Origin of the sequence: Hephaestia mangrovi (assembly GCF_019880555.1) — a bacterium.
Lineage (GTDB): Bacteria > Pseudomonadota > Alphaproteobacteria > Sphingomonadales > Sphingomonadaceae > Sphingomonas > Sphingomonas mangrovi.
The window spans coordinates 57,672-115,342 of the sequence record NZ_JAINVU010000005.1 but is presented as its reverse complement, the minus strand read 5'-3'; the positions used below and the strand labels follow the sequence as shown (position 1 = coordinate 115,342).

The 57,671-nt window shown below is 63.5% G+C and carries 45 protein-coding genes and 1 pseudogene (2 of these 46 cut by a window edge); 26 read left to right on the top strand and 20 right to left on the bottom strand.

The features are described 5' to 3' along the window. On the top strand, positions 1-885 hold the 3' portion of the coding sequence (locus tag K7G81_RS12520) for a CYTH and CHAD domain-containing protein (RefSeq protein WP_223031147.1). 570 nt of this gene lie to the left of the window's left edge; only the last 885 of its 1,455 coding nucleotides appear in the window; the start codon falls outside the window, past its left edge; it ends in the stop codon at positions 883-885. Positions 886-1,322: 437 nt separating this feature from the next. Here K7G81_RS12520 and K7G81_RS12515 read toward each other — a convergent pair whose 3' ends face one another. The 3 genes from K7G81_RS12515 to K7G81_RS12505 form a co-directional block, all read right to left on the bottom strand. Beyond that, the gene (locus K7G81_RS12515) at positions 1,323-2,201 is read right to left on the bottom strand and encodes a hypothetical protein (protein WP_223031146.1); all 879 of its coding nucleotides are present in this window, start codon (positions 2,199-2,201) and stop codon (positions 1,323-1,325) included. Further along, positions 2,198-3,841 carry an AAA family ATPase gene (locus tag K7G81_RS12510; RefSeq protein WP_223031145.1) on the bottom strand — a complete coding sequence of 548 codons (1,644 nt, stop codon included), beginning with the start codon at positions 3,839-3,841 and terminating at the stop codon, positions 2,198-2,200. Before K7G81_RS12510 ends, K7G81_RS12515 begins: the two co-directional genes overlap by 4 nt. Positions 3,842-4,041: 200 nt before the next feature. Next, positions 4,042-5,283 (bottom strand): phospholipase D-like domain-containing protein, encoded by a 1,242-nt coding sequence (locus K7G81_RS12505; RefSeq protein WP_223031144.1) that lies wholly within the window; start codon positions 5,281-5,283, stop codon positions 4,042-4,044. 98 nt (positions 5,284-5,381) lie between these two features. On the opposite strand from K7G81_RS12505, the gene K7G81_RS18115 reads away from it, so the two are divergent. The 10 genes from K7G81_RS18115 (at position 5,382) to K7G81_RS12455 (ending at position 16,595) form a co-directional block, all read left to right on the top strand. Continuing rightward, a complete protein-coding gene (locus K7G81_RS18115) occupies positions 5,382-6,407 on the top strand; it encodes a hypothetical protein (RefSeq protein WP_255586996.1) in 1,026 nt (341 codons plus the stop codon). Next, positions 6,385-7,419, top strand: coding sequence for a hypothetical protein (locus K7G81_RS12495; protein ID WP_223031143.1), 1,035 nt, complete (start codon positions 6,385-6,387; stop codon positions 7,417-7,419). The genes K7G81_RS18115 and K7G81_RS12495 overlap by 23 nt, the downstream gene beginning before the upstream one ends. Before the next feature lie 874 nt (positions 7,420-8,293). Continuing rightward, the gene (locus K7G81_RS12490) at positions 8,294-10,264 is read left to right on the top strand and encodes an energy transducer TonB (protein WP_223031142.1); all 1,971 of its coding nucleotides are present in this window, start codon (positions 8,294-8,296) and stop codon (positions 10,262-10,264) included. A gap of 459 nt (positions 10,265-10,723) precedes the next feature. After that, positions 10,724-11,701: a ferritin-like domain-containing protein gene (locus K7G81_RS12485; protein ID WP_223031141.1), complete on the top strand. Its 978-nt coding sequence runs from the start codon at positions 10,724-10,726 to the stop codon at positions 11,699-11,701. 31 nt (positions 11,702-11,732) lie between these two features. Beyond that, positions 11,733-12,740 (top strand): ferritin-like domain-containing protein, encoded by a 1,008-nt coding sequence (locus tag K7G81_RS12480; RefSeq protein WP_223031140.1) that lies wholly within the window; start codon positions 11,733-11,735, stop codon positions 12,738-12,740. A gap of 208 nt (positions 12,741-12,948) precedes the next feature. Beyond that, positions 12,949-13,524, top strand: a complete 576-nt coding sequence (locus K7G81_RS12475) for a sigma-70 family RNA polymerase sigma factor (protein ID WP_369412105.1) — start codon at positions 12,949-12,951, stop codon at positions 13,522-13,524. After that, positions 13,514-14,242, top strand: coding sequence for an anti-sigma factor (locus tag K7G81_RS12470; protein ID WP_223031138.1), 729 nt, complete (start codon positions 13,514-13,516; stop codon positions 14,240-14,242). Before K7G81_RS12475 ends, K7G81_RS12470 begins: the two co-directional genes overlap by 11 nt. Before the next feature lie 77 nt (positions 14,243-14,319). Continuing rightward, positions 14,320-14,871 (top strand): fasciclin domain-containing protein, encoded by a 552-nt coding sequence (locus K7G81_RS12465; RefSeq protein ID WP_439649551.1) that lies wholly within the window; start codon positions 14,320-14,322, stop codon positions 14,869-14,871. A gap of 890 nt (positions 14,872-15,761) precedes the next feature. Then, positions 15,762-16,043: a hypothetical protein gene (locus tag K7G81_RS12460; RefSeq protein WP_223031137.1), complete on the top strand. Its 282-nt coding sequence runs from the start codon at positions 15,762-15,764 to the stop codon at positions 16,041-16,043. 3 nt (positions 16,044-16,046) lie between these two features. Further along, on the top strand, positions 16,047-16,595 hold the full coding sequence (locus K7G81_RS12455; RefSeq protein ID WP_223031136.1) for a helix-turn-helix transcriptional regulator: 549 nt from the start codon (positions 16,047-16,049) through the stop codon (positions 16,593-16,595). Positions 16,596-16,929: 334 nt separating this feature from the next. On the opposite strand, the gene K7G81_RS17815 is transcribed toward K7G81_RS12455, so the two are convergent. Both K7G81_RS17815 and K7G81_RS12445 read right to left on the bottom strand, forming a co-directional pair. Continuing rightward, positions 16,930-17,274 carry a hypothetical protein gene (locus K7G81_RS17815; RefSeq protein ID WP_369412112.1) on the bottom strand — a complete coding sequence of 115 codons (345 nt, stop codon included), beginning with the start codon at positions 17,272-17,274 and terminating at the stop codon, positions 16,930-16,932. Between the two features lie 100 nt (positions 17,275-17,374). Then, positions 17,375-18,063: pseudogene (locus K7G81_RS12445) on the bottom strand (DNA ligase-like domain-containing protein); the annotation flags it as partial. A 213-nt stretch (positions 18,064-18,276) separates the two neighbouring features. Between K7G81_RS12445 and K7G81_RS12435 the strand changes: the two are divergent. The 3 genes from K7G81_RS12435 to K7G81_RS12425 are packed head-to-tail and all read left to right on the top strand — an operon-like array spanning position 18,277 to position 20,892. Then, positions 18,277-19,653, top strand: coding sequence for an aminotransferase class III-fold pyridoxal phosphate-dependent enzyme (locus K7G81_RS12435; protein WP_223031132.1), 1,377 nt, complete (start codon positions 18,277-18,279; stop codon positions 19,651-19,653). After that, positions 19,640-20,365, top strand: a complete 726-nt coding sequence (locus K7G81_RS12430) for a haloacid dehalogenase type II (RefSeq protein ID WP_223031131.1) — start codon at positions 19,640-19,642, stop codon at positions 20,363-20,365. Before K7G81_RS12435 ends, K7G81_RS12430 begins: the two co-directional genes overlap by 14 nt. 29 nt (positions 20,366-20,394) lie before the next feature. After that, complete coding sequence (locus tag K7G81_RS12425; RefSeq protein ID WP_223031130.1) at positions 20,395-20,892, top strand: Lrp/AsnC family transcriptional regulator; 498 nt, start codon at positions 20,395-20,397, stop codon at positions 20,890-20,892. Between the two features lie 30 nt (positions 20,893-20,922). Here K7G81_RS12425 and K7G81_RS12420 read toward each other — a convergent pair whose 3' ends face one another. From K7G81_RS12420 to K7G81_RS12410, 3 genes are all read right to left on the bottom strand, one after another. Then, complete coding sequence (locus K7G81_RS12420) at positions 20,923-21,996, bottom strand: tartrate dehydrogenase (protein ID WP_223031129.1); 1,074 nt, start codon at positions 21,994-21,996, stop codon at positions 20,923-20,925. A gap of 2 nt (positions 21,997-21,998) precedes the next feature. Then, a complete protein-coding gene (locus K7G81_RS12415; RefSeq protein ID WP_223031128.1) occupies positions 21,999-23,477 on the bottom strand; it encodes an NAD-dependent succinate-semialdehyde dehydrogenase in 1,479 nt (492 codons plus the stop codon). A 141-nt stretch (positions 23,478-23,618) separates the two neighbouring features. Next, positions 23,619-26,039 (bottom strand): TonB-dependent receptor plug domain-containing protein, encoded by a 2,421-nt coding sequence (locus tag K7G81_RS12410; protein ID WP_223031127.1) that lies wholly within the window; start codon positions 26,037-26,039, stop codon positions 23,619-23,621. A gap of 841 nt (positions 26,040-26,880) precedes the next feature. Between K7G81_RS12410 and K7G81_RS12405 the strand changes: the two genes are divergently transcribed. From K7G81_RS12405 to K7G81_RS18035, 3 genes are all read left to right on the top strand, one after another. Next, the gene (locus K7G81_RS12405) at positions 26,881-28,872 is read left to right on the top strand and encodes a flavin monoamine oxidase family protein (RefSeq protein ID WP_223031126.1); all 1,992 of its coding nucleotides are present in this window, start codon (positions 26,881-26,883) and stop codon (positions 28,870-28,872) included. A 131-nt stretch (positions 28,873-29,003) separates the two neighbouring features. Further along, positions 29,004-29,534, top strand: coding sequence for a hypothetical protein (locus K7G81_RS12400; RefSeq protein WP_223031125.1), 531 nt, complete (start codon positions 29,004-29,006; stop codon positions 29,532-29,534). Next, positions 29,516-29,941 carry a c-type cytochrome gene (locus K7G81_RS18035; protein ID WP_369412103.1) on the top strand — a complete coding sequence of 142 codons (426 nt, stop codon included), beginning with the start codon at positions 29,516-29,518 and terminating at the stop codon, positions 29,939-29,941. Before K7G81_RS12400 ends, K7G81_RS18035 begins: the two co-directional genes overlap by 19 nt. 180 nt (positions 29,942-30,121) lie before the next feature. Here K7G81_RS18035 and K7G81_RS12390 read toward each other — a convergent pair whose 3' ends face one another. Further along, positions 30,122-30,817, bottom strand: a complete 696-nt coding sequence (locus tag K7G81_RS12390; RefSeq protein WP_369412102.1) for a TetR/AcrR family transcriptional regulator — start codon at positions 30,815-30,817, stop codon at positions 30,122-30,124. A gap of 79 nt (positions 30,818-30,896) precedes the next feature. Here K7G81_RS12390 and K7G81_RS12385 point away from each other — a divergent pair, with 79 nt between their 5' ends. The 4 genes from K7G81_RS12385 to K7G81_RS12375 all read left to right on the top strand — a co-directional run bounded on the left by K7G81_RS12385 (position 30,897) and on the right by K7G81_RS12375 (position 34,674). Further along, entirely contained in the window at positions 30,897-32,027 is a 1,131-nt protein-coding gene (locus K7G81_RS12385; protein ID WP_223031123.1) for an FAD-dependent oxidoreductase, read from the top strand. Between the two features lie 10 nt (positions 32,028-32,037). Continuing rightward, on the top strand, positions 32,038-33,075 hold the full coding sequence (locus tag K7G81_RS17810) for an FAD-dependent monooxygenase (RefSeq protein ID WP_369412101.1): 1,038 nt from the start codon (positions 32,038-32,040) through the stop codon (positions 33,073-33,075). Then, complete coding sequence (locus tag K7G81_RS17960) at positions 33,005-33,589, top strand: aromatic-ring hydroxylase C-terminal domain-containing protein (protein ID WP_305038455.1); 585 nt, start codon at positions 33,005-33,007, stop codon at positions 33,587-33,589. Before K7G81_RS17810 ends, K7G81_RS17960 begins: the two co-directional genes overlap by 71 nt. Positions 33,590-33,930: 341 nt before the next feature. Further along, entirely contained in the window at positions 33,931-34,674 is a 744-nt protein-coding gene (locus tag K7G81_RS12375; protein ID WP_223031122.1) for a DUF6065 family protein, read from the top strand. Here the strand turns inward: K7G81_RS12375 and K7G81_RS12370 are convergent, their stop codons facing one another. The 7 genes from K7G81_RS12370 to K7G81_RS12340 form a co-directional block, all read right to left on the bottom strand. Next, a complete protein-coding gene (locus K7G81_RS12370) occupies positions 34,675-35,067 on the bottom strand; it encodes a hypothetical protein (RefSeq protein ID WP_223031121.1) in 393 nt (130 codons plus the stop codon). It abuts the gene before it with no gap. A 270-nt stretch (positions 35,068-35,337) separates the two neighbouring features. Beyond that, positions 35,338-36,621 (bottom strand): MFS transporter, encoded by a 1,284-nt coding sequence (locus tag K7G81_RS12365; protein WP_223031120.1) that lies wholly within the window; start codon positions 36,619-36,621, stop codon positions 35,338-35,340. Continuing rightward, the gene (locus K7G81_RS12360) at positions 36,618-36,947 is read right to left on the bottom strand and encodes a hypothetical protein (protein WP_223031119.1); all 330 of its coding nucleotides are present in this window, start codon (positions 36,945-36,947) and stop codon (positions 36,618-36,620) included. The genes K7G81_RS12365 and K7G81_RS12360 overlap by 4 nt, the downstream gene beginning before the upstream one ends. Further along, entirely contained in the window at positions 36,934-37,512 is a 579-nt protein-coding gene (locus K7G81_RS12355) for a cysteine hydrolase family protein (protein ID WP_223031118.1), read from the bottom strand. Before K7G81_RS12355 ends, K7G81_RS12360 begins: the two co-directional genes overlap by 14 nt. A gap of 22 nt (positions 37,513-37,534) precedes the next feature. After that, a complete protein-coding gene (locus tag K7G81_RS12350; protein ID WP_223031117.1) occupies positions 37,535-37,987 on the bottom strand; it encodes a MarR family winged helix-turn-helix transcriptional regulator in 453 nt (150 codons plus the stop codon). Positions 37,988-38,407: 420 nt separating this feature from the next. Further along, positions 38,408-39,436, bottom strand: a complete 1,029-nt coding sequence (locus K7G81_RS12345) for a hypothetical protein (RefSeq protein WP_223031116.1) — start codon at positions 39,434-39,436, stop codon at positions 38,408-38,410. Positions 39,437-39,455: 19 nt separating this feature from the next. Continuing rightward, entirely contained in the window at positions 39,456-40,181 is a 726-nt protein-coding gene (locus K7G81_RS12340) for a hypothetical protein (RefSeq protein ID WP_223031115.1), read from the bottom strand. Positions 40,182-40,285: 104 nt separating this feature from the next. Between K7G81_RS12340 and K7G81_RS12335 the strand changes: the two genes are divergently transcribed. Beyond that, entirely contained in the window at positions 40,286-43,045 is a 2,760-nt protein-coding gene (locus K7G81_RS12335) for a protein kinase domain-containing protein (protein ID WP_223031114.1), read from the top strand. Between the two features lie 12 nt (positions 43,046-43,057). Here K7G81_RS12335 and K7G81_RS12330 read toward each other — a convergent pair whose 3' ends face one another. Then, entirely contained in the window at positions 43,058-43,384 is a 327-nt protein-coding gene (locus K7G81_RS12330; protein WP_223031113.1) for a hypothetical protein, read from the bottom strand. Further along, complete coding sequence (locus tag K7G81_RS12325; RefSeq protein ID WP_223031112.1) at positions 43,326-43,697, bottom strand: hypothetical protein; 372 nt, start codon at positions 43,695-43,697, stop codon at positions 43,326-43,328. The genes K7G81_RS12330 and K7G81_RS12325 overlap by 59 nt, the downstream gene beginning before the upstream one ends. Positions 43,698-44,327: 630 nt before the next feature. On the opposite strand from K7G81_RS12325, the gene K7G81_RS12320 reads away from it, so the two are divergent. The 4 genes from K7G81_RS12320 to K7G81_RS12305 all read left to right on the top strand — a co-directional run bounded on the left by K7G81_RS12320 (position 44,328) and on the right by K7G81_RS12305 (position 56,693). Then, positions 44,328-46,079 carry a ShlB/FhaC/HecB family hemolysin secretion/activation protein gene (locus tag K7G81_RS12320; protein WP_223031111.1) on the top strand — a complete coding sequence of 584 codons (1,752 nt, stop codon included), beginning with the start codon at positions 44,328-44,330 and terminating at the stop codon, positions 46,077-46,079. Positions 46,080-46,091: 12 nt separating this feature from the next. After that, entirely contained in the window at positions 46,092-53,582 is a 7,491-nt protein-coding gene (locus K7G81_RS12315; RefSeq protein WP_223031110.1) for an MBG domain-containing protein, read from the top strand. 134 nt (positions 53,583-53,716) lie between these two features. Further along, a complete protein-coding gene (locus K7G81_RS12310) occupies positions 53,717-54,799 on the top strand; it encodes a cytochrome P450 (RefSeq protein WP_223031109.1) in 1,083 nt (360 codons plus the stop codon). Positions 54,800-55,109: 310 nt separating this feature from the next. Further along, entirely contained in the window at positions 55,110-56,693 is a 1,584-nt protein-coding gene (locus K7G81_RS12305; RefSeq protein ID WP_223031108.1) for a bifunctional AfsR/SARP family transcriptional regulator/alpha/beta hydrolase, read from the top strand. Between the two features lie 438 nt (positions 56,694-57,131). Here the strand turns inward: K7G81_RS12305 and K7G81_RS12300 are convergent, their stop codons facing one another. Both K7G81_RS12300 and K7G81_RS12295 read right to left on the bottom strand, forming a co-directional pair. Next, entirely contained in the window at positions 57,132-57,407 is a 276-nt protein-coding gene (locus K7G81_RS12300; protein ID WP_223031107.1) for a DUF736 domain-containing protein, read from the bottom strand. Positions 57,408-57,648: 241 nt separating this feature from the next. Further along, positions 57,649-57,671: the 3' end of a conjugal transfer protein TraA gene (locus K7G81_RS12295; RefSeq protein ID WP_223031106.1), read on the bottom strand. Its footprint extends 703 nt past the window's final position; the window shows 23 of its 726 coding nt (coding positions 704-726); its start codon lies off the right edge, out of view; it ends in the stop codon at positions 57,649-57,651.

The following is a 57,671-nucleotide window of genomic DNA, read 5'->3' as shown; positions in this document are numbered from 1 at the left end:
TCGAGCAAGGCCGAGCGCGGCTTTCGCCTGCTGGGTGCGGCCCAATCCGCGTTCAAGGCCGAGCCGCTCGCGCTCGGCATCGACATGACCTCGCGGCAGGCGTTCGTGACGATAATGATCGCGTGCCTGCGGCACTATCGCCTCAACGAATCCATTCTTCTGGAGCGGCGCGAACCCGAGGCGGTGCACCAGGCCCGCGTCGCATTACGGCGCCTGCGTTCGGCGCTGGCATTGTTCGACGTGCTGCTCGACGATCGCGCGCGAGCCTTCGATGCCGCGTTGCAATCGCTGGCACGAACGCTCGGCGACGCGCGTGATCTCGACGTGGTGCTCGGCCGTGACGACTGCACCGAATGGGAAGCGGCATTATTGCGGCGGCGCGACGCTGCCTATGACGCGGTGGAAGCACGCCTGCGGACGGAAGAGACGCGTGCACTTTTCGTCGACATCGCCGGGTGGCTGGCCAGCGACCTCCCGACATCGCGCGCCGGGGCCGAGCCGATCGTCGCCTTCGCCGGGCGGGCATTGGCGCAGGAATTTCGCAAGCTGGCGCGGCGCAGCAAGGGCTTCGTCGGCCTGAGCCCGGCCCGCCGACATCGCGTGCGCAAGGCTGCGAAGCGCCTCCATTACGCCAATGATTTCTTCGCGGCGACCTTCGCACCATTCGGCCATCACCGCCGCATCGATCAGTTCGGCAACGCCGTTGACAGTCTCCAGGACAAGCTGGGCGCGCTCAACGACCGAGCGGTTCACCGAACGATCGTCGCCGATCTGGCGGGCGGTGCGAGCCGCGATGCCCGGACGGGAACAAACGATACGCGGCTGCTGAAATCGACCAAGCGCGCTCTCGATCGTGTCCTCGACGCGCGCCGCTATTGGCACTGAACCCCGACCGTCGCTGACCCTAAATCCGAGGAGCGCTTCGCGCCTCGGGCACGAAATTGGCTGTTTGGATAAAGCAAATGGTGCCCAGAAGAGGACTCAATTCTCGAAAATATCTAATTGAATCCGTTTTTTAATCGACATTCGACTTTTCTGGTGGCCCAGTCAGTGGCCCGAAGTGACGAACGCAGTGACGGTTCGAGTTCCGTTTTCCAGGGGTGCCGGCCTCGCTTCAGAACATAACGCTCCGCCCCGAAAATTCTCAAGAGCGCCTGCCATAGATCATAACGGGCCGACTCTCGCCCTGACTATAAACAGATCTTGCGGCAGGAACTGGGACAAACCTGCCGGTGCCGATGACCATGTCGAACGGCAGGTCCTGTTAAGAGCCGACATTCGGCGTTTGCTTGCCAGGCGTCCAAGCAGGAACGGGCTTGCAATCAAAGGTTCACCAAGGGCCCATTTTGCGCGCGGCCGGGGCCCCAGAGTGCGGCGAACAACCAGTCGACCACGCTGTCTTCGAGGAGGCCGGTAACCAGCATCGAACCCCAGCTGTTCTTGCTACCGGTGGATTCATCGACCTCTTGCCGCTCCTCCTCCAGCAAATCTACCAGTTCGGCGCGGCTACCGGGATTTGTTTTCAGTGCACGTATGACGAGGCTTGGCTTCAGGACAAGCTTGCTCCACTCCCCGGCGATCCACTCTTTCACCCTCGTTCGTCGAACAACCTGTGTCAGATGGAACTCCACTGCATTGCGGAAAGGATGCGCCGCATCCAACGTTCCATGCAGGGTGACCTTCGGGACGGGCCCAAGATCACGAAAGCGAGCCCGAAGCAGGCGCTCCCTGAGGATGTCGTCATAATACGGATGAAGAAGCCTAGCCCCAGGGTGTGCGGGCAAGCTGAGCACATCGGTCCGTAGCAGGTTGCACTTGCAAGCCGGGACCAGATTCATTCCAAAGATCGAAAAGCAAGGATAGTCGGCCTTCGGCATGAAGTGGTCAAGCGTGCCACCACCGGCCGAGCCGCACATTGGGCAGGTCTTCACTTCACCGTCCAGGCGAAGCTTGTCGATGAATTCGATGTCCTGGTTCGGGCTGGCGTAATGGGCCTTTAGAAGCGCTGCGAGTTCCGGCGGGATTGGAACATTCTGGATCTGCGACACATCGCCATTCATCGCGGCATATTGCTGATATCCGGCCCGCACCGCGGCGAGGTTGTCGCGAAGCAGAGGGTAGCTGTTGACCAGCTCATTGTTTGAGAGGGCAATAATTGCCGCGTCGTCATTGAAGAAAACCGGGCGGTCCAGGCGCTTCAATTCTCTTCCTCCACCTTCGCTCGAATTTCTCCCAGGAGGTCCAGTGAAAGTTCGTCCTTATATTCCGCGAAAATCTGGCGCCACGGCAGCTTGGTCGAGGCAATCCTTTCCTCGACCTGCTGAGCAAGCCGGGATGGTTCGTCCTCGCCGAAGACGAAGTATGAGATCGATCCAACGTCCGCGCCGAACGTTCGCAGGCGGGGAATCTCGGTGCTTATCCATCGATCCTTGTCCGAACGCAGGACGCGGACCTGATCTTCAAACGCCTCGCGAACGAAATATGCCGAGTGTGTCGCAATGATTGCGGCGGACCCGGTCTGCTTCAACAGGCTGTCGAGGAGCGCCACAAACTGGCTGATGAAGTTTGGATGGAGGTGCGTCTCAGGCTCGTCGAACAGCAGCAGCGAGCTGTTTTCGATGTAGAGACTTGCCATGGCGGCGAAGCGCACGAAGGCCAGCTCGCCACTGCTCAACGGGAACGCCTCGTCACCAGTTAACCGCTTGGGCTCCTCACGCTCATCGATCAACGAGAAGACATCGAGCAGCTCTTCACCGCGCAAATTTCCCAGCTCCGAGAGGCGAATCCCGTCACGGCCTGATCGGCCAAAACCGAGCACCAGTTCATCGTAAATGTCGATCGCGCGAATGGCGCCGAGGAATAACTCGATCCTGGGGATGCCCGCGATCCTCTCGTCAGTCCGCGCAAGCTGCACGATCAAGTCGGACGCCGTCTGTCGACCACGTCCTATGCCAGCGTGCGTCAGCGACATTCGGCGATACCAGACGCGCTCACCTCTGCGATGTGCAGGAAAGACAGATGAGCCCGATTGCGTCGGATAAAATGCGAGCAGCCTGTTCAGCTGGGGCCTGCCCCCATCGCCGTCGGTCAACTCGCCGGTGCTGCGAAGAGCCGACCGCGCAATCCGGCTAAGGACCTGACTTTTTCCAACACCGTTCTTACCGATGACGATCGCGAAGCGCTTCGGGAGAACCGGTTCGTGCTGTTTGAAACTGAACCGCAAATCATGAGGGTTCGGTCGACCTTTCAGATGAAACTGGATGTGGAGCTCTTCGGATAGGGCGCCAGTTTCCTCGAATTCCTCACCGTCGAGAATCGTCTCGGCATTCTTCCAGGCGAAATAGGTTTCGGATTGCCGCAGGAAGCCTCGGGAAAAGACCTTGCGGCCCTTCGCCTCGCGTAACCATCCGCCGGTGGCGCCGGCGCCTGCCTCTACCATATCTTTCATTGCACGAAGGGCACGCGATCCCTCGTGCGGCCCAAGCGCCGATATGATTTTCCGATATGCCTGCATGTCGGGAAGGATCGTGAAGTAATCAGGCATGTCATCGGCCGTGATCGTGTCGCCTGCAGCCTCATCCATCGCGTCGAGTAGATCTCGGACATCACCGTGCCGCCGGGTCTTGCCGTGGAACCCGAGAAAAGCGCCTGCTCGAAAATTTGGCTCCAGGTCGGTGCTGACGGGAGGCGTGATCACGATATCGACGCGGATCCGGTAACCGTCATCGGTTTCCCGATTGTCGTTGGGCGAAATCACGATTGTCGACGGCTCGGGAAAAGTTATCGGGTCCAATTCCCGCGTGAAGATCACTCGGTATGGATCGACAGTTTCTGCGGGCATTCAGCAAGCTTCCCCAAGCGACCAGTTGGCCGACGGCCAACTGCCGAGGAATAGGAGAGCGGCCGCGTCACGACAACTACTTCGATTTACAGGCTGAAAGAATGGCGAGTTCCTGCGAGGGATAGCACGCACGGCAGATGTGCCCGCATGATCTGCGGCCCGCCGCTCAAGTGACGCAAAGTAAATTCTTCAGACTCCTCTCATTCGGCTGTTCCTAGCGCGTCATCCTCATCGTCGGGCTCGGGCGAATTCCAATATGCAAAGTTGAACAAGACATCGAGCTCGCCAAGGTCCCGAAGGCCCAGATTCTTGCATAGCGTGACGGCGTCGGAGGCAAAACGCCGATAGGTCTTATCATCCAGGTTCGATTTGGCCGGCTTGCCAGGATAACCGCGGATGTTGGCGAGCCCGAGCCCAGCGACGGAATTCCGGTTCATCACGGGAAAGCGTTTGGGATCTCGCGTGTGAAGAATCTCTGTTAGGACATTGGTGCCCGCGCGCGGGATTTTGTCGAAGAAGCTCTTCAAAAGCTCAAATAGCGCGCCGGCATCCTGTGACGGCTCAGCCGCGAGGGCCCTTAATGCGGCCTGATATTGTGGGGCCTTCTTCGCTAGGGAGGCTTTTCCCCGGTGAAGGCCGCCGGAGTGCCAGTAACGAAGTTGCTCCTCGTAGCGCGGAAGAAAATCGCGTGGCTTCAGATCGTGCGCGCCCGCGAGATCAGATAGCAGTTTGACCGCCTTGCGATAATTGCGCCGTCGTTGTTTCACCTGGGCGCTGAAACCGTCCGGACCGTTGTCCTCCTGCATCTCTGCCAGAAGATCTTTCAAGACGATGGTCTGTCCGGACGGCGCGTCCATGGAGCGACGTGCGCGCTTCTCCGCCGCCTTCATCGTGGCCCGGTAGATATCTCGGCGTTGTTCATAGCGATTGATGAGGGCAGGCTTCGCCTCGACGATGTCACGCTCCTTGACCCGGTTTGCAATCCACTGATCCAGGCGCTTCCTCCATTTTCCATCGGCGCCCGACAGCGCAACGGAGAGCTCGTGATTGTCGGAAAAGCCACCGGATGTCATATTTGCCGAACCGACGACCAGCGCCTCCTCTCTCTTGCTTTTGAACCAGTAGACCTTCGGGTGGAGCGTGCAGCGATCGGCCTCAGGCCCCATGTAGACGCTGACCTTGCCCCCAATCTTGGCGGCGGAAGCCCGCAGACGCAGAAGTGACCGAAGGACTTCGGGTTCGCTCTGGAAAAAGTCGATTCCCACGACGAATGTTGCGCTCAGACCATTTGCCACGCGGTCGGCGAGCGTCTCGAGTAGGAGCCTAAGCCCGGACATTTTGGCGAACGCGACGATGCAGATGAAGGAGTCTGCAGTCTCGAGATGCCGTATGATCAGGCTCGCGTGATCCTCTTCCGGTCCATTCTCCAACAGCAAATCCATGCGCCAACTCCAACTTCTATAGGAAGATAGAAACAACTAGCCGCAGCCGACGATTTGAGGGAAGCTCCATTGCAGATTGGTAAGGTGTGCGAGAGAAAATGGCAGAAATCGATGATTCCGAACCTGCGGAACACAGTCATACACCACCGGGCTGGCCGATCGAGATAGTTGAGTTCAAACCGAGCGGCAAAGCACCCAAGAAGTATGGCGACAACGTGTACCGTTTCGGCGCTGCGCTTACCATGAGTGTGATCCTTCCCCGACGCGGATGGACACTTGTTAAGAAGAGCAAGGATTACGCCTATTTGAAACCGCCGCCTGGAGAGGCGGGCCCACCTTTCCGAATTTCGATTGCGGTTCCCACCCAAGCAGAATGCGTAGCCCTGGCCGAACGCAGCTATGCACGCGGTGAGTCGTGGATGGGCCAACTCGGTGAGTGGCCGGCGTGGTACTATCCTGAGCGCAATCGCGACACGCGCCGGCTCTGGCGCAACCGGGCGACCGGCGAGATGGAGTCCGAGCTTCTTCCCAGCCCGCCGGAATCGAGTCTACACATTGGTGAATGGGGAATCTGGGAAGCAAAGGCTACCGGGCAGGCTGGACGCTTTGCCGTTGGGATGTTCGCGCCAGGCACGATCCCGAACCTAGCTTTGTCAGAGCCTACAGAGCCACTCATTGAAGGCGCTGCGACGCCCGTCGAACTCACAAGATATGAGAACGCAGCCCAGAGGCGCGCCGCCTTTGCCTCGCGCATTATGGCGCCCAGTGTCAGGCGTGCGACCTCAAATATGAGGAAAAATATGGCGCGATTGGCGCAGGCCTCATTCACGTCCATCATGTTACGCCGCTATCGGCAATCGGCGAAGCTTATGAAGTGGATCCGATCCACGATCTCGTCCCACTCTGCGCCACATGTCATCATGTCGTGCATCGACGAGATCCCCCCTTCACCGTGGCAGAGCTCCGGCGCGCGATCGCAGAGCAGGCCAGCCAAGGTTAGGCTGATCTCAGATCGCGCGCGATGTTCACGGCGGCCAAAGTTTTTCGGCGAACCACACCGCTTCCCACAGACAGAAGTCAAGCAAGAGATCGGATACCCAGGTGCAGCCCACGATCCCCTTTGAGTTCAGTCCATCGGCGCTCGATGTCGAGGAGCACCTTATCTACAAGCCGCTCGAGGGCGGCGTGCAGGTCTCGTGGCCGCTGGTGGGCGCGAAGTTCAAGCAGCGAGAGAAGAGCAAAGAGATCGGCCTGCTGGAAGGGCTCGAACTCGACAATCCCTTGTTTAAAATGCACGGATATTCTGGCTTCTCCGTCGGCAGCTATCATGAATTCGTTGTCGGCGATCTTGGTCCCTGCTGGGGGTACAAGATGGGACGTGTCGAGGTGACCATTGGCGCGGCCACGCCACTCGCTGCCTATGTGTTCGACCCCTTCTATCGGGAGAAGTGGTTTGGCGATTGGGATCTCCTCCAATCGATTCGGATCATCGGCGCTGCGATGGAAGATGCCGAATTGGCTTACGCGAACGCTGCCATCCGATATGCCGAGCAGTTCCACCGCACGCCAAGGTTGATGGACTTTGGCGATCTCGATTTTCTCTGGTCGGAGGAAGAGGAAGCGCCCGAACCGGACATCACGGTCGGCCCTCCGATGATTTCTCAGATTGAGCCGTTGCGGTTCTTCCTCAGCGGCTCGTCCAACCCCGATGCCACGTCACGCTGCATCGCCTTCTATCGCGTTATCGAGTATTTCTCCTTTTTTGCCAATCAGAAGGATTTCTCCCAGCTCAGGCATGATCAGAACGTCAGCGACGGCGTTTTCGTGAAGAAGGTGGTCGAGCTCGTCACCAAGGACGAGAAGGGTCCTATTCTCAAGCTCGTCAATCTCCTCGCGGATGGCGAACTGATCGCCAGGGCTGCCGAGAGAGGCTTGCTCGGCGAGAACGGCAGCGCCAATCTGGGCGAGGAACTCTACAAGTTTCGCAACTCGATCGTGCATGGGAAGCAGTCGTTCGGGTATGAGCTGTTTTCTCCTTCGCTGTTCCACGACGACACTTCGAGTGACAAGTGGCAGGGCATACTTCGGGAACTCGCGCATGCTGCGTTGCAGGCTTACGGTGTTCACAAGGCATGATCCCGCGCTTGGGTTAGTGGTCCGACATCGCCGGCAAACGTCCTTTCGTGCGGAGCTGCCGGACGATGCCACTGTAGGCAGCGTATAACGCCTGACTGCGACCGATATCGTGATTCGATCCAGCTGCTTCCCAGACGGACAGAAGCCATTCGTCAGTGCAGCGGCCGCGCAAGACCCACAGTGCGAGCGCGACGCCCTGCGTCCGAACTCTGCACTTCACCACCGCGCCTCGCGCAGGACGTTGAGCGCGCGATCGATAGTGCCGTCGGGTGCCTTTGCTGAGGAAAGGGTGGGGGTGCCAGACATGCCAGATTAGTGGCCTTCGGGGATGCCTCCCGTCCACAGCAGTAACCGGAATGGGCGCGTTGCTGCCAAGGGGCTGCGCGCTGGGCGAGTGGCTGGTTCCGGTGGAAGCTGCCGTCCAAGGCCGATCAGCGAACGACGTATTTTGGTCGGGAGCCGCCTCTTCCGGCAGGCAACGGTTCCAGGTCTCTAGCCCCGAACAGAGCCGCCCTTAAGCGACCCAGACTCGCTCCCCGAAACCTGCCTTTCGTTCATCGATGAACGTGTCAGGATTGGCGACCGAGTGTACGGACGGCTCGGAAGAGCTGAATACGGTGGGCAATTCGCCGAACCTGTCGTTCGGCCAAGCTCACGAGGCGTGGGCAACTTCGCGGCGTCCTCAGAGTCGTTGCAGCGCCCGGTCAGTCGCGCCGCCGCTTCAGCGATCGCCTCGACATCGCAGCCGTCATTCTTCTGCGCCTACACATACAGCCGCACATACCTGGGTGTCGGATTGATGTTTAGTCACGGCGGCACTGGCGCGAAGCTACAGGGCGTGCAACATTGCCGCCCATCAGCAGGAGGGGGAATAATGAGGAAATTTGCGTGGCTTATCGGCGTCGCGGCGTGCGTGCTCGGCTCCGGTGCATGGGCATCGTCCGGCAATGGTCGGGCGGCGTCCGACCAGGCCTTCCAGACCGCGCTGGCCCAGCACAACCTCTACGCTGCGGGCGTCGCCTTGAACGATCTCGTGGACGCACGACTGCCGGCCAAGGACACGGGCAGGCCCGACCCACTCCTCGACCGCTTGTTTGCCGACCTTTTCGCCGCCAGCGGTCATCTGTCGTCGGCGGGGCCAATTCTCCGGCGGGTGCTTGACGATCCCGCCCCCCCGGAGCCCAATCACTACCGCCTGCTGTTCGCATCCTATGAGGAGAGCGCGGGCGCGTGGTCGGATGCGGAAGCCCTGTATCGGAAGGTCGCCGACAATCCCAAGTCGTCACCCGAAACCGCCCTTTCGGCCCAGTTTGGGATCGCTCGGCTCCAGATGGCCACCGATCCGTCCGCCGCGCTGGCAACCTTGACCGCCATCGACCGCAACCACGTTCCAGACAACATGGCGTGGGAGGTCGATCTTCTCATCGAACGAGCCGCCAATATGGCCGGACCGGACAAGGCGGCTATGGCAGCATCGGCGCTGGATCGAGCTTGGGCAGAAGCCGCCAATGCCGGTGTCGCGGACGGCGCCGTTGCCCAGGTTGCAAATGATCGCGCGCTCGCCGCCGGTCGGAAAGGCGATCGTGAGACACTGATCGCGATGCTCGTCGTGGACAGGTCCGACCGCGGAGCCAATCAGAAGCAAAACATGGTCGTCAGCGACCTGCCGATCTGCGGGGCTGGCGGGATCGGACCAAATGATGTCGTGATCATCGATGTTGCCCACCAACCCCCGGCAGGGCGGCCGGCCGTTGCCTTGGCGTGGGCGAGCCGTCCGGGCATTGCCGCTCCTTTCCTGCTCGCAGCGGAGCGCAGCGATGCTCCTTCGGTTCCAGATGGACTGGTCGCCTCCTTCGCTTTGCGGTGCCGAACTGTTCCTGCGATGAGCTACGTCGCGCGTAGTTCGATCGTCGAGGACATCGCGGGATGGATGACGGGGCGCGGTGCCTACCCGGCGTCCAACAGCGATGCCGGCGATGGGCTATCATCGCTCGCGACCAAGCTTGCCCAACGTCAGGCAAGGTATGGCTCCAACTCGGTCATGCTGTTGCCGTTGCTGTTTCGCACCGCGATGCCGGGCATGGTCGATTTCAGCGATCCCGAGGGCAGGAAGCACGCGTCGGAGGTAACGGAGCACATCGGCACCATTCTCCAGCAGAACCACGCACCGCCGTCGCTGACGTTGATGTGGCGACTCTCGTCGATCAGCGTAGCGGTTATGGCCCAGACGAAGACGGAAGCTGAGGGCCAGGCCGAGATGCAGGCGTTGCTGCAAAAGATGACCGACGACCCGGCCTTGCCTCTCGATACGCTCTATATGCTCACCAACGGCACCGCCGACATGCCCACCCTTCCAACCGAGTTCAAGCAGATGATGCTCAAATCGACGCTCGACTTGCTGACGCGGAAGGCCCCGGCAGGGGACCAGCGAACTGCCGCTATCGCGCTGCGGCTGCACGAGCTTCTTGCCTCGGCGGGCGACAAGGCCGGTGCCCGGGATGCAATCGCCAGGATCGACATCCCACACGATGCCTGTGAGCTTTCCGATCCACAGCCCCATTACGTCTCGTCGAATATCACCGCGGACGACTATCCCGGCGATCTTGCGTTCATGACCATGCCGGGCGTCAGCACCGCCGAGTTTGATCTCGACGCGTCGGGTGCGGCGCAGAACGGCAGACTGTTGCTGGAAGACCCGCCTTATGCGTTCGACGAGATCGCGTTGGCGCGCATCCCGACCATTCACTACGACCCGGCCCGATTTGACGGGAAGGTGGCGGCGTGCCGGGCGGTAACGCAGAACATCCGGTGGCAGATGCCCAACAGCTACATGGGGATGTGGTGATAACCGGGGTATCCAATGCGGCAGGTCAGATCAGAGTTCGCGCATCATGCGTGAACTTCGCCAACAAGGCCGCCGTTCAAGTGATCGCACACGTATCCGAGAGCCGCTCTACATTCAGGCACGTGCCGGCGGCGACAATCAGGCCGAAAGCCAACTGGTCGTATTCGGGTACGCGATCGCGTGACAGTCGCTCGGTCCCTCTATTGTTTGGTCGATCAAGGCCAAAGCGGGTGCTTGCCGAAATCAACGTTACGAGCCTCTTCCTTGCATCTTTCGCCACACCAGGGCCGTAGCTATCCCCCGCAGCACAACGCCGGCGCACCGGCGGCCGCGAACGTCGGGTAATACCGCCGATGGCGGTGCTTATGCATTTCATATAGTGCTTTGTAATTGTTGCTTTTTTGTGCAACCATTCGGTAATCCCGAACGTATCTCCCGGGCACTTAGGGAGGTTGCAGCATGACCGACACAAGCCAGCAATTGATCTCGGCGTTAGATGCCCGGGTCGACCGGCGAAACGAGCGCCGGGAATTTTTCAAGTCTGCGCTGGGGGCTGCAGCGGTCGCCACCGCCGGTCTCGGTGGCCTCGGTCTCGCCAGTCGCGCGAGGGCTGCGACAGTGACCGACGTCGACGTACTCAACTTCGCGCTCAACCTCGAATATCTCGAGGCGCAATTCTATTCTCACGCCATCTATGGCGACGGCCTTGCTCCCGACATGCTCACCGGCAGCGGGCGGCAAGGGATGGTGATTGGCGGCCGGCGTGTGAATTTCACTGATCCCGCGGTGCAGGCCTATGCTCGCGAGATTGCCCAGGACGAGGTTGATCACGTCAATTTCCTGCGCCAGGCGCTGGGTTCATCGAGCGTGGTGGCGCAGCCGACGATCGACATCTCGTCGGATCCCAACGGTGCGTTCAGCAACGCGGCGCGCGCCGCCGGGCTGATCGGCGCCGGTCAGAGTTTCGACCCGTACGCCAGTGACGAGAACTTCCTGCTCGCTGCGTTCATCTTCGAGGACGTCGGCGTGACGGCCTATAAGGGAGCAGCACCACTGATCAGCAACAAGACCTACCTCGAGGCGGCGGCGGGAATTCTCGCGGTCGAGGCTTATCACGCGAGCCTCATCCGCACGACGCTCTACAGCAAGGGAGTCGCCATGCCATCGTTGCGCACAGGCGCGGACAGGATTTCCGACGCCCGCGACAGTCTCGATGGCAAGGGTGACGACGATCAGGGCATCTCGCCGGTCAACACGAGCAACGGCGTTGTGTCCAACATTGCGCCGCTCGATGCCAATGGGATCGCCTTCGATCGCACGCCCCAGCAGGTGCTCAACGTCGTGTACCTGACCCCCGACACCGCAGACATGGGAGGATTCTTCCCCAACGGGGTCAACGGCACGCTCATGATGAGCGGCGACAGTTCGACCTATTAATCGCGACGCAGCGAATTCAGGGAGATTCCCCATGCAAGATCAGGAAACGCTCATCAGGGTTTTGGACGCGGCCGAAAAGCGCCGCGCCGAACGCCGTCAGTTCATCCGCGCCGCCGGCGGCGCCAGCTTCGCCGCGGGCGGCCTGATGCTCCTCGGCGGCTGCGGGCATGACCATGGCGGTTCGCCGACACCCTCGCCGTCGCCGAGCCCGACGCCGACGCCGACAATGACGCCCGTGACCGACGCCGACGTGCTCAATTTCGCGCTCAACCTCGAATATCTCGAGGCGCAATTCTATTCCTACGCCGCGTTCGGGACTGGATTACCGAGCAACATGCTGACTGGCACGGGCACGCAGGGCAGCGTGACGGGCGGTGCACAGGTCAAATTCACCGACCCGGTGGTTGCCCAATATGCCCGCGAGATCGCCGGCGACGAGATCGCGCACGTCGCTTTCCTGCGTTCCCAGCTCAAGTCGTCAGCGGTGGCGCAACCGGCGATCAACATCAGCGGCGACGCCAATGGAGCGTTCACTGCCGCCGCGCGCGCGGCAGGGGTGGTCGGATCGAGCGGCACCTTCAACCCCTATGCGACTGACGAGAACTTCCTGCTCGGCGCGTTCATCTTCGAGGACGTCGGTGTTACCGCCTACAAAGGTGCGGCGCCGCTCATCAGTAATGCCACCTATCTGGGGGCGGCCGCCGGCATCCTTGCAGCGGAGGCCTATCACGCCGGGCTCATCCGCACGACGCTTTATGCCAAGGGTTTGAACACAGCGGCGTTGATCACCAACGCCGGCAAGATCTCCGACGCACGTGACAGTCTCGACGGTTCGGACGATGACGACCAGGGCATCGCCACCGCGAGCAACGGTGCATCGAACATCGTGCCTTCGGATAGCGACGGGATCGCCTACAGTCGGACCACCGGGCAAGTGCTCAACATCGTTTATCTGAACCCGGCGAAGGTCGCCATGGGAGGGTTCTTCCCGCAAGGCGTCAATGGGACGATCAACATGAGTGCGGGAAGCAGCGGCTAACGGTACTTTTCGCGGCGGCACAAGAGGCTCACCTGCGCCCGGCGCCGCGTCGGTCAGCGGGTGGGCCTCTTGCCGCCGATACGCCAAAATCTCTTGATCCTTGTTGGCGCGGCTCGCTGTCGATTCTCGACATGGCCTCCAATTGCGTGCCGCACAAACTCTTCCCGGCCAATTGTCGCAGAGCTGTCTCTTGGTTATGCCCGATTTTGTGACCGCAGCCGACTCCGATGCCGAACTCGCTCGCGAGCGGCTAACCAACACGCTGGTTCGAACCGGCGCTGAGGATCGCGCCGCTTTCCGTGATCTCTACGATTGCACTTCAGCGAAGCTTTACGGCATCTGCCTTCGTATTTGCGAAGACAGGCAAGCCGCAGAAGACGTGTTGCACGAAGTTTACCTCACGATCTGGAAGCGTGCCGGCGCTTACGAACCCGGCCGTGCCAGCCCGATCACCTGGATGGCGACGATCGCGCGGAATCGGGCGATCGACTGGCGTCGCTCGCAGCAGCGACGCCCCAGCGCGCTGCTCGACGACCTTCCGCCGATCCCCGATGATGCGCCGCTCGCCTCCGACATGATGCTCGCCGAAGAGATTAGCCACCGCCTCCACCTTTGCCTCGACGAGCTCGACCGTAATCAGAAGGACGCGATCCGCACTGCGTTCTTCGACGGCGTCACCTATGCCGAGCTCGCCGAACGCCGCGCGGTGCCGATCGGCACGATGAAGAGCTGGGTGCGGCGCGGGCTCCGGCGATTGAAAGAGTGTCTCGACCGTGACGGATGACCGCACCCCGCCGCCGCCCGAGGCTGAGCCGGATATCATCGCCGCCGAGTTGGCGCTGGGTGTGCTCGATGGTGACGAGCGCGCTGCGGCGTTGCGCCGTGTGCTGGCGGATCCCACCTTCGCGCGAGCGGTCGATCGCTGGCGGCGATATTTTGCCCAGTTGTTCGCGACATGGCCCGAGGTGGCACCGCCCGAACGCTTGTTCGACGGCATCGAAGCCTCCCTCGATCGCGGCACGGCGCAGCCTCGCCGCGCCGGCTGGTGGCCGGCTGTCGCAGGGATCGCCACGCTCGTCGCCGCGTGTTTGGCGCTGGTCCTGCTGCTGCGCCCGGCGTCGCCACCGGCCCCCGTCGTGCCGACCGCCCCGCGCGCAGCTCCGGTGCTGGTCGCGACGCTCACGCCTGCCGATAAGGCGAGCGCGACCAAACCTCTCGCGGCGTTATTCGATCCGGCCAGCAACACACTGCGGGTGGGTGCGGCACCGCTCGCAGGAGGCGACAAGGCGGCCGAATTGTGGCTCATTCCCGCCGATGGCGTGCCGCGCGCGGTGGGGCTGCTCGACGCTGATGCAGCAACGCCGCTGCCGGTCGATCCCCACAATCGCGCGCTGCTCGCGCCCGGCGTCACGCTGGCGGTATCGATCGAGCCTCCCGGCGGATCACCGACCGGCAAGCCGACCGGGCCTGTCGTCGCCACAGGCACGCTGGAGCTGGTCTGATCGCATCTATCTCCAGGCGATCTCGTATCTCCTGACGTACCCGATACCGGGCACGTTTCAGGAGAATTCTCGTGAAGATCGCCATTCGCACTTCGTTGATCGCCGCCGCCCTCGCACTAGGCGGAACCGCGCCGTTGCTCGCGCAGCACAATCCGATGGTCGGTGGCGCCGCAATGTATCCGAGCAAGACGATCGTTCAGAACGCGATGAACTCGAAGGACCACACCACATTGGTTGCCGCGGTCAAGGCTGCGGGCCTGGTCGACACGCTGTCGAGAGCAGGGCCGCTCACGGTCTTCGCACCGACCAACGCGGCGTTCGCTAAGCTTCCCGCCGGCACCGTCGACACGCTGCTCAAACCCGAGAACAAAGCCAAGCTCAAGTCGGTGCTGACCTATCACGTCGTCCCCGGGTCGATCAGCGCGGCAGACATCGCCGCCAAGGCGGAGGCGCATGGCGGCACAGCGAGCTACAAGACGGTCGAAGGCGAGAAGCTGATGTTCAAGAAGGGGCCGAACGGCGGCTGGCTGATCATGGATGGCAAAGGCGACACCGGGCACATCACGATCGCCAATGTCCGGCAGTCGAACGGCATGATCCATGTCATCGATACCGTGATGATGCCCTGATCGGCGGCAGTGTCCTCCACACGACGAATTATGGCGCCGGCTCAGCCGTCGTCTGCCTGTCCGCCTTCCGACTCAGAGACTGGGAAAGTTGACGCTCGGCCGACCTCCTTCGGCGGCCGAGCCCTCTGCGACGCAAACGCAAACCCGGCGAAGCTGACTGATATGCGGCACGGTTCGGGTTAACGGCATGAGACCCGGGCGGCTGGGTCGCTTCGCCGCCCGGGGCATTAGGCGGTCCCTTACAGGACCAACCTCGTGCAAGAGCGCCGCACCTTCGGATGCGGCTAATTCAAATTGTCCTAGCCGCCGTCGAAACCAGTCCTGCCGACTGCACGTCGCGCGACGACTGCCTGGATACGGCAACGTCCCATGAACATTCCAAGTCGCTCAAACAACTGCCGATTCATTCAGACAGAGCCCCCCGGCAATCGCTGCCGATAACGGCGGTGGCACGCGTGCAGAGCCCGGTCAAGCAAGCCGCGGCTCTTCGGAACGCCGGTCCAATTACATGCAACGCTCGTTCTAGTTTCGACGCGGCTTCGGCTCGTCCGGAGACCCTCCAGGGGCGTCCCAAACAATATCCTTTGGCAATACCGGGATATCGTGCACCCTTTCCGCACTTGGCGGATGGAGCCCGGGGGCTCCGTGGCGCCGGAGCGATCTGAACTGCATCCTCGCGGGGAAAATATGTGAGACAGCCAAATCCCTCCGACCTCGAACTTAGCGGCGAAGCGCTCACGGTGCAGCGTTTCTCCACGTCACATCTGCCGCCGGATCAGCGATACGACGCATGGCTGGCGCGCGATTGGCCAAGGGCGCAATCGATCTTTCGTACCGAGCCGACCGAACCGTTCGACACCAGCTGGGCGTCGGCGCAGCTGGGACCGATCATGTTCGTCTATACCGAGATCACGGGTCAGCGCTGGGAGCGCCGGCTGCAAGATATCCGGACGTCGGATTTCGATCCGATAATCATCAACATGCTGGCCCAAGGCGAGCGACAGGGCGACATGGACGGCCGCTTGTTCCGTGAAAGTGCCGGCAGCTTTTCGATCCACGACCTTGGTCGCCCCTCGTTGCACGTGTCCAGCGCAAGCCGCACCTACAGCATGGTGCTGGCGCGGCCGCTCGCCCGCCAATGGCCGGGTGAACTGCGCGATTTGCATGGCTAGGTAGTGCCCCAGGAGCGCGCCGAAATCCTGATTGCCCATGCTACGCAGGTTTATCGATTGTTGCCGTGTCTGGACGTCGCATCCGCGGATCGGCTTGGGCGGAGTCTGCTGGAAGTCGCGGCCGTGACGCTCTCCGGGCTCGTTGCGTCGCCCGGACATGCCGTTCGGCCGGCAGCGGCGCTGCGCCGCCGTGCGGAAGAAGCGATCGAACGCCGGCTGGGCGCCGGCAATATCGGCATTGCCGACCTCTGCGTCGACATCGGCACATCGCGGGCACGACTGTTTGCCGCATTTCGCGCCGACGGCGGCGTCCAGCACTTCATCATGCGCGTGCGGCTTGAGCGCGCACGCGCCGCCCTCGCCGAGCCCGACCGGGCCGAGCCGATCGGCACTATCGCCGAGCGCCTGGGATTCAGCGACGCGTCGCACTTAAGCCGCACGTTCCGGCAACGCTACGGCATGACGCCCCGCGACTATCGGCACCTGCTCGTGACCGACCGCGACGCCGTCGCGGCGCAGGAAGCGGAAGAGATTGTGCCGAGCGCGACCTGAGGGCGTCCTTCGGCGGTCTCATCGCGCGCACGCTCGGGATGGTCCCTCTCGTCTTCAAGCACCATCCGCACCGCCCGGACACGGATCTCAGGTGAAGACTTGTCGGCCGTGTTAATTGTCATAGCCCCATACTCTCAGAAGTTGAGCCCCCCGACAGACCCGGCGAGGTTCAGAATCTGCTCGGCGGTTAACGCCAACGTAGCCGCCGTTTCCGGCATTTGAGCTGGCGCCTGAAACCGGTCATCCGTTCAGCGTAACAACGAGCCTCACGGACGACGTGTTCTGGCCGGCAAGTCGGCTTGGGAAACCAGACGGCGCCCAAGCTGGCTAGCATCTAAAGCCGCGGATCGACCGGTTCGCTCTCCATCGCCAGGACGCCGAACACGCATTGATGGACCCGCGTCAGCGGTGAATGCTCGACAAAGCGATGCAGAGCCTCCAGCCCCAGCGCGAACTCGCGCAGCGCCATCGACCGCTTCTGCCCCAAGCCGCGCTTCTTGAGGCGCGACAGGTTGCTAGGCTGGTCGTACTCGGGACCGTAGATGATCCGCAGATACTCGCGGCCGCGACATTTGATCGCCGGCTGGAGCAAGCCCTTCCGACCGCGTGCCACGAAGTCGAGCGGCTTGACGACCATGCCCTCGCCACCCGCCGCGGTGAGTTGTTCCCACCAGGCGATTGCGTCCGCGACTTGCGCCGCATCCTGTAGGTCGATCTTTGCGATGCTCGGTCGCGACGATCAGCGTCGGATCGACGGCGGCAAGGCGATGCGCGCTGCCCATGTGCCAGAGATGGTTCTTGTCGTCATGCACCGCGCCCTCGCTCGCCAGCAGGTGGAATGGAGCGATGCGCAGGTCGTCAATCCCTGTGAACGGCGCAACATAGCGGTTGTAGGCCGAGCGATACAGCAGCGCATCGTCCAAACGCGCGGTCGCATCGGCAAACGTTCCGACATCCACACCGCGCGCCCGGGCCGTTTCCAGGGCTGCGAATGCCGCTTCGAGCCCAGCGGTCGCCGCCGCGCCCACCGCGGCATACTGCTCACGGATCAATGCGCCGGCCTTCATGCTCCACGGCATGATTTCGGCATCCCAGAGCACCCAGTCGGTGTTGAGATCGCCCCACAATCCTGCACTCTCCATTGCCGTGTCTATGCGCTGAAGCGCAGCCGCTTCGATGTCGATATCGGCGAAGAAACGGTGCCCAGTGCGCGTGACAATCACGCCACGACCATCATTGGCTACGCCGAACCGCCGCGCCGCGACATCCTGGTTCCGCGCCAGCACGATCAGCGCGCGCGAGCCGATGTGCTTTTCCTCCACGACCAGGCTGGTCACGCCTTTCGAAGCGTAGAAGGCGATTGCTTCCTCGGGCCGTTCAAGCAACCATCCTGCGCGCTGGTTTCGGCCGGCGACATGGTCGGCGGCAAGTGGATCAGCCAGCGCGGATCCACGGCATGACGGCTCATCACCTCGAGCGCGGCGGCAGCGTTGTCCTCGCGCACGGTGACGATGCCGTACCGACGAGGGGGCACCCATCGCAGTAAGTTGAGGTTGACCGGTCAGCAGAATTTACTGAGATTGGGTCGTAATACGGAAGATGCGGCGGCAACTTCTGGCCAATTGGGGGCATGCCTGCGCGCTCTGCAGCTACACGGGCTACATTGCTGCAGGAGTTCCCCATGCTCATCAACTCGCTGATAGAAAAGGATCGTGCGCACTGGATCCATCCAGTTGCCTCGTGGACGGATCACGAAGAACGCGGTGCCACAGTCCTGAGATCCGGCAAGGGTGCTTATCTGACAGATGTCGAGGGCCATGACCTGCTCGACGGCTTCTCGGGACTATGGTGTGTCAATATCGGCTACGGCCAAGACAGCGTTGTTGCGGCCGCCGCAGATCAGATGGCGCGTTTGCCTTATGCGACTGGCTATTTCCACTTTGCCTCGGAACCGGCGATCGAATTGGCCGCCCGGCTTGCCGAACGCGCGCCCGGTGATCTCGATCATGTTTATTTCACGCTGGGCGGTTCCGACGCTGTCGACAGCGTCGTCCGGCTAATTCGATATCATTTCAACATCACGGGACATTCAACGAAGAAGCACATGATTGCTCTCGATCGTGGCTATCATGGGTCCAGCTCCACCGGTTCTGGTCTTACGGGCCTAGATGCCTTCCATACTGGCTTCGATGTTCCCACGCCGTTCCAGCACCATATTTCGTGCCCCTACCGTTATCGCAGCAGCGCAGCGGACGACGCCGAACTGATTGCCGCTTCGGTCGCCGAACTGACGGCGAAGGTTGCCGAGCTGGGTGCGGAGAATGTTGCTGCATTCTTCGCGGAGCCGGTGGTCGGTTCAGGTGGCGTGATCGTGCCTCCTTCGGGCTGGCTTTTGGCGATGCAGCAAGCCTGCCGAACACTCGACATCCTGTTCGTCGTCGACGAGGTCATCACCGGGTTCGGCCGCACCGGACCGCTGTTCGCATGCGAACACGAAGAGCTCACCCCCGATTTCATGACGGTCGCCAAAGGGCTTACTGCGGGCTACGCCCCGATGGGCGCGTTGTTCATGTCCGATAGAATCTACCGTGCGATCGCCGATAATACGCCCGCCGGCGTCGCGATCGGACATGGCATGACCTATTCGGGCCATCCGGTCAGCGCAGCGGTCGGCCTTGAGGTGCTGCGGCTCTATGAGGAGGGCGGCATGCTCGCCAACGGCCAGGCTACGGGCGCCTATCTCACCGATCGGCTCAAGACGCTCACCGACCACCCGCTGGTCGGGGAGGTGCGCGGGATGGGCATGCTCCACGGCGTCGAACTGGTCACGTCTAAAAAGAACAAGACGCGCCCCGCTCCGGAACTAGGGGTGCCGAAACGGCTCGCTGCGATCGGCTACAACAATGGATTGATCTTTAGGGCGTTCAACGACGGCATCGTGGGATTCGCGCCGCCGCTCTGCCTGACCAGGAGCGAGGCCGACCTGCTGGTTGAAAGGTTCAGGAAGAGTCTCGACGATCTTATGACGGTTAAGGAAATCCGCGATGCGATTGACTGATTTCAAGGCTCTCTCGTTCGATTGCTACGGTACTTTGATCGACTGGGAATCGGGCATGATCGAAGCGTTGAGCGGGCTGACCAGCCGGGTTGGCGGGCGCCTTTCGCGCGACGAGATACTTCAGGCGCACGCGCGCCACGAATCCGAACAGCAAGCGCAGGCACCGACCAAAGCGTACCGCGATCTGCTGCCGATCGTATACAAGCGGCTTGCGGAACAATGGGGCGTCGTCGTGGGAGTTGCCGAATGCGAGGAATATGGCCGATCGGTGCGTCATTGGCCGGCGTTCGTCGACAGCCCGGGTGCCCTTCAGTACCTCAAGAAATACTATAAGCTCATCATCCTTTCGAATGTCGACAACCGGACCTTCAGCTTCAGCAATGAGAAACTGCAGGTCGAGTTCGACGCAATTTACACGGCGGAGGATGTCGGGGCTTACAAGCCGGCGGACGCCAATTTCGAGTATATGAACGCGCACCTGTCCGATCTCGGACTGGAGCGAGGCGACGTCCTCCATACGGCGGAAAGTCTGTTCCACGATCATGTGCCAGCCAATCGGCACGGGCTGGCGAGTTGCTGGATCTATCGTCGGCACGCGCAACAGGGTTATGGTGCGACCATGACGCCCGGTGACATGCCCCGTTACGAGTTTCGCTTCGATTCGATGGCCGATCTTGTCAAAGCGCATCAAGATGAGCTGCGCAACGGCTGATCCTGTCACTCCAAATCGAAAGCCGCCAGATGATCAACGCGCCCAAGCTTGACCGGATCGACATCAATATCCTGGCGGAGCTACAGCGTAGCGGGCGCATTACCAACGCCGAGTTGGCGGATCGGGTCGGCCTTTCCGCCAGCCCGTGCCTTACTCGAGTCAAGCGACTGGAAGCGGCGGGATTCATCTCCGGATACAGCGCGATCATCAATCTCGCCAAGATCGGTTCAAGCCAGATCGTGTTTACATCGGTGACGCTAAGCGACCATCGTCGTGCCGATTTCCAGCGTTTCGAAACCCGGATCGCGCAGTATGACGAACTTCTCGAATGCCATCTCGTGAGCGGTGGCTTCGATTATCTGCTCAAGTTCGCGGTGCGGGGTATTGCTGAATACCAGCAGATGATGGAAGAAATACTTGAGAACAACATCGGCGTGACGAAATATTTTTCGTATATCGTCATCAAATCCGCCGTCGCGCGCGGCCAGCCTTCGGTGAAGCTCCACGCGCCGGTGCAGGAGCGCTGACCGCCCGCCGGCTCAATCGAGGCGGCCGCGTCACTCGATCCGCTCGGCGACCGCCCGGCCGCAGGCTTCGGTATTGGCTGGGCCATCAAGATCGCCCGTGCGCAGCGCCCGCTCCGCAAGGGTTCGCTCGATCGCCCGGATCACCGCGGCTGCGGCGTCGGATTCGCCAAGGTGATCGAGCATCATCGCGCCGCACCAGATTTGTCCCACCGGATTGGCGATGCCCCGGCCTGCGATATCGGGCGCTGAGCCGTGAACCGGCTCGAACAGCGACGGCACCGAACGATCGGGATTGATGTTGCCGCACGGCGCTATGCCGATCGTGCCCGTGCAGGCAGGCCCCAGATCGGACAGGATGTCGCCGAACAGATTCGACGCGACGACGACATCGAACCGATCCGGGTTCATCACGAATTGCGCGGCGAGGATGTCGATGTGATATTTGTCGGTATAGACATCGGGATAAGCGTCGGCCATCTCCGCCACGCGCGAATCCCACCACGGCATGGTGATGGCAATGCCGTTCGATTTCGTTGCGGAGGTAAGATGTCGGGCCGGGCGTGAACGGGCGAGATCGAAGGCGTATTTCAGGATGCGGTCGGTGCCGAAACGGGTCATCACCGTCTCCTGCACGACCAGTTCGCGTGCCGTGCCGGCAAAGGAAATTCCGCCCACCGCGCTATATTCGCCTTCGGTATTCTCGCGCACGACCATCATGTCGATATCGCCCGGCTTGCGGTCCGCCAAGGGGCTGGGGACGCCGGGCATCAGGCGCACTGGCCGCAGGTTGACGAACTGATCATATTCGCGCCGGAACTGAATGAGCGACCCCCACAGCGAAACATGATCGGGCACCGTGTCTGGCCAGCCGACCGCGCCAAAATAGATGGCGTCGACATCGCCGATGCGCGTCTTCCAGTCCTCCGGCATCATCACGCCGTGGCGCGTATAATAATCGCAGCAGGCGAAATCGTGCCATTGCTGCTCCAGCGTGAACCCATAGGCCTTAGACACGGCTTCGAGCGCGCGAATGCCCTCTGGCACGACTTCCTTGCCGATGCCGTCGCCGGGAATGACGGCGATCCGATACTGCCGTTCGGCCATCGTCAGGCGCCCTTTAGTCCAGCCCAGTGGAACGTCTTGGTTTCGAGGAATTCGTCAAGCCCCTCCGCCCCGCCTTCGCGGCCGAGTCCCGATTGCTTGACGCCGCCGAATGGCGCCACTTCCAGCGACAGCGACCCGGTGTTGAGTCCGACCATACCGAACTCAAGCGCTTCGCCGACCCGCCAGGCACGCCGCAGATCGTCGGTGTAGAAATAAGCGGCGAGGCCGAAGGGCGTGTCGTTGGCAATGCGGACCGCATCAGCCTCGTCATCGAAGCGAAGAATCGGCGCTACCGGCCCGAACGTCTCCTCTCTGCACAGACGCATGTCTTCGCTGATGCCGGTGAGCACGACTGGCGCGGCATAACCCTCGGGTGCCTGTGCCCGCGCCGAGACCGACGCGCCTTTTGCGAGCGCATCGGCGATGTGATCGGCGACCTTGGCGCGCGCCGCGGCATTGATCAGCGGCCCGACCGTCACATCTTTTCCCATGCCGTCGCCGACCTTGAGCGCTCGAACCCGCTCGCCCAGTTTCGCCACGAAGGCATCATGGATACCCGATTGTACGAGAATGCGGTTGGCGCAGACGCATGTCTGGCCTGCATTGCGGAATTTGCTCGCCATCGCCCCTTCGACAGCGAGATCGATATCGGCATCGTCGAACACGATGAAAGGCGCGTTGCCGCCTAGTTCCAGCCCAAGTTTCTTCACCGTGCCCGCGCACTGACGCATCAGCAGTGATCCGACCCTGGTCGAGCCGGTAAAGGTCAGCATCCGCACCGCAGGGTTCGACGTCAGCTCAGTGCCGATTTCCTGCGGCATCCCGGTAACGACGTTGAGCACCCCCGCCGGCACGCCGGCGCGATCGGCCAGCATGGCGAGCGTCAATGCGGTGAAAGGGGTCAGCTCAGACGGCTTGACGACCATCGCGCAACCGGCAGCCAGCGCCGGCGCGACCTTCCGGGTAATCATCGCCGCCGGGAAGTTCCAGGGCGTGATCGCCGCGCAAACCCCGACCGGTTCCTTGCGCACCAGAATACGCCGATCGGGCAAGGGCGACGGTATTTCATGGCCCGGCACGCGCAATGCTTCAGCAGCGAACCATTTGACGAAGCTGGCGGCATAAGCGATCTCGCCGGCCGATTCGGCGAACGGCTTGCCCTGCTCGGCGGTCATGATCCGGGCAAGATCGCCCTTCGCCTCGAGGATCAGACGGTGCCATTCCTCGAGGATGGCGCACCGCGCCGCAGCGGTCATCGCCCGCCATGCGCGCTGTGACTTCTCGGCCACGGCCACGGCGCGATACGTTTCGGCCGCGCCGCAGGCAGGCACGTGACCCACGATCGATCCGCTGGCGGGATCGTCCACCGCGATCGTTGCGCCGCCGTCGCTGTCGATCCATGCGCCGCCGACGAACGCTTGCTGGACGAACAGCGCCGGATCGCGCAGCGACCGGGCAATCCACTTCGCAGTTTCAGTCATGAACCGGACCTCCTCGACGACGAGGGTAGCTGGCGGCGACCGATGATATAGGCGCAATGTGCGGCAAAACCCGGCATATGTCGCCGAACCCGTCCGGCCGGGCGGCAGAAGCCGCCTGACCGGCGGGCAACACGCGTTCCGCTAGAAGTTGAAGGTGATCCGACCGTAATAATATCCGCCCTGCCACGGCACCGGGCCGTCGACATAGGTGCGACCGTTGGTATCGTCGATCCTGTTGACGTCGGGATAGTCGTCGAACAGGTCATTGGCGCCCACCGCCAGCACAAAGCGCTTTTTCACGGGAACCGAGAACTCGATATCGAACATGGGTTCGGTGCCGTAATGCTGGATCAGACCGCTCGACGCGGTCGTCTGGCGCGACCAGGGACCGTAAAGATTGGCGCGCACCATGACGGATACCGGCCCGACCTGCTGATTGATCGTCGCGTTGGCGCGCCACTTCGGATTGTTGTGCTCGAAATTGTAAATCGTCGTCGAATTGAAGCTGATCGTCGACGTCAGCACCTTGTCGACCTTGTAAGAATTGGTGTTGAACGCAGCCATCAGGCTGGTCGGGCCGATCGCCAGCCAGCGGGCGCGATAGGAGGCGACGACGTCCAGGCCCTTCGTGGTCGAATCGAGGGCGTTCTGGTAGAACTGGATGCGGTCGATCGAATCCGCGCCGACGATCCCGGCGTTTTCCATCGCCTGGCGAATGGCATCGGTGACGACGATCTGCGAGCTTGTGTAGAGCTGGTCCTCCAGTTTGATGCGATAGGCATCGATGGTCATCGTCAGGTTGCGGGCCGGCGTCAGCGTGATGCCGGCCGAGTAGTTTTTCGATTTTTCCGGCTTGAGCGGCTGCGCGCCGAGATACTGCGCCACGGCATTGGTCGCCGGGTAGAGGCCGACGTTGAGCTGCACGCCGCCCGAAGTCTGGATCGACGTCTGAGTCATGTGCAACTGACCGGCGGTGGGGGCGCGGAACCCCGTGCCGATCGAGCCGCGCACCCCGAGCCAGTCGGTAAGGTTATAGCGCGTGGCGACTTTCCACACCGCCTTGCTGCCGAACGACTGGTAGTTTTCAAACCGCGCCGCGAGATCGAGAAACCACCGCTTGGTGATATCGCTCGTCACCTCGCCGTAGATCGATTTGCTGTCGGTGGTCCAGCTTCCCGACACCTCTGGCGACAATCCTGTGATGCCATTAGAGCCGGGTTGCAGCACATTGTATACTGGATCGTCAGGGTTGGTGCAGTCGATACCCTGATCGGTCGGTGCACTGGCGGTTAAAGTGCGCGCCGAAAAGTCGCTTTGCGTGGTGCAGAAACTGAACGGATCGGCATAGGCCCATTTTCCGGCTTCGTAGGACGTCTCGTCACCCGGCTCGATCTTGAAGCCTTCGCGGCGATATTCGGACCCGAAGTTGACGACCAGCGGACCGTGCGTGAAGCTGGTTGGCAGCGTGTAGACGAAGTCCGCGTTGAACGACAGTTCGTCGGAAACATAGCTGCTGGCATTGAAGGCCGTCGGGGAATCCGGCCCCATCGAGGGGTTCTCGGTATCACGGATCGAATAGGCGATCTTGTCCCAGCCGTATCGCGCGCTGATGTCCGCGGCGAGCGTTTGACCACCCCCGAGGTCGACCTTGTCCTTCCACCCGCCGGTAGCGCTCCAGTCCGTGACGACCCCGGAGAAATAGGGCTCCATGCCCAGCGGCCATTTCTCCTTGAACCGGTAGATCGAACCGTCATCAAGGCGGATCGGATTGTCGAGCACCGCCTGCCCGGCGCCGGGCACGCGATAGGTCGCCGCGGCGGTGCCCTTCGACTTGGAGAAGTTGCCGAACGCATAAAGCGAGCCGCTGTCGCCAAGATCGAGTCCCGAGTTGACAAAGAAGCGTGCGGCCTTTTCCATCGGCTTGCCGCGCTTTTCCAGCGGCTTCGACAGATCCAGACCAGCAGTATCGACAGCCGCCGCGAAATCCGGGTCCGTTTGATACGCTTCAAAGGGATCCCAGGCGGAGGATGTAAAGGTTCGAGCGCGAATGGTGGGATCGTCGTGGTTGAGTTGAGCCGACAGATTGATGAAACCGTGATCGGTCAACTTCATGCCGATATTGCCGGCGACTTCGATGCTCGTGCCGTCGCCGGCATAATATTGTCCGCCTTGGACGAGCAGGCTGCCGCCGTGATCGGCATCCTTAAGCTCGTAATCGATGACGCCGGCGATCGCATCGGATCCGTATTGGGCCGCGGCGCCATCGCGCAACACGTTGATCGACTTCAACGCGATTGCCGGGATGACCGCCGAATCCGCAGCTTGAGACGCATAACCGCTCACACCGACGCTGGCCGACTTGTGGCGGCGGTGGCCGTTGACCAGCAACAGCGTCTCGTCGGCGGCAAGGCCGCGCAATTGCGGCGACCGGATGAACGTGTCGGACGTCGTATTGGCCGATCGAGCGACCGAATAGGACGGTATGAGCGTTTGCAGGATTTCCAGCGTATCGGTCTGCGAAATTTTCTTGATGGTGTCCTCACCGAAAACATCTACGGGCACCGCAGAATCCGTCACCGTTCGCGGACGGCCGCGCAGACCTGTAACGACGATATCCTGTGATGCGCCACCATCGCTGGAAGCCGGACTGGCAGCCGACTGACTGGCAGCATCCTGCGCTTGTGCCGGCAATGCGAAGGAAGTGGCCAAGGCAACAACGGAACTGACGGTAACTCCTGAGAATTTCGTGAACCTCGTCATCGTACAATCCCCCAAGAAATGTCGACCCGCCCTCTCCCATCGGAACCCTCTTGCCTGGGGATATCCGGTCGCCTATTGGGGCGTGCATCTTTCCGCCCCGCCGACGCTGCGATCGTAACTTTCGACCTGTGGGCTTTTGTTGCCGTTTTTTTGCAGCCGTCCGGCACATCCTGCCATTTGAAGTACTGATCGCATGGCAAATGTTGCGGCGCATCATGCATTGCCACCTCCGCGATCGCACGACGTCTCTTCTTTGTTTCTCTGCTTTCCTTCGGCAACAGCCGCCTCTTGAGGCACGGCGACCGATGCGGCTGGGATTTGGTTGGAGCGCGATGGATCGTGCGTGCTGCGCTGCATTATGACCGTTTACGGAAGATGCCGGAGCGGCAGGCAGGCCCGCGGCATATCGCCGTTTTCGGTAGAATGTTCTTTTCCTCGCGGTGATTTCGGCAGGCAACGGCGCCGAGCCGCTGTTAGCGTCGATGCCAGGGGAGAAAACGTCTGAGGGCGATGCCGACCGGGGCTTTGTCGCATCATCGACGCAGCGCGGCAGAAATGCCGAATTCAATGCCGAGTGCTGACCGAAGTGCCCGCGAAACTTATTAGTCCGGCCATCCGCCGGCTCAGCGAAAGGCTAATGCACATGAGGGGTGAGGACAAGGAACTGGGGATGAGCCGCCCGATCCAGCGTCGCGATTTTCTGCAGGGTGTAGCGGTCGCGACGGCCGGTAGCGCGTCGCTGATGGGGGTGTCGGCGATGGCTGTGCCAATCGGACAAAAGGCGGCGAATATCGGTGATCCGGTTTCGGCGAAAACCTATCCTCCCATGCGCACCGGCATGCGCGGTCAGCACCCCGGCTCCTACGAAGGAGCTCATGCGATGCGCGACGGCAAGGTATTCCCGACCGGCGAGGACACCGGCGAAACCTATGATCTCGTCGTCGTCGGCGGCGGCCTCAGCGGCCTTGCTGCGGCATGGTATTTTCGTCAGCGCTTCGGGAACGAGGCGAAGATTCTCGTCATCGACAATATGGACGATTTCGGCGGTCACGCGAAACGCAATGAATTCGAATATGGCGGCAAACAGCTGATCGCCAACGGCGGCTCCTCCTATCTCGTCGCGCCGCCGCAATGGACGCATGAATCGCTCGACCTGGTCCGCAAGCTCGGTATCCATAAGGGCGATCCGTCGGACCGCGTCGACGGGCAGCTCTATCGTTCGATGGGGCTGGAAGGCGCGACGCTGTTCCGCAAGGAACTCTATGGCGCCGACAAACTGGTGCGCGGCGGCACGCCGTTGACGTTCGATTCCGCCTGGTTGGCGCAGACGCCGTTTCCGTCACGGATCAAGGCGGACCTCGACCGCTTCGTCAACGGCAAGGAAGATTATCTGCCGGGTATGACGCCGGATCAGAAGGTCTCCGCGCTACGGTCGATGAGTTATCGCGATTACATGCTGAAAGCCGCTAGGGTGCATCCCGACGTCGTCTCCCTGATGGAAGGTATCTGGTGCCTCGGGGCGGACATGGGGTCTGCCTGGTTCGCCTTCTTTCGCATGCGTCCCGGCTTCAACGGGATCGGCCTCGAGCGGCCGGCTCTGTCTCCCGAGGGCGCTGAGCATCGCGCCGAAGACTATACGCTGCCTGCCGGCAACAGCGATCTGGCCCGGCTGATCGTGCGCGATCTCATCCCGGACGCGCTGCCGCCGGGCACTTTTGCTGAGATCGAAACGAAACGCACCGATTATTCGACGCTCGATCGGTCGGGCCAGAAGGTCCGTGTCCGCCTCAATTCGATCGTTACACAGGTCAAGCATCTCTCCGCGCACCGGCGCCTGTTCGATCCTGACAACAGCGAATGCGAAGTCACCTATCTCAACGACGGCAAGCTCAGCGCGGTCAAGGGCAAGAACGTCGTGATGGCATGTATGAACAACGTGGTGCCCTATATCCTGCCGGAATTGCCCGAAGAGCAGAAGGCGGCGCTGCACCAGGCGGTACGCGCCGTCAATCAGATGACCAACGTGCTGTTCCGCAACTGGGAGTCGTTCGCAAAGCTCAAACTCAGCAATGTCAGTTTCCCCAATACCTTCTACGGACGCATGGGCATCGCCCAGCAGCGTTATCTCGGCGAGATGGTGCCGCCGCGCGATCCATCCGAACCGATGGTGGTCGGGTTCAACACGGGGTCGAACTCGGGCATCCTCTCCAACGCGGCAATGGTATCGGAACTGTGCGGCGGCAATCCGCCGGAGCCCGGCACCTACGTGGACGATCAGTTCCGCATGGTACGCGCCGGGTTGATCGCGACGCCGTTCGAGACATTCGAACGCGCCGTGCGGACCCAGGCTGCAGCGGCGCTGGCGGGCAGCGACTTCGATCCGGCCCGTGACATTGTCGCCATCACCGTCAACCGTTGGGGCCATGGCTTCGCCACGGGACGCGACACCCTGTTCGAACCCGATCGCGACGAGAAGGTGTCGCCGATCGAGATCGCCAAGCAACCGTTCGGCAGGATCACAATCGCCAATTCCGATGCCGGCGGCGTCTCGACGGCGGGAACGGCGATAGACGAGGCTTTTCGCGCAGTCCGGCAATTGGAGCAGCGCCAACTCGGCTTTTACGAACGGATCTAAAGCGCTGTCGTCGGTTGCGGCGTGTCCGTCACCGACGACCAATCGGGTTTCGCCGGCAACGCCGCCACCGACAGCAAATGACGGAATCGTTCGGATCCGAGCCATCGCCACAACACCCTGGAGCAAAGGATATGAAGTTCGAGAAGCTGAACGTGTCAGCCCGATCGTGCATTCTGGCGGCGCTCGCCATCACATCCACCAGTATACGGGCAGCCGAATCGCCCGGCCACGGCGTTCCGCTTCACGACGCGCGTGAAATGGCGCCATCGGGATTGATCGGCTTCTGGAAGGCCGATCTTGCGGCGTCGACCTATCCCGGCGCCAAACCGGTCGTGGCGTTGCGCAGCTTTGCTTATGATGCGGACGGCAGGGTTCTCGTGTCCTTTGCCTCCCGATCAACCGACGGCGCGATCACGTCAGGACACTGGGCGGCACAGGTCGACGGTACGCCTGGCGTCGAATACCATTCGGGCACCGGCTCGACCGCATTTAACGTCGTATCGTGGAAAGTTATCGGTGATGGCCGGCTGGCGCTGACCGTTTCGCGCGGCGGCAAAGTCAATATCCAGGCAGTCTACCAGCTATCTGATGACAAACAGGTACTGACATACAGTTATGGCAAGACGATCATCGTCTACCGTCGATGGAACCTGGAGGATTGATTGTGGAAGACCGGAAATCAGCGTTGAGCGCGTTTATGCTCTTCTGTACCGCACTGACCGCCGGCATTGGTGTGATTTCGGCGTCCCGATCGAGCGCGGGGCCAAAACTCGTCGATACCGGCCGATCAGCCTTCACCGCCTGCGCCGGCTGCCATGCGGTCACGCCGGGCCACGGCTCATACGGCCCGAACCTGTTCGGCGTCGTCGGTCGACAGGCCGGAACGGCGGCTGGCTCCCATCCATCCCCCGCACTGAAGCAGTCTGGCCGGATATGGACGCCTGTCAACCTTGATGCTTTTCTTGCCGCCCCAGCCAAGTTCATTCCAGGTAATCGGATGCCATTCCCAGGAGTTAGCGACCCTAAAAGGCGAAAGGCAATAATCGCATATCTTCAGTCGCTCAAATGAGATCCCGGCGTTTTGCATGCCCGTAGGCCCGTCGCGAAGGGGTGGTTTATCTCTTGATGGGAGAGCTCAACGAGATAGCTGACGTTGATTGCCGTGGCTCGAGACGCCAACATTCCGGTCGTTTAATGATGCGGCTGCCTATCCCGATAGCTGCCATCCATTCATGTTGTCCGCTTGGGACTAATCGTCTGGGGGGGGCGTCGTATCCCGGAGCGGCTCGATGCCGGCGAGGAGGAGGTCGATGCCGGCGAGGAACTGCTCCCGGTCATCATGGCCGGGCAGCTGAATAGCAATCAACCGCACGAAGGGGTAGTTCGCTGGATCAAGCTGTGCCCATCGTGCTGCAATCTCGCCCAGTGCTGTCGCTCGGTCGATGCCGCCCTCGCACATCCCCGCGCCGAGCGCATATTGTCCCGCGAGGCCGAGGATAAAGCTCATGATTGCGGTCGCGACATTGAACTGCGCGTCGGCGGGAACGCCTAGCGCCTGGACCCGACCGCCAACGGCCTCGAGGATTCGCAGCACCGCGTGCTGCCATGGATCGCGCGACAGCTGCCCCCCGACCCATGGGTGAGTGTCGATGGCATCGAACACCCCGAGCGCGAACTCTCGGATCGCCTGTCGCGGCTCCTTCGCGACGATCTCGTCGACCGCGATCCCGGCAATGATGTGGTCTGTCGCGGCTGCAAGCAGCGCCTGCTTGTCTGCGATGTGCCAGTAGATCGCGCCGCTGCCGGTCGCGAGCCGGGCCGCCAACGCGCGAAATGTCAGCGCGGCCTCGCCCTGACCGTCGAGAATCTCGATGGCGGCGGCGATGATTGCCTCTTTCGACAGCGCGCTGGTCCGTCGCTCGGGTGTTGGGGTCTTTAACGTCACGACTGCTCCTTGACAGTTCTGGAACGATGTTCCAATAGCGATTGATGGAACGACGTTCCAGTCCAATAGAGAGTCAACCATGACCAACGTGACTATCGTCGGGGCGGGCCTGGGAGGGCTCTTGCTCGCCCGAGTTCTGCACCTCCATGGCATCGCCGCCACCATCTACGAAGCCGACGCGTCCGAACAGGCTCGGTCCCAAGGCGGCCAGCTAGACATCCATACGCATGACGGGCAGGTGGCGCTCGCGGCCGCGGGCCTTACCGATGCGTTCCGCGCCATCATCCACGAGGGCGGTGAGGCGACACGTGTGCTCGATCGCCACGGCACGGTGGTCTTCGAGCAGGCTGACGATGGCACCGGCGGACGCCCCGAGGTTCTCCGTGGAGATCTCCGAAGGATTCTCATCGAATCGCTGCCCGCGGATACGATCAGGTGGGGCAAACGGCTGAGTGATGTCACGTCCTTTGGCAACGGCCGACACGCCTTGTCCTTCGCCGATGGTACGACAGTCACCAGCGACCTCCTCGTCGGTGCCGACGGCGCCTGGTCGACGGTAAGGCCCCTGCTATCGGTGGCCAGACCGGACTATGTCGGAACGTCGTTCGTCGAGACATATCTGCATGATGCGGACGTCAGGCACCCGGCGGCAGCCGAGGCTGTCGGCGGCGGCGCGTTGATGGCGCTGGCGCCCGGGCAAGGTATCTTGGCGCACCGAGAGGCTAGTGGTGTGCTTCACGCTTATGTAGCGCTAAACCGACCTGCTGCATGGTTCGCCGACATCGACTTCACCGATCCCGCCGCGGCGAAGAGCCGCATCGTCACAGAGTTCGCCGGCTGGGCACCGGCGCTCACCGCGCTGATCACCGATAGCGAGACGCCGCCCGTACTACGCATGCTCCACACGCTGCCCGCAGGACATCGTTGGGAACGGGTGCCCGGCGTGACGCTGCTCGGCGACGCCGCGCATCTCGCGCCGCCCGCGGGCGAGGGCGCGAATCTCGCATTGTTCGATGGCATGCAGCTCGCGGTCGCGCTCTCCCAGCACCCCGGTGATGTCGAGGCTGCGCTCGCTGCCTACGAGAAGGACATGTTCCCACGTGGCGCGGCCGCCGCCGTGGACGGGCACGAAGTGCTCCGCTTTCTGTTTGCCGAGAATGCGCCGTTCGCGGCTGTCGACTTCTTCACCAACGCTCTTGCCAGGGCTTGAGGGTCCGCCTGTGACATATGACGTCCTGATCGCAGGCGCCGGACCGGTCGGTTTGTTCCTCGCATGCGAGTTGCGGCTGGCAGGCCTGACCGTCTTGATACTCGAAAGCTCAAACGACCCGCACTCGCCGATGAAGCGGTTGCCGTTCGGCATGCGCGGTCTCAATGCGCCGACCATCGAGGCATTTTACCGGCGCGGCATGCTGGACAGCATCAGGATGCCCGAGCAATCCAGGGACAGCTCGGGCAAGAGCATCGCGAACCGTGCGCACTGGCAGCAGCAGCAGCGACGACCGGCCGGCCATTTCGCCGGCATCCAGTTCTTTCAGGACAGGATCGATGACGATAGCTGGCCCTATCGTCTGCCCGGACCCGCCGGCACCAGCATGGCGGTCACCATGGCGCGTCTCGAAAGCGTTCTGGCCGCCCGCGCCCTGGCGATGGGCGTCGAGATCCGGCGCGGATGCGGTGTAGCGGCGCTTGAGCAGGCAGACGACGGTGTGACCGTTCAGGCGGGCGACCACGCGTTGCATGGCCGCTGGCTCGTTGGATGCGACGGCGGCCGCAGCACGGTGCGGAAGGCCGCAGGTTTCGGGTTCGCCGGCACCGAACCCGAGTTTACCGGCTATTCGATCGAGGTCGAGCTGGCTGGCACCGACAGTCTTCTGCCGGGTCGGCATTACACGCCGACCGGCATGTATACGTTCACGCCGCCTGGCACGATCGCTATGGTCGACTTCGACGGCGGTGCCTTTCATCGGACGGAGCCGATTACGCGCGAGCATATCGAGACCGTGCTGCGCCGCGTTTCCGGTACCGGGATTTCCGTTGCCACAGTTCATGCCGCCGCGACCTGGACGGATCGCGCCTTTCAGGCAACTACCTATCGCAGGGGAAGGGTCCTGCTCGCAGGCGACGCCGCGCACATCCATTCCCCCCCTCGGCGGGCAGGGCCTCAACCTCGGCCTTGGCGACGCGATGAACCTGGGCTGGAAGCTCGCCGCGACCATCCGGGGCGAAGCTCCGGACGGCCTGCTCGACAGCTATGAGAGCGAACGGCGGCCGATCGGGGCGCAGGTGCTCGATTGGTCGCGGGCGCAGGTCGCGATCATGCGGCCAAGCGCAAGTTCGCGTGCGCTCGAAGCGATCATTCGCGATCTGATCGAAACGCGCGACGGCGCGACTTATTTCGCCGAGCGGGTGTGGGGTGTGTCGCTCCGCTACGACTTGGGTGATGCCCACCCGTTGGTCGGACGCAGCGCTCCCGACTTTGAGTTGGCGGACGGCAGGAGACTGGCCGAACTCATGGTCGACGGGAAGGGCGTGCTACTCGACTTCGATGTTCACGGTCTACTTTGCCCGCTGGCAGGTCGGCGGGGTGATCGGATGACCTATGTTGCCAGCGACACGAACGATCGGCTGGGTTTGAGCGCGGTGTTGATACGCCCCGACGGCGTGGTCGCCTGGGCAAGCGAGGGAGCCTGTGAACCCAAATTGGCTGCTCAGGCCGCAGCACGATGGTTTGGTCGGCCACATGATGAGCCCCAATGGCCAAGCGATTGAACTCAATGGGCTGAAGACGCCAACATTGCCGACATTCAACGGTCGAAGCTGGCCCCTTGATAGCGGTCCTCCGTTCATGCCGCACTCAAGCACCGAATCATCCGGCAAATTTCGGTGCGGTCCACCCCACGTGTCGAAGGTCTTTTTCGGGGCCGATCCACATCTGACATCCATTGAGCGAGTGGTGAGGTCGCGCTCGCTCGGATCAAGACCTGGATGCGGCCTCACAAGAGCACGCATAACGATCACCAGCCACTTTGTTCATCCGAGCTTATTTCGGCGATCGCTAGACAGGCCAGCAGCACGGACAGTGCTGTGCCGTCTCGTGATGGAGGTCGAAAGTGCCCAAGGTTGTTTTCCGCTGCCACGGTGCTCGTAACGAGCCGCACCCGATCCGCATCACCGTTCCCGGCTGGGCTGGCGACAAGCAGCCGCGCGTCGATGGCAATCATGAACAGGCGTGGCACTGTCTGCCGTTCTCCGAGAGCGCCCGCTACGGCATCGAACTGCTCTACCCGTTCGACGTCGAGCTAAGGGTGACGAACGACGGGCGACAGGTCCGGCTTGATGCCGATTGGGGTGCTCCCCCGCTGCCCGATATGATGTGGCCGCCGTTTCGCGCGTTCGGCGAGGACTATTATTCGTATCAGCTATCACTCGATCTCGCGGTGCCGCCGGGCTGGGCGATCCGCAGCGAGCCGCATCCCCGCTATTTCACCGATCCCACCAATACGACGCCGCTGGCGGTACCGGCGCTCATCCGCAGCGATTGGTGGCCGATGACCTATTTCTGCATCTTCAAGGCGCCGCCGCCCGGCGCGACCCATATCTTTCGCAAGGACGAACCCTTCATCAGCTTCATCATTATCCCCGCCGATCCCGACCTTCAGCTCGAGCCGATGGATCCCGAGTTCGCGGCGCAGCGCGAGATGCGGGCGCGGCGGCTGGCGTTGAGCCGGGATGCATTGGCCGAGGGAACGCGGTGGACGTCGTCGACCAATACCGTCTTCGACGGGACCTATCGCAATATGGCCCGAGCGGCACGCGCCCGGGCCAAGGCCATCAAGGACAACGATGATTCCTGATCATCTCCAGCCGCCGTCATAGCTATGATGGTGGTGATGATGGTGGTGATGATGGTGGTGATGGTGGTGATGGTGATAGACGGGCCGCGGCACCCATCCCCAGCCGTCCCAATAATAACCACGCGACTCATAATAGCGGCGATCGTAGCGCTGATGGTGGTGGTGGTGGTGATCGCGATATCGATCATCGCGATACCGCCAATCCTGGACCGTCTGAACCTGCGCCGCGTCGTCGGCTTCAAGACGCTGCTGCGCGCCGGCGACCGGCTCGAACAGATCGGCATAGCTCGCTGCTCGCGGAATCGGATCGGCCATTGCCGGCGTCGAAAAGGCAATCCCGGCGACCAGTGTCGCGGCTGCCGCTCCCGTCATCAAGGTCGCTTTACGCTTCATCACTACTCTCCTTCGCGGTCGGGCGCGGCGATCGAGACGATCGTCATGCCTGATGATAGGATGAGAGTAGGATCACGCGGATGCGCGGATAATGAACCTGGCATGCAGGCGGTGTTCATCGACGATTCCGGTAAGGCGGAAGCCGCCGACATTTCGGTCGTTCCCGTGCCGCTTTTCGTATTCCGATAGCTGCCCTCTGTTCATTTGACCGCGTAATGAAAAATTCGCCCCCATTCTGGTGGCTTTCGGGCCAACTGCTCGTCCCAAAGGCTATCGATCATTCGTGCGGCTGGTCGATCCTTCTGTTGCGCAACGCCGAATCGCGGCGATCTGCTGAGTTCCATGGGATCGGCGTATCATCGCGTAAGCCGCAACCGACGCCGCGGCGAAGCCCGACATGGCACCGACGCCAAGCGCCCAGCGTGGCCCGAGATGGTCCGCGACCGCCCCGACGATCGGGGCACCGATCGGCGTTCCGCCAAGCGCGATGCCGATGCGGAGCGCCATCACGCGGCCGCGCATTGCCGGCTCGGTCGAAAGCTGCATCAGACTGTTCGTGGTATTGGTGAAGCTCAGCGCCGCGACGCCGACCACCGCCAGCGCGGCAGCGAAGGTCCAGTAGAGCGGCGCGATCGCCGCCAGCGTGCAGCCGATGCCAAACAGCGTCGCCGCGCCGAGCAACGTTTCGAAGCGCGGCCGCTCGCGCCCGGCGCTGATCAGCGCGCCCGATACCGTGCCGACTGCCATCGCCGAGGACAACAGGCCAAAGCCGCCGGCGTCGGTATGGAATACGCCGACCGCCATGGTCGAGATGAAGATCGGGAAGTTGAGCCCGAAGGTGCCGATCAGGAACAGCATGATCAGCGTCGCGCGGAGATCGCGGCGGCGCCAAGCATAGCGGAAGCCCTCGGTGAAGCTGCCGCGGGTGCGTACGGCGCGCTCGCGCGGATGGAGTTCGATGACCCGGAGAAGCCCCAGCGAGATCAGCACCGCGATAAAGGAGGTGCCATTGATGACGAACGCCCAGCCGGTGCCGACCGACGCGATGACGATGCCGGCGACCGCAGGACCTATCATCCGCGCGCTGTTGAATGAGGTGGAGTTGAGCGCGACGGCGTTCGAAAGGTCTTCGTCACCGACGAGTTCGGCGACGAAGACCTGGCGCACCGGCGCGTCGAACGCCGCGGCGCTGCCCGACAGGAACGCAAAGACATAGACATGCCACAAGCGCACCAGGCCGGTGACGGTGAGGAGCCCCAGCGCCAGCGCGAGCACCCCCATCGCCGCCTGCGTGGCGATCAGCAGCTTGCGCTGGTTGAGATGATCCGCGGCGAAACCGGTCCACGGCAGCAGCAGGAACTGCGGGGCGAACTGCAAGGCCATCACCAGGCCGACCGCCGACGCGCTGTGGTGGGTCAGTTGCGTCAGCACCAGCCAGTCCTGTCCGGTGCGCTGTACCCAGGTGCCGATGTTGGAGAAGAACGCGCCGGCGATCCAGATGCGATAGTTGTGGCTTCTCAGCGACCGGAAGGTTCGCCGCCACCTGGCGGTCATGGCCGCGTCGTCAGGTCGCCGCCATGGAAGCGCCCGAAATGGCGGGCGGAAAACAGGCAGATCAACAGCATGCCGAGGCCAAGCGCGACGATATCGCTGATGGCGCGAAGATCGAACGCGCCGACATGGCAGATCAACAGATAGGCGATCACGAGATTACCGAAGCCCCACAGCACGTTCACCGTTGCCGAGGAGAGTCCTCCACCCGGGGGATCGGCGAAGGGGGTCTGGAAGGGACGCCCGGTCAGGCCGCTGACCAGATGCGGCACGGCGTTGATCAGAACGGCGCCGCCGACAAACCAGGCGACCAGATCAAGCCAGGGCATCGCAGCGAGTTCTTTCAAGCAAGGCGATTACCTCCTCGGTCGTGCCGGTCTCTCCCAATCGCGGGAAGACATGGCGGATGCTGTAATCCTGTGCCTCGGCGCGCGTATCGGTCATCGCGTCGAGCGCCAGCGTGACGTTGTAGCCAGCTTCATAAGCCTGGCGTGCGGTCGCCTCGACGCCTGTCGCGGTGGCAACGCCGGTGACGACGACCTGCGTCACATCGAGCGCCTTCAGTCGATGATCGAGATCGGTGCCGGCAAAAGCGCCCCAGCTGCGCTTGGTCACCAGTAGGTCGTCCGCCTGCTGGTCGAGTTCGGGGATGATTTCGGCGAAATCGTCGGGCAAGGTGCCGGGCATACGGCTCCGCGTCTCCGTGCGTCCCGGCGCACCGCCCACGACATTGACGAGAACCACCGGCAGGTGATGGCCGCGAAACGCCTTGGCGAGCGCCCCATTGCGGCTGATTACGCCGTCGATTGGGTCAACCGTGGGGAACCCAACGATCCCCTTCTGGAGATCGACGATGATCAGCGCCACGTTGGGATCGATCGTTGTAAGCGGCATGGCTGTCCTCCTTAGAATAATGTCAATCGTCGACGAGGCGACCGAGCAGTCCAAGCGCGGCGGCAAGTTGCTCCTGTTCAGCCGGTGAGAAGCGGGCTTCGATGGTGCGGCACAGCCAATCCTGACGGGCGGCGCGACCTTGCTCGATCCATGTCCTGCAGGTATCGGTCAGCGACAGGATAATCCGCCGGCCATCGTGGGGATCGGGCCTGCCGGCAATCAGCCCGGCGTTCTCCAGTGCGGCGATCACCGCGCCCATCGACTGCGGACGCATTCCCTCCGCTCGTGCGAGGCTGGAGGTCGTGGCGGGGCCCTCCTTCTCAAGCCTCAGCAGCACCGCGATTTGCGATAGCGACATGTCGCCGGCACCGGACTGCTCCCGCAGGCGGCGCTTCAGTTTGCCGGCGAGGCTGCGCAGGTCGCGGGCAAGCCCATCGACAAGCAAGGATCGTGAATCTTCGGCGGGCCGCTCCATACACGCTTGATAGCGATAAAAAGGAAAACTGTAAAGCTAGACTTCATATTTCTGTGCTGCTGGACCTGCGCCATGGGTGCGATGGCGTTCGGCGGCGACGAGCAGTCCGGAACCGCCGACATAGCCGACGTTCCCGGGCTTCCATGAACTTGTCGAAAGCCGCCCTACATTCATCGCAATGTCGGTGCCCGGATTGACTGGGACTGGGACTGGGCCGTTTGCCGTTTGTCCAGTTCTAGGTGCGAGAACGGGGGAAGCCGCCTTTCGTTTGAACCAACGCTCCTATCAGGGGGCCGCCGACAAAGTAGTCGCTCAAGTAGATAAATGGCCTCTCTCGACGCGGTAGTACATTCACACAAGCGGCATTGGCGAAGCGAACCGGCGCAAGGACAAGCGCTGCCTTGGTTTTTCCCTCGGCGTTCACCGCAAGCCGGCGGCGCAGGCGCCGAGGACCGCTTTCGAAGTTTCGTTGAAATGCGTGAGCGATAGTGGCGGCATGTCGATCCAGTAATCTCTGCTGGCGATCGTCCAGGCCGCGGGCACTACAGCATAATCCTGCTTGCCGGCGGCCTGCATGAGGGCGAGCGCGGCGCGCGAGAGCTGTCCGATATAGGCGAGCTTTTCCTTCACCGGCTGCAGAACCAGGTCGGCATTGGGAGAGCTCGGTCCCGGATCGCCGATCTCGATCATCACGGGGACTCCCACCGGCGGTGCCGTGCCGCCCGGCGGAAACGCCACCACGATCACGGGCATGTTCTCGGCGCAGGCGACCACGGTCTTGGGGCGCTTGAGCGAGCCATCTGACATGGCAATCGAGGGGCCGCTCTTGCCGGCGACAGGACCGCTGAGCTTCCAGTCGTATTTTGGGTTTTTGTCGGGACGGTCGTCATCATCCGCGGGTGCCCCCTCAAGCGCCGCGTCGAGCGCCGCCGGCTCGGTCTTGGTGTACGTCGTGACGAATCCCTTCGGCGTCCACCGCATGATGCCGAAGCACGTGTCCGCGCCGGTCTTGTGGCCGCAGTAGGTTCCATGCGCCGCCACCTCGATGTCCTGCCGGCCGTTGACCGGGGCGGTGATGACAAAGCCCTGATAATTGTCGCCGGCCACCTCGCGCAGCCGGTCGCCCTCGGAAACGAGGATCGCGACCTGGCAGCCGGCGGACCCGCAATATTCGCTGGCGCCCAGCGCGGGGCAATAGAGCGATGCATAGTGGATGACATAATCGGAATGGCCATCGCCGTTGAAATCAGCCGCCTCGGCGAAGCTGGTATCGTCGGTGACACGAAGGCGATCACCGGCATCGTGGCATTCCTTGACCGCCGTGTCGAAATAGGCGCGGACCTGAGGCGGCAAGGGTTTTGCCGGCCCGGCCGATGCAACGACCGGCGCGACGACAATCGCGGTGCCGAAAATCAATGCCGCAATGTTGATCCTTGTGTTGCGCAACATTCTCGCCTCTCGTGTCGATTCAGCGGTCGCGATCGAGCGGCTTGCCGATCTTGCCCAGCCCGGCCAGGATCAGGCCGATCCCGCTCAGCAGCAGCAGCCAGGCGCCGATCCCGGTGCCGATGACCTGCCCCAGGGCGGCGCCGAATGGACCGCTGGCCGAGGTGAGGCCGGTCTTGACCAGTAGCACCAGCAGGAAGGCGACGATCGCCGCGGTGCCGGTCGCCAGCGTGACCAGACGCAGCGATGCACCCTTCCATGACTGCCAGAGCAACCCGAGCGCGAGCAAAGGCGCCGCGAACCGCAGCATCAGGAACAGCTTGAACCCGGCGCTGGGGCCGCCCCCGCCGCCATCGCCGTCGAGCGCGCCGAACGGCTTGGCCAGCGAGAGGATCGACGGCAGGTCGAACAGCGACACGCTCTTTTGTGGCATCGTCAGCGCCGGAAGAACGCAGGCAAGCAGCACCCCGATCGCGATCGGGGCGGCGATCGTGCTGGTCAGCAGCGCCCTGGCCTTGCCGATCGCCGGCGACGCCGCCAGCACGGCGACGTCCACGCCCCCCGCGCCGGCATCGGCATAGATTCCCCTGGCCGTCCCGCCCTCGGCTTCGAAGTCGACGCGGACACCCGCGTCGACCGGCTGCCCCGCCTGCCAGTCAGCGGTCGTGAAAGCATAGCGTCGCCCGTCCTCGCCGTTGATGATGCCGGTGCCGGTATCGGCGGAAAACCCAAGAACCCGTCCCTTCATCGTGCCCTCCTGTCCAAAAGGATCGTTGATCAGCCGCAACAAGATATGCTGTGATCGCCCTGTAGCGCTCATCAAGAAGTTATGAAGCGTCGCCGGGGGGCAAGATGTCGCGCAAATCCGGGAATTCCGGGCATGGCCGGCTGATCTGGAATGTCGGCACGGTTTCGGTCGACGAATCGGATTGGCGGCTGCGTGTCGCCGGCCGCGAGGTCGATATCGAGCAAAAACCGATGGAATTGCTGCTTGCGCTGCTCCACCGCGCCGGCGAAGTTGTCACCAAGGACGAACTGCTCGATCTCGTCTGGCCGGGCGTCACCGTGGTGCCCGCCTCGCTGCCGACCGCGATCGCCAAGCTTCGCCGCGCGCTGGGCGAGGCGGCGGCGATCGTCGAGACCGTGCCGCGGCTCGGCTATCGCATCGCCGGTGATGCTGACGTGCAACTGACCGAGGCCAGCGACCGCCCGTTGATCGGGTTCGCGCCGGGCGACCACGTGCCCGGAGCGTCTGGCTGGCAGCTCGATCGGGTTTTGGCGCGGGGCGACGCCGATGACGTCTGGCTCGCCCGTTCGGAAGCGGGGGAGACGCGCGTCTTCAAGTTCGCCGAAACGCCCGGCCGGCTGCGTCAGCTCAAGCGCGAGGCGCGCGCGGGCCAGGTGCTTGCCGCGATCGGCGACGGCCCGGCGCGGTTCGTGGTGCCGGTGGCGCAAGCATTCGATCGCGTTCCCGCCTGGCTCGCCTTCTCCGACGGCGGAACGGATCTGGGTCAGTGGTTCGTGAAATATGGTGCCGGCATTGGTCGCACCGGGCGGATCGCGCTGGTCGAGCAAGCGGTGCGCGCGGTCGGCGCGGCGCACGCGCTCGGCGTGCTGCATCTCGATCTGAAGCCGTCGAACCTGCTGGTGTCGATGCAGACCGGATCGCCCGATATCCGCGTGATCGATTTCGGCAGCTCGGTGCTGCTCGATCATCCCCGGCTGCGCGCCGCCGCGGTGACCGGCATGACGATGACCGAATCCCCCGATGGTGGCGCACCTTCGCCGGCCGGTACGCCATTCTATCTGGCGCCCGAGTTGATCGGCGACGGGGCGCCGTCGGTCGCCTCCGATATCTATGCCCTGGGCCTGATCCTGTTCCAGCTCGTGGTCGGCGACCTGCACCGCCCGCTCACGCCGGGCTGGGAGGCGGCTATCGACGATCAGCTACTGAGCGACGACATCGCCCGCGCCTGCGCACTCGATCCGGCGGACCGTTTCGTATCGGCGGATTTGTTCGCCGACAATCTTGCCGCCCTGGACACACGCCGTGCCGAGGCAGAACGCGTCGCGGCAGAGCAGCGAGAGGCGGATCGCATCCGGCGAGAAGCCGAACGCGCGCGCGCACGCCGCCCCTGGGTGATCGCCGCCGGTGCCGCGCTCATTCTCGGCACCGCCGGCACGACGGTCGCCGCATGGCAGGCGGCGCACGAACGCGACGAGGCGCAACGCCAGACAGCAATTGCGACCGCCATCAACGGCTTCCTTACCGATGACTTGCTGGCGCGAGGCGATCCGTCGAAAAGCGGCAATGCCGGCGAGACGCTGATTGACGCCACCCGCCGCGCCGAACCCGAGATCGCCCGGCGCTTCGGCGATGCGCCGCTGGTCGCCGCGCGGCTCTATCACACGCTCGCCCGCGTCTACGTCCAGCAATCCGACTGGACGGCGGCGCGGCGCGCTTACGCCGAGGCCGACACCGCTTATGCTCGCGCGGGGGCCGCAGACAGCAAGGCGGCAGCGATTGCGCGACTGCAACATGCCTCGATGGAGGCGCTGTCCTACACGCAAGGCTCGGTCGAGCGGGCACGCCAGATTATCGCCCGGGAGCGGTCGCGCCTGCCCCGGGACGAAAACCGGATCGATCCGGAAGAGCGCGTCTGGCTGGCCTCGGCGCGGGGTATGGCTGAGTTGGCGGGAGGCGACGTCCACGTCTCGCGCGATCAGTTCGGCCTTGCTGCGCGGCTTGCCGATACCATGCCGGCGGTGTTCGATGCGCGTGCCAGGAACGATTTTCACCAGCGCCACGCCTTCACGCTGATCCGGCTCGGCGACGGCAAGGGCGCCGAGGCCGAGATTCGCCATCTGCTCGCGGCGCAGACGCGCTTGCTTGGCCCCACCAATCCCGACGTTCTGTTATTGAGGATGAACCTCGGCCAAGCCTATCTTTACCAGCGCCGTTTCGCCGATGCGATCGCGACGCTGTCGGCGGTGTTGCCGTTGATGCGCCAACAGCTCGGCCAGGATCATCGACTCGTCCAGCAGACGCTGGCCGCACGTGTGGAGGCCTATGGCGATCTCGGCGATTACCGCGCGTCGATCGCCGACGGCCGGACGCTCTATGCGATCGCGCTGCGGCACCAGGGACTCCATGCTTTCCGCACTATCGGGGCGCTGGCGGACATGGCGACGTCCGAATGCCGCGCGCCCGATATCGCCAGCGGCGTTGCCGACGCGCGCAAGGCCTATCGCGCCTCGCTGGAGGCGTTCGGGGCCAAGGCGGCACTGACCCAGGGTGTCGCCACCTCGCTGGCGCAATGCCTTATCGAAGCGGGACAAGATGCCGCCGCTGCGCCCCTCATTGCGCATGTCGATCGCAAAGCGGTTGCCGAACTGGCGTCGGACCCGAACTGGGGCGCGAACATCGATCTGGCTGAGGCTGAAATCGCCGTTCACGCCGGCCGCTGGACGGATGCCGCCGGAAGCCTCCGAGCAGCAACCCTTGCTTATGCCTCGCCGCAGGCGGATTTCTTCCAGCACCGCAAGTTCGAAAAGCTGAGTGCGCTCGTCAACCGCGCGGCAAGCGGTAACGTCGCCAAGAGTCGAGACTGAGCGGCAGATTCGCTAATCGACCGCTCTCCGTTCCCACAGCCGGGCGAAAACATGGCGATAATGCCAAGCGAGGATCGCCCACCAAATCGGCCAGATGCTGCCCCAGATGTAGCTATGCGTCAGCACCCAGTGGAAACAGGCGATCACGACCACCGAGGGGGCGAGCAGTAGGAGGCCGAGCGGCGCCCACCGGTCGATCATCATCGCCGCGCCGCCCACCAACAGCGACCCGGTGAGCAACGGGTTGATGAACCCCGAGCGATTGAGCGCCTCGAGAAAATCATTGGCGGCGGGGCCGCCGGCGGGCGGCTGGGTGTCGCCGAACTCGATCAGCACCATCAAGGTCAGTGCGATGAAAACCAACCCGAAAAGGCACCGGGCAATCGTCCAGCCCCGATCGATCCAGCGTTTCCCGCGCAAATCCGTCATGTCGAGTTCCCCCACTCGCCTGCAGCTTATGCACGATCAGCGCGACGCCGTCGATCGAGAGATCGAGCCGGTTAGGATCGCGGTCGCGCTCGATCAGAAAGGTGTTCTGGCCGCTGGTATTGACCACCGCGCCGCCGGCCATTTCGATCGGGATGCGCACCGTCGGAAGGCGGGAGTAATCGGACGTGATTTCGACGAGGTTTCGTCCGACGCGCGTCACCATTACCGTGACGCCGTTATGCGCAAGAGATGCCGATCGCCAATCGTTCCTCTGACACTCCTCGTTCGGGCATTCGGATCGGGTTGCTTACGCGAAGGCTATGAAGGGAAGAGCGTCTGCGCTTCACACGATCGTAGGAGGTTTGACCAGCGAGCCGGCCGCGCGACTAGCTTGGAGGCTGCCAAGCAGCGACGAGCCGATGCAACGATTTGAGGCGCCGTGGCTCAACATCGCGCCGGAACGGCCAGCCGCAACAGCGAATGCTCAAATGCGGACAAGCCCCTAAGCCAGCGGCAGCTTTCGTGAGCATCTGCGAAAGCTATCAACGGTCGGAGCCAGGCGGCTTTACTGCTGACCGCGCTCGTCGAAATTGCTGACGTTCGCTGCCCTTTGCTCGGCCCGAAGACATTTCCGGCCTTTCCACGCAATTTCCACGGTTTCTCACACGATCGCGCCCACGTCTCATGGTTGAACTGCTGTCGTTGTCGGATCTGTGGGCAAGCCAGAGCCTATGCCCGGTGGCGATGTTCAGGTCGACGACGTCGCTTGCGATGGGGGCGGGTAGCCACCGGATTCGGCAGAGCGGCGCGAAGCGCTGGATTTGGGTGCCACGCAAAGAGGGGTAGAAAGCCGATGACGAATGTTGATGGTCGCCCGAGAGCGTCTGCGCGCCGGGTCGTCGTCCGTTCATCGTTCGGCATCCTCCTGCTGGCCGTGCCGGCGGCGCTCCACGCGCAGACCGCCAGCCAGATCACCCCGCCAAGCTATGCGCCGCCGGTGGAACGTCGCCCGGAGGCACCGCTGGCCCTACCGTCGGACATTATCCGCCAGGCACCGCCGGGGTCGGAATCGTTGTTCGTGACGCTTGGCGACCTGACCGTCTCCGGCGGCACGCTGGCGCCTCAAACGATGGCGATGTTGCGTTCCCGTCTGATCGGCAAGCGCATCAGCGTCGCCCAAGTGTTCGCGGCGGCGCAGGACGCCGAGGCGGCCGAAGCGCGCGCGGGCCGGGTGCTGGTCCGCGTCGTCGTGCCGCAGCAGGACATTGCCGACGGCAAGACGCTGCGGCTGATGGTGGTCGAGGGCTTTGTCGAAAGCGTCGACTTGTCGGGTGTGCCCAAAGCGGTGCGCGCGCGCATCGCCGGGCTGCTAGCGGGGCTGCAGGACCGCCGCGACGTGGAGCTCGCCCAGCTGGAGCGCAAGCTGACGCTCGCGGCGGACACGCCGGGCGTGACGCTGCGCTCGGCCCTGAAGCCGGGCAAGCAGCCGGGCGGCGTAGTGCTGCAGGTGGCGGCGGACTGGCGCCCGATCACCGGGCTGGTGAGCTTCGACAATTCGCTGCCGAGCGCGCTGGGGCACGATTCCTTCGGCATCGGCGTCAACCTGAACTCGGTGCTGGGCGCAGGAGAGCTGATCTATCTGCGCGCCTACGGCTTGCCCAACGGCGGCGGCGGGACCGGATTCCTCGACGCGACGCCGCGCGACCGCACGCTCGCGGCCGGCGCGATCCTGCCGCTCGGGCATGACGGCCTGACGCTGACGGTGGAGGGCACCGACGCGCGGACCGCGCCGCGCCACAGCGATCTGTTGCCGGGATTCGCCTCGCATTTCCAGCGGCTGAGCTACACGCTGCGCTATCCGGTCGTCCGTCGCCGCGCGCTGACGGTCGGCGTCGAAGGACGGTTCGACGTCGAGGATGACCGCGTACGCATCATCTCGCCGATCGTTCTGCCGGTATCGAAGGACAAGCTGAGGGTCGCGCGCGCGGCGGCGGATGTCTCCGCCTGGCTGCCCGCGGGCGGCCTCGCCAGCGCCCGGATCGAACTGTCGCTCGGCATCAACGGGCTGGGCGCGCGTTCGGCGGCGGATGCCACGCCGATCGACCCGCTCTCGCGTGCCGGCACCGATGCCGATTTCAGGAAGCTGCTGTTTACCGGCAGCATCAGCCAGCCGGTTGCGCCGCATGTCGAGGTCACACTGCAGGGGCAGGCCCAGTCCAGCCTCGGCAAGCCGCTCGCCAATGCCGAGCAGATCGGCATTGCCGTCGCCGACGGCATCTCGACGCTGCCGAGCGGCGCGTTGCAGGGCGATGACGGCTATGTCGTGCGCGGCGATCTGCGCGCGCCCTTCTCGCTGCCGGCCAAGACGGTGTTCGCACGGCTGACCCCCTATGTCTTCGCAGCCCAGGGCGGCGTCCATTACCAGCAGCCGACGGTGCTCGAACGCGCCACCACCCACGCCTTCGCCTATGGCACCGGGCTGCGTTTCGACGGCCAGGCGAGCGACGGCGGCCCCGGCCTCTCGGCACGGCTCGAATATGGCAGCGGCCATGTCGAGGGCCGCCGCGACGACCGCGTCTCCATCACCCTTTTCGCCAGCTTCTGATTGGAAACCGCCATGTCCATCAAATTTCCAGTCGCGCTTCTCGCTTCCACCGCGCTGATTCCCTGCGCCGCCGCCCAGACCTTGCCGCAAGGCGGGCAGGTCGCCGCCGGCCAGGCGACGATCTCCAACCCCGCGGCGGGGCAGATGCAGATCGACCAGAGCAGCCAGCGCGCGATCATCAACTGGCAGAGCTTCTCGGTCGGCAAGGGCGGCCGCGTCGATATCAACCAGCCCGACGCGACTTCGGCGCTGCTCAACCGCGTGACCGGCAATACGACCAGCGAGATCGCCGGGCAGATCAACGCCAACGGCCGCGTCTTCCTGATCAACCCGAACGGCATCCTCATCACCAGGACGGGCAGCGTCAACGCCGCCGGCTTCACGGCATCGACGCTCGACATCGCCGACGCCGACTTCATGGCGGGATCGGACACGCTGACCGTCACGGCGCCGCGGCTCGACCAGTCGATCAGCTATATCAAGGGCGGCTTCGCGGGCGCGCTCGGCGGCAAGGCCGGGAAATGGGTCCTCGCTCATCTCGACAGGATCGGCGGCGAGGAAGCGCTCGACCTCGGCGGCGATGGTTTCCTTCAGGTTGCGGTGCCCAAGGGCGGCATCACCGTCGCCGGGCGGATCAACGCCAGCGAAATCGTGCTGACCGCCGGCACCGCCCGCGCAGCGGCGCGCGGCGTGGTCAATCTTTCGGGCACGCTTGACGCGTCGAGCGTTTCCGCAAGCGGCGGCACGATCCGGCTGACGGGCGCGGCGGTCAACCTTGCAGGTGCGCGGATCGACGCGTCGGGGGCGACCAGCGGCGGTTCGGTCGAGATCGGCGGCGGCCGTCAGGGCAGCGGTGATCTCGCCCACGCGACGACCGTGTCGATGGACGCCGCCAGCAGTATCCGCGCCGACGCGACCGGCCGCGGCGACGGCGGCAGCGTCACCTTGTGGTCCGACGAGCGGACGACATTCGCCGGCACGATCAGCGCCCGCGGCGGCGCGGCGGGCGGCGACGGGGGCCAGGCCGAGGTCTCGGGCAAGCAACTGCTCGACTATACCGGCACCACCGACCTCACCGCATCGCTGGGCAAGACCGGCGACCTGCTGCTCGATCCGTTCAACGTCACGATCTCGGACGCTGCGGACAAGAACCAATCCGGCGCCTTCACCGCGACCGGCAACGACAGCGTCATTAACGTGACGACGCTGGAGGATGCGCTGGCGCTGGCCAATGTGACGGTTTCGACCGGCTCCAGCGGCAGTCAGGCGGGCGACATCACCGTGGCGGCGCCGCTCGGCTGGTCGTCCAATTCCGCCCTGACGCTGAACGCGGCCGGCAGCATCGCCATCAACGCCGCGATCGACGTTGCCGGCGGCGGCCAGGTCGCGCTGACCTACAGCACGAGCGATCCGGTGACGAAGGGCCTCAGCTTTGCTCTTGGCGCAGGCATCAACTTCGCCGACGGACAGACCGGCCAGGCCCTCACGCTCAATTCGCAAGGCTATACGCTGCTGCATACGATGGCGGATGTCGAAGCGGTCGGCACCGGCGGCCGTTACGCACTGGCGCACGATCTCGACGCAGCGGGCACGACCTATACGGGCGCGCTGATCGGGCCGTCCTTCAGCCAGGCATTCACCGGCAAGCTCGAGGGGCTGGGCCATGTCATCTCCAACCTGACGATCGAGTCGGCGAACGATGATGTCGGGTTGGTCGGGGTCCTGTCGGGCGGCGGCATTCGCGACATCGGTATCGTCGGCGGATCGATCACCGGCACCGGCAACGACTCTTTCGGCGGCATCGGCGCCCTGGTGGGAGTTAGCGTCTCGGGCGGCTCCGTGCGAAATGCCTTTAGCACCGCCACGGTCAGCGGCGGTGACACCACCAATGTCGGCGGCCTGCTGGGGATCAATGCCGGCACCATCGTCAACAGCTTCAGCACCGGCCTGGTGAGCGGCGGCGCGAACAGCCTCGTCGGCGGCCTGGTCGGCCTGATGAGCAATACGCTCAAGGATTCCTATGCCACCGGCGCGGTCAGCGGTGGCGACGGCAGCCGGGTCGGCGGCCTGGTGGGCGACGTCAACAGCAGCCAGATCGGCATCAGCAACGTCTATGCCACCGGTGCGGTAAGCGGCGGCGCCGGTAGCCATGTCGGTGGCGTGGTGGGGACCAATACCGAAGGCGCCCTGACGAACCTGTTCTGGGACACGGATACCAGCGGCGTCTCCAGCAGCCCGGGCGGCGGCACCGGCCTGACGACGGCCCAGTTCATGTCCGGCGGCGCGAACGCGCTGGACGGCGCCTTCGCCGATGGCGCGAACGGCCGCTATCCCTTCCTCGCGAGCTTCTTCCCCAACGGCGTGCAGGCGATATCCGGCACGGCCCGGGACGGATCGAGCAACGTCGTCGTCGGTGGGCAGGTCCAGCTCTTCTCCGGCGGCAATTCGATCGGCATCGGCCCGGTCTCCACCGGCGCCAACGGCTTCTACTACACGATCATGCCGACCGGCACCTTGCCGGCGACGGGCAATGCCATCGGACAGACCATCACGCTTGCCGGGGCGACGGCACCGGGCGGGCTCGCCTATGCGGATAGGCTGGCGCTCGATGGCAATGGCAATCTCGCCGGCCTGTCGGTGACCGCCGGGCAGCGCGACATCGACACCGCTCTCACGAACTGGTCGGCGTTGCAGGATTCGCTGGACGCGACCTTCGGTTCGACAACGCTCGCCAGCCTCTCGCCGGCCATTCCCGAAAACGTCACGGCAACCGGCGACTTCGCCATCGATCAGGCATTGACGCCGTCCTCCGACCTGACCGTGACCAGCGGCGGATCGCTGGCCGTCGACGCGCCGGTTACGTGGTCGGGCATCGCGCTGTCGCTCGATGCCACCAGCGGGCTCACGGTCGGCGCCGCGATGACGCTGACCGGCGGCAGCCTCGCGCTGGCGGCCAACACGGCGCTCGACGTGGACGCGCCGATCACCGTGAAGGGCGCCGGCGCGGTGAACATCGATGCCGATGGTCCGATGATGGCGCTTTCCAGCGCCGGCTTCGGCGGATCGGTCACCTATCTTGCCACGGATGGCAGCGCGCTGAGTTCGAGCGCGGGCGGTACGTTGGCCATCAACGGCGACCCCATCACTTTGCTCTATTCGATGGCCGACCTCGACGGCATCGACGGGCAAGCGGCGTCGGGCAATGCCGTCAACGCGCAGGCGGCGGGCCTCGATGGCGATTATGCGCTGGCGCGCGATCTCGATGCGTCCGGCACCACCTACACCAGCGCGCTGATCGGCGGTTCCGCTGATTTTACCGGCGCGTTGCTGGGCATGGGGCACGTGATCAGCGGCCTCACCATCGCTTCCGCCGAAGACAATATCGGACTCGTCGGCCTCAACACCGGCCTGATCCAGGATATCGGCCTTGCTGGCGGATCGCTCACCGGCCAGAACGAAAGCGCCGTGATCGGCGCGCTGGTCGGATCGAACAGCGGCGAGGTTGATAACAGCTATGCCGGCGCCATCGTCGGCGGCCGTGGGTTCGAGTTCGGCGGTTTGGTTGGAGGCAACTCCGGCAGTGTCAGCGATTCCTTCGCGACCGGCGCGGTCGACATTCAATCCAGCGGTGGTGCGGGAGGTGGCCTGATCGGCGGCAATGGCGGCACCGTAAGCAATGCCTATGCCACCGGTGCGATCAGCGCCGCCGACGGTGGCGATATCGGCGGCCTATCGGGGAGCAACAGCGGCACGATAGCCGGATCGCACGCGACCGGCGCCGTCAGCGGCAACGGCGCGGCTGCCGCCGGCGGCCTGGTCGGAGAGAATTTTTTCGGCACGATAACCGATTCCTACGCGATCGGCGCCGTGCGGAGCGACGGCGACAACGGCTTTGCAGGCGGCCTGGCCGGGTTCGTCGATCAGGCGACGATCAGCAACGTCTTCGCCACCGGCGCGGTCAGCGCCGGCGACAGCGGCGACGCTGGCGGCCTGGCCGGGTTCGTCACCAACAGCACATTGAACAACGCCTTTGCGACCGGTGCTGTCAGCGGTGGAGACAGCAGCCAGGTCGGCGGTCTGATCGGGTTCAACGCCACCACTATCAGCAACGTCTATTCGACCGGCGTGGTCAGTGGTGGCGCGGGTGCCGATGTCGGCGGACTGGTCGGCTTTCGCAACGCCAACGGCAAGGTGACCAACGGCTATTGGGATGTCGAAACCAGCGGCCAGTCGGCCAGCGCCGGCGGCATCGGGCGGACGACGGCGCAGTTCCAGAACGGCAGCCTGCCGAGCGGCTTCGACAGCGGTTTATGGGCGACCGGCGCGGGGCTCTACCCGTATCTCAAGAGCTTCTTCCCCGATGGCGTGCAGGCGGTGACCGGAACGATCACCAACGCCGATGGCAGCGCCGCATCGGGCGCGGCCATCGATGTCTTCCTCAACGGTAGCCAGCCGTCGCTCTACGGCGCGGTGACATCGGGCGCCAACGGCTATTTCTACACCATCGTCGCGCCGGGCACCTACGCCGGCGATAGCAACGTCTATGCCGCGACGCTGACCGAGGCAGGCGGAAGCGCGCCGAGCGGCGTGCGCTATATCGACGAGCTTGCGCTCGACGCCAACGGCAATCTCGCGACGGGAACCGCGCAGCTTGGTCTCGCGCATGCGACGACCAGCCTCGACGGCATGAGCGCCTTCTTCGATGCGGTCGCTGTTACGTTCGGCGACAACAAGATCGGCCAGCCTCCGGTGTTGATCGACGCCCGTGGCGACATGCTCGTCGACCAGCAGATCACCGTGCCGCACGCCTATTCGATCGTCGCTGCGGGGGATCTCACGATCGCGCCGGGCGGCTCGATAACGAGCGGCGCGAGCGGCGATGCGGTGGTGCTCGCCGCCGGCGGCGTGTTCACCAATCAGGCCGGCTCCACGGCGTTGCAGGCCGACAACGGCCGCTGGCTGGTCTATCAAGGCACCGCCCTGGGCGGCACGCGCGGCGGGCTGGCCGGCACCAGCTTCTATGGCGACGCTTTCGACCTTGCCAGCGACAGCTTCGCCATCGCGCCTTCGTCGGGCAACCGCTTCGTCTATGCCGAACAGCCGACGCTGACGATCAGCGCCACGGGCAGCGGTGTCTATGACGGAACCGTGCAGACCGGCACGCTCTCCGCCTCGGGTCTCATCAACGGCGATGCGTTGGCGCTGTCCGGCACCGCGACGGGGTTGACCACCTCGGGCGTCGACGCCGGAAACTATACGCTGACGCCCGGCGGCGTCACGTCGGACCTCAATTACGCGATCACCTTCGCGCCCGGAACCTATACGATCACCCCGCGCCCGATCACCGTGACCGCGGATGCGCTGAGCCGCATTTATGGCGATGCCAATCCGACGCTGACCTTCACCGTCGGCGGCCTAGGACTGGTCGGTGGCGACACGCTGATCGGTGCGCTGGCGACGAGTGCTGACACCACGAGCGATGTCGGTAGCTACGCCATCGATCAGGGCACGCTGACGGCCGACAGCAATTACGCGCTGAGCTTTACTGGTGCCGATCTCACCGTCACGCCGCGTCCGATCACAGTGATTTTCACCGCTGATCCGGCGAGCGCGATCTACGGCAATGGCCCCGGCACACTCACCGGCTCGGCGAGCGCGGACGATCTGGTCAACGGTGACACGCTCGCCGGCATCACCTCGGGCAGCGCCAGCTTCACGGCAGGAGCGGATGCCACGAGCGATGTCGGCAGCTACGCGATCACCGGCAGCGGCCTCACCGCTACTTCGGCCAACTATACGATCAACTTCGCGCAAGCAGCGCCCAATGCCACCGCCTTCGCGGTAACCCCGCGCGCGATCACGGTGACGGCGGATGCGCTGAGCCGTATCTATGGCGATACCAACCCGGCACTGCCCTTCACCGTCGGCGGCCTTGGCCTCGTCAACGGCGACACGCTGAGCGGTGCGCTGGCGACGAGCGCGGACGCCACGAGTGATGTCGGCAGCTACGCCATCACCCAGGGCACGCTGACGGCCGATGGCAATTATACCCTGAGCTATACCGGCGCCGATCTCTCGGTGACCCCGCGCGCGATCACCGTGACCGCGGATGCGTTGAGCCGTATTTACGGCGACGCCAATCCGGCGCTGTCCTTCACCGTCGGTGGCCTCGGCCTCGTCAACGGCGACACGCTGAGTGGTGCGCTGACGACGAGTGCTGACGCCACGAGCAATATCGGCCGTTACGCCATCACTCAAGGCACGCTGACGGCCGACAGCAATTACGCGTTGAGCTACGCTGGCGCCGACCTCACCGTGACGCCGCGTCCGATCACGGTGACCTTCACCGCCGACACGGCAAGCGCGATCTACGGCAATGGCCCCGGCACACTCACTGGTTCGGCGAGCGCGGACGATCTGGTCAACGGCGACACGCTCGCCGGCATCACCTCGGGCAGCGCTGCCTTCACGACCGACGGGGGCGCAACCAGCGATGTCGGCAGCTACGCGATCACCGGCAGCGGCCTCACCGCGACTTCGGCCAATTACGCGGTCAGCTTCGCGCAGGCCGCCACCAACGCCTCGGCATTCACCGTGACGCCACGCGCGATCACGGTGGCAGCGAATGCGCTGAGTCGCATCTATGGCGATACCAACCCGGCACTGTCCTTCACCGTCGGCGGCCTCGGTCTCGTCAACGGCGACACGCTGAGCGGCGCGCTGGCGACGAGTGCGGACGCCACCAGCGATGTCGGCAGCTACGCCATTACCCAGGGCACGCTGGCAGCCGGCGGCAATTATGTCTTGAGCTACACCGGCGCCGATCTCTCGGTGACCCCGCGCGCGATCACCGTAACGGCGGACGCGCTGAACCGCATTTATGGCGACACCAATCCGGCGCTGACTTTCACCGTCGGCGGCCAGGGGCTGGTCAACGGCGACACGCTGAGCGGTGCGCTGACGACGAGTGCTGATGTAACTAGCGATGTCGGCAGCTTCGCCATCACCCAAGGCACGCTGACGGCCGGCAGCAACTACGCGGTGAGCTTCACCGGCGCCGATCTGACCGTGACCCCGCGCCCGATCACAGTGACGGCCAACGATCTGCTGAGGCTGTTTCACGAAGATAATCCACCGCTGACCTTCACCGTTGGGGGCAGGGGGCTGGTCAACGGTGACGTGCTGTCTGGTGCGCTCGCGACGTCGGCGACGATCGATAGCCTGCCCGGTACCTTCAGCATTGATCAGGGCACCCTGGCGGCGACGCCAAATTACACGCTTGTCTACGAGCCAGGACAACTTACCGTTGCGCCGGCCCTGCTGGAAGCCGAGCTGGCGGCCAGTTCACGAGCCGGAAATGCCTATTTCTTCGGCATGCCGCCGAGCATCGTCTCTTTTGCGCCACCGGGATCGGGAAGCTTCCTGGGTAGCTTCATTGGCGCGGAAACCGGAAATGGGTTCACCGCCAGCGATACGTACTGCCGCGATCAGAAGCCGTGTTAGTATCGAGCGCCAAGCCTGGCACGCCCAGGCGGCCGCCGAGGATCGATCCCGGCTCGCTTGTCGAAGATCCCCAGACCGTGCTGAGGACTCTGCGATCCGAGCATGGGGTGATCGAACTCAGCGACAGGCATTTCATGGTGCTCAGGGCGCATGACGTCGGCGCGATGCTGGTCGACCCCCGGACGGCGCAGATCGAAGGGGCGGACTTTGTTGCGTTCAACAGGATGCCTTACGGGCCGGCCGCACACTTCTTCCTGGACTTCCTGTTGTTCGCAAACGGCGACGCCCATGGAGAAAGGCGCAACCTTTTCGCCCGCTCGTTCAGCCTCGCGCGCGTGCATGCTGCGCAAGCGCGCATGCGGGCGATCGCCAGCGAGATCGTCGACCAATTGCCGCGAGGAGAGCCGTTCGATTTCCTCACCCATATGGCATCGCGCATCCCGGCCGAAATGATGGCTGCCCTTCTCGGCCTGCCTCGGGGCGACGCGCCGTTTATTGCCGGCCGTGCCCATTCGCTCTCGCGCGCCGTGGCGCCCGTTTACCCGATCGAACGCCATGACGAGATCGACGCAGCGGCGCTCGACCTGTTCGACTATGTGCGTGATGCGCTGCTGCGTCGGTTCGAAACGTCGCAGGACGACATGCTTTCGATGCTGCTTCGGGACTGGGCGGTTGATCGGCCAGTTACGCTGGAATGCCTAATCCACCAGATCATGGGCATCATGATCGGCGGTTTCGACACCGTGCGCTCCAGCCTCGCGATGCTCGTCGCGCTGCTGCTGCAACATCCCGATCAATGGGTGATGGCGAAGGCCGATCCCGCACGCATTCCTGACGCTGTTTCCGAGACGCTTCGTTTCGAGCCGCCGGTTGGATCAATTCTTCGCTTCGTAAGGGAGCCGGTCGAAATCGATGGCGTTCTCGTCCCGGCCGGACACTATCTTTGTGTCAGCACGCTCTCGGCGTTGCGGGATCCGACGGTCTGTGCTCATCCCGACCGCTTCGATATCTGCCGGACGGATCGTCCGCTGATGCATCTCGTCTTTGGCAATGGGCCGCATCGGTGCATCGGAGAAATGCTGGCCCGGTTCGAGCTGCAGGAAGCATTGGCGGCGCTGATCGCAAGCGCACATGATCTCAGCCTGATCGAGCCACCGCGGATGCTTGGCTTTGGCGGTGTCCGCCAGATCACGCCGATGCAGGTTCGCCTCGACTGAGCGCATTCTGAGCGCATCCCCTTGGGCGACCAAATCACGTTCCCGGCTGCCGGAAGGGCGTCCTGAAAGGCCTTGTCCCATTGCACGCCGTTGGGCCGAGGTGACGAAAAGCGCCTTTCCCGACCGCTGGCGTGCGAATGATGACGAATGGAGACAACAATTGTCGACATGACGAGCGATGCTGTGGCAGGGTAGCATCAAACAAAAGCAATGGGTTGCGTACCAAGCAAGATCGGAGGGGTGTCGGGGCAGACACTGGCAGCGCTCGCTTTGCGCTCCGTGGGCAAGCATGGGGGTATCGAGCTGGGCTATGCTTTCGGTCGGGACTTTTGGTGCGATGGAGGTTTTTGCGGAGGGTGAGGCAATCGCGTTGCCCGCGTCTCGCAAGACCCGTGCGCTGCTGGGGTATCTTCTGCTTTCCGGTGCTCCGCAGCGTCGTGAGCGACTCTGCGAGCTCCTCTGGGAAGTTCCTGATGACCCGCGCGGCGCCCTGCGCTGGTCGCTCAGCAAGCTGCGCTCGATCATCAACTGCGACGGCGTGATCCGCCTTCAGGCGGACCGCGATCGCGTGGCCATCGATACCACGACGATCGACGTCGACTTCGATCGCGTTCAGATACTGAGCGACGACGAAAGCGCTGATGCGGCGGCGCTGGCCGATGCCTGGCGGACCGCCAGCCCGGTGCTGCTCGACGATTGCGATCTTTCAAACCAGCCGGCCTTCGCGGCCTGGCTGGAGCATCATCGCAACGAAGCCGTGAGGATGAGGATCAAGCTGGCGCGGCGCCTCGCGTTTTCGACAGATCTGGTGCCTGAAGACAGGGAGAGGTGGGCTGAACGGTGGCTTGGCGATGCGCCCTTCGATCCGGCGGCGGCGCGGCATCTCGTGTCCTGCCGGCGGCGGCTGGGGCGCGAACATGAAGCGGTCGCTCTTTCGCAGGAACTCACGCTTGCTTTCGTCGCCGCCGGTCTTGTCGCGCCGAATTGGTCGCCAGAGGAGGAGATCGGAGAATCCGACGCGCCGCCCGTTGAAATCGGTTCGGCCGAGGCGCCCCGTCAGACCATCCGCTTTGCGCGTTCGAAGGATGGCGCTTCACTTGCCTGGGCGTCGATTGGCGACCGCAGCAATCCGCCGCTTGTCAAGGCGGCCAACTGGCTGACGCATCTGGAGCTCGACTGGGAGGCACCGATCTGGAGCCCGCTCTATCACGAACTGGCCAAGACCTATCACGTCATCCGCTATGACGAGCGCGGCTGTGGCCTGTCCGACTGGAACGTGAAGGACATCAGCTTCGAGAGCTTCGTCACCGATCTCGAACTCGTCGTCGATGCCGCGGGACTCGAGACGTTCCCGCTCCTGGGAATCAGCCAGGGCGCGGCCGTGTCGATTGAATATGCGGCGCGCCATCCGGAGCGCGTGTCTCGCCTGATCCTGTTCGGGGGTTATCCCGTAGGGTGGAGGCATGTGGCCACCGAAGACGAAATTCGCGAACGTGAAGCGATCATGGTCCTGACTCAAACCGGCTGGGGGCGAACCGATCCCTCCTATCGCCATCTCTTCTCGCGCACGTTCATGCCGACGGCCACGCCTGAGGAACTGGCCTGGTTCGATGAGTTTCAGCGCCGGACGACATCGGCAGACAACGCCGTGCGATTTCTGGAAGCTTTCGCTGATATCGATGTGCGTGAACGACTGAAGGATGTCCAGGCGCCCACGCTTGTCCTCCACAGCCGCGGCGACCACCGCATTCCCGTGGCGACCGGACGGGGATTGGCTGCTCGCATCCCGCAAGCGGAATTTTATGGGCTCGACAGCGACAATCACCTGCTCCTCGGGCGCGAGTTGGCGTCACGGGCATTCAGGGATGCGATCCATCGCTTCCTGCGAGATTAGTATTTTCGTTATGGTTGGGAGAAGCAGCAGCCAGTCTAACGAAGACATGGGGCGTCGTCGGCGGGCATGCACTAGCTGACTCGAGTCCTGCCCCCTTTTTGATTAGCCGCACCTGCACGATCGCACATTCTCGGCACCCCGGCTAGCCAGGAATGTCGGTTGAGCGTAGTGCCAATTCCAAAAGCGAGCCAACCTGACTTGTCAAACGGAGCGGTCACGTCGAATCATGTCTGAATAGCGGGCAGCTTCAAGTCATCAGCGCCTGAAAGCCGACTTACCGGATCGTCCCATTCTCGGCCATTCCGAGCCCTCGGCGTCCCCAACTACCGCCAAACTTCAGGATCGGTGAGGGAGCTGTTGATCGGACGAGACGAGGCGATCGATCGCTCGTCCTCGCACGCGTTCTCCGGCCCCGCCTCACGCGGGGCCGGACCCGGTTCACGCCGGCGGATTCCAGATGATCACCTTCTGGTCGGGAACACCGCCCGGCGCGTCGACCGAGATATACTCGCGGCCGGTGCTGCGCGCGAACCGCTTCCATCCGGCGCCAAGCTCGAACCCGTTGCGGCGACTGACGATGCGGTAATCAGGCTCGCTGTCCTCTGTCTTACGCGGGTTAGGAACGATGGCGATGGCGGCGCTGACCATCAGCGTGGTGAGCGTGCCCTCGAAGCTGCCGTCGGACTTGGCGGTCAAGGTTGCAACGGTGGTCATGAGGTATCTCCTGTCGGTTGCTCGGGGACCATCCCGATGGCGCCAACCGAAGGGGGCGGTTGCCGCCGTCACGAACCCCGCACGGGGTTGACGGCACAAGGCTGACCGACCACGCAGACCGGCGACAAGGAGGGGTGGTCGTCGTGCGACCTCTGGTAGGTTCCAGTGCCACCGCCTGAACCGCCTCGAACAGACCCGCTGATGACGATGCTCTTCTTGGCTGTTGCCTTACTGCCTTTGCCTACAGGCCCAACCCGCGCCCAC

Coding starts and splice junctions, on each gene's coding strand:
- K7G81_RS12435 (WP_223031132.1), top strand. CDS start 18,277: ATGCTCATCAACTCGCTGATAGAAAAGGATCGTGCGCACTGGATCCAT.
- K7G81_RS12345 (WP_223031116.1), bottom strand. CDS start 39,436: ATGTTGCGCAACACAAGGATCAACATTGCGGCATTGATTTTCGGCACC.
- K7G81_RS17960 (WP_305038455.1), top strand. CDS start 33,005: ATGAACCTGGGCTGGAAGCTCGCCGCGACCATCCGGGGCGAAGCTCCG.
- K7G81_RS12415 (WP_223031128.1), bottom strand. CDS start 23,477: ATGACTGAAACTGCGAAGTGGATTGCCCGGTCGCTGCGCGATCCGGCG.
- K7G81_RS12460 (WP_223031137.1), top strand. CDS start 15,762: ATGTTCGTCTATACCGAGATCACGGGTCAGCGCTGGGAGCGCCGGCTG.
- K7G81_RS12350 (WP_223031117.1), bottom strand. CDS start 37,987: ATGGAGCGGCCCGCCGAAGATTCACGATCCTTGCTTGTCGATGGGCTT.
- K7G81_RS12335 (WP_223031114.1), top strand. CDS start 40,286: ATGTCGCGCAAATCCGGGAATTCCGGGCATGGCCGGCTGATCTGGAAT.
- K7G81_RS12305 (WP_223031108.1), top strand. CDS start 55,110: ATGCTTTCGGTCGGGACTTTTGGTGCGATGGAGGTTTTTGCGGAGGGT.
- K7G81_RS12400 (WP_223031125.1), top strand. CDS start 29,004: ATGAAGTTCGAGAAGCTGAACGTGTCAGCCCGATCGTGCATTCTGGCG.
- K7G81_RS12355 (WP_223031118.1), bottom strand. CDS start 37,512: ATGCCGCTTACAACGATCGATCCCAACGTGGCGCTGATCATCGTCGAT.
- K7G81_RS12370 (WP_223031121.1), bottom strand. CDS start 35,067: ATGAAGCGTAAAGCGACCTTGATGACGGGAGCGGCAGCCGCGACACTG.
- K7G81_RS12430 (WP_223031131.1), top strand. CDS start 19,640: ATGCGATTGACTGATTTCAAGGCTCTCTCGTTCGATTGCTACGGTACT.
- K7G81_RS12325 (WP_223031112.1), bottom strand. CDS start 43,697: ATGGTGACGCGCGTCGGACGAAACCTCGTCGAAATCACGTCCGATTAC.
- K7G81_RS12320 (WP_223031111.1), top strand. CDS start 44,328: ATGACGAATGTTGATGGTCGCCCGAGAGCGTCTGCGCGCCGGGTCGTC.
- K7G81_RS12420 (WP_223031129.1), bottom strand. CDS start 21,996: ATGGCCGAACGGCAGTATCGGATCGCCGTCATTCCCGGCGACGGCATC.
- K7G81_RS12490 (WP_223031142.1), top strand. CDS start 8,294: ATGAGGAAATTTGCGTGGCTTATCGGCGTCGCGGCGTGCGTGCTCGGC.
- K7G81_RS12510 (WP_223031145.1), bottom strand. CDS start 3,841: ATGCCCGCAGAAACTGTCGATCCATACCGAGTGATCTTCACGCGGGAA.
- K7G81_RS12330 (WP_223031113.1), bottom strand. CDS start 43,384: ATGGTGCTGATCGAGTTCGGCGACACCCAGCCGCCCGCCGGCGGCCCC.
- K7G81_RS12315 (WP_223031110.1), top strand. CDS start 46,092: ATGTCCATCAAATTTCCAGTCGCGCTTCTCGCTTCCACCGCGCTGATT.
- K7G81_RS12480 (WP_223031140.1), top strand. CDS start 11,733: ATGCAAGATCAGGAAACGCTCATCAGGGTTTTGGACGCGGCCGAAAAG.
- K7G81_RS12340 (WP_223031115.1), bottom strand. CDS start 40,181: ATGAAGGGACGGGTTCTTGGGTTTTCCGCCGATACCGGCACCGGCATC.
- K7G81_RS12300 (WP_223031107.1), bottom strand. CDS start 57,407: ATGACCACCGTTGCAACCTTGACCGCCAAGTCCGACGGCAGCTTCGAG.
- K7G81_RS18035 (WP_369412103.1), top strand. CDS start 29,516: ATGGAACCTGGAGGATTGATTGTGGAAGACCGGAAATCAGCGTTGAGC.
- K7G81_RS12485 (WP_223031141.1), top strand. CDS start 10,724: ATGACCGACACAAGCCAGCAATTGATCTCGGCGTTAGATGCCCGGGTC.
- K7G81_RS12385 (WP_223031123.1), top strand. CDS start 30,897: ATGACCAACGTGACTATCGTCGGGGCGGGCCTGGGAGGGCTCTTGCTC.
- K7G81_RS12505 (WP_223031144.1), bottom strand. CDS start 5,283: ATGGATTTGCTGTTGGAGAATGGACCGGAAGAGGATCACGCGAGCCTG.
- K7G81_RS12310 (WP_223031109.1), top strand. CDS start 53,717: ATGGTGCTCAGGGCGCATGACGTCGGCGCGATGCTGGTCGACCCCCGG.
- K7G81_RS12360 (WP_223031119.1), bottom strand. CDS start 36,947: ATGCCCTGGCTTGATCTGGTCGCCTGGTTTGTCGGCGGCGCCGTTCTG.
- K7G81_RS18115 (WP_255586996.1), top strand. CDS start 5,382: ATGGCAGAAATCGATGATTCCGAACCTGCGGAACACAGTCATACACCA.
- K7G81_RS12365 (WP_223031120.1), bottom strand. CDS start 36,621: ATGACCGCCAGGTGGCGGCGAACCTTCCGGTCGCTGAGAAGCCACAAC.
- K7G81_RS12425 (WP_223031130.1), top strand. CDS start 20,395: ATGATCAACGCGCCCAAGCTTGACCGGATCGACATCAATATCCTGGCG.
- K7G81_RS12405 (WP_223031126.1), top strand. CDS start 26,881: ATGAGGGGTGAGGACAAGGAACTGGGGATGAGCCGCCCGATCCAGCGT.